Raw genomic sequence first — 57,671 nt, 5'->3', positions numbered from 1 at the left:
CATGCTGCCGCATAATCTCCCCATGACCGTTCTCGGTGCCACCCTTCTCTGGTTCGGATGGTTCGGCTTCAACGCCGGCAGCGCGCTCGGCGCTAACGCCCTGGCTGCCAACGCTTTCGTCACCACGCAGGCCGCTGCCGCTGCTGCTGCGGTTTCCTGGGTACTGACCGAATGGAGATTCAACGGCAAACCGACCATCTTAGGTGCTGTATCTGGCTGCGTGGCTGGCCTTGTCGCCATCACCCCGGCTGCCGGTTTTGTCGCTCCGATGCCCGCTGTACTGATTGGTCTGATTGGCGGCGTGGTCTGCTACTTCGCTGTCGCTGTTCTCAAAGAAAAACTCGGCTATGATGATTCCCTTGACGCTTTCGGTGTCCATGGCATCGGCGGCACCTGGGGTGCTATCGCCACCGGCCTCTGGGCTACCACGGAAGTCAATCCCGATGGTGCCAACGGCCTCTTCTATGGCGACACCCATCTTTTCATCGCGCAGCTGATCTCCATTGTCGTGGCCTACGCTCTGGCTGTAGCCGGTTCCTTCGTCCTCTATCAGCTCGTGCACTCCTTCATGGATACCCGTGCTGATGAAGCCGAAGAACTCACGGGCCTCGATATCATCGAACATGGCGAACGCGGCTATACCCGCGGCGTGCTGACCTCCAGCCCGCTCCTCGGTTCCTTTGAAACCTCCAGCGAAATGCTGGCCAACACCGTAATGCAGATGAATATGGCAGAGAAAGGATGAGCGCCATGCTGACAAAAATCGAAATCATCACCCGTTCCACGAAACTCGATGACCTGCTGCGGGCCCTCAACAAGATTGGAGTCCTAGGCATCACCGTAAGCCAGGTATTCGGCTGCGGCCTCTCCAAAGGCCATCAGGAAGTCTACCGCGGCAAGAAATACGATGTCAAACTCGTCCCCAAGATCAAAGTGGAAACCGTGGTTTCCGAAATCCCCGTATCCAAGGTCCTCGACACCTGTGAACGCGTCCTGCGCACCGGCAAATTTGGTGACGGCAAGATCTTCGTCTCGGAACTCAAAGATGCCGTCCGCATCCGCACCGGCCAGCGCGGTGACGATGCCATCCGGGATATTCCGGGAGAAGTCAAAGAACAGGCCAGTGCCTAAAACAAAACAATCACCAAAAGGGAGTGACCGCCAAGGCCACTCCTTTTTTGATAATTAAATTATCGCCACCTAGTAATCATACGCGTACATGATCCGCACTTTTTCTGAAACCACGCAATCTATTATTTCAATGGATTCTTCTTCTTTTGTGGTCACAATCACATCTACATCATTAATGATATCAGCCATCACTGACCTATCCCCTTGATATGTTACGATAAGTGGTGCATCTTCACCTCGTTTTTCCAGCATCTCCTTCAACTCTGCTGTACAAAATTCGGATTCTGGAGAATTATCCAACCACAACAGCAGTACCAGATTATCCTTTATTGTCTGCCTAGCCATAAAACGAGCAATAAAAACACGCCAAATTCCCTCATCACTATGAATATCCGGACGAAAATGATAAATTTGCCGCTCCTGATGCAACTGTGATATATCTCTTTGCAAATTGCTTTCTGATAATTCAGGTTCAGGCCCCGCATAGTTTTGCAAAAATTTTTCGACATCCGCCATTTCCGGCAAAGCAGCCTTTATCTTCTCCTTTGACCAATCCCACCACCTCAACCGTTGTAAGCCTTCAATAATCTCTGGTTTAAAACGATACTTTATGACCACTGCTGGATTTCCCCCAACGATTGCATAGGGTGGAACATCCTTTGTAACCACTGAACTAGCTGCCACTACTGCTCCATTCCCAATATGCACGCCCCCCATAATGGTGACATTCGCACCGATCCAGACATCATTACCAATGATGATCTGTTTGTGATTATGTTTTCCCGCTGGTGGTGGCAAACTTGTATTCTCCCCCCACCATTCGGTCAAAATATTGCTATCAAAGGGATATGTCGACACTCGCCGATAATCATGATTAATTCCGATATACAGATGCAAGTCATGGGCCAATGATGAATATTTCCCTACCAATAAATGTGCTTCCTCATCATCACTTATCCCCATTTCAGCATTGACTATATAGGAACCTGCTCCCAAAGTTACGCTTGTAAAATCCCTTGCTTTATCCAATTGCAGTTTGCGGGTCTTCGGCTGGAAATTACAAAAATCTACATACTTGAGCATATAATACCTCCAGCATCAATCTCTAAACGGCATGCGATAAACCCGATCCTGATCACCAAAAAACAACAAGCCATCCTCCGTCAGGTGCTGACGCAATGTTTGTATCAGTTTGTCCCCCTGTCGTCTTTCATGATAATTTCCCAGCAAGGCAATCCGGGCAAATTTTTTCTGTTGATAATGCTTGTCCAATCCGTCAAGAAAATCATGGCAGACATACAGCGGGAAAGTTTTTCCGGCCAACTCTACACCTAATTTATCCGAAGTCAAGCCGTATATCGTGGCCTCAGGAATTCTACGTTTCAGCCAAAAGAGCTCGTATCCCATATCACAATTGACCAGAAGAACATCCTGTCCAGGGGACAGTTCCTTATATAGCAGATCCGTCATTTCATAGTGGCTGCGATAGGTTCCCTTGATGCTCCACTTTTTCATGAAGTATGCCCGATTTTTTTCAATAAGTTTGTTATAACGCTCTTTCTTATCCTTTTCCCGAGCTGCATCATTTTTTCCTGCAAAGGCCACACTGCCGAAATGATGGATGTAGGTATCACCGCACAACAGTAATTCATAACCAGCCTTTCGCATGCGCAGACAGTAATCATCATCCTCAAAGTTACCTGGGCTGAATGATTCATCCAAATTGCCCAGACGCATATAGACCTCCCGTTTCATGAGCAGACAAAATCCTACCAACACCATCCAAGGATACCATTTCTGCGCATCTGATCGATTAAAATTACCTGCCACCGCCATAAGTTCCTCAATCGACTGATAAGGCAGCCTGATGGCCTGTTCATTGGAGCAGTGATTTGTCATACAGCCTACGGCCCCTATATTCTGACCGCTATACAGAGCTTTACGCATATTGTCCAGCCAACCCGGTGTCACAACGGTATCATTGTTCAACAACAGCAGTTCTGTTCCTTGAGCAATCTCCATGCCCTGATTACAGCCCTTGGGAAACCCCATATTTTTCTTATTGAATATGCAGCAGATATCCGTCTGAGTTGCCAACCATTGAGCTGAGCCATCCTTAGAACCATTATCCACCACAATGATTTCATAGGTTCCTTTCTCCGTATTTTTTCGAATGCTTTCCAAGCAGAGCTTAGTATAATCCAGCGCATTGTAACTCAAAATAATAATACTGGTTAGCGTCTGCTCCTTCACCATCCCATTATCCTTCAACACCTTCAGAGTCGAATAATCTTCTGTTGCATGTTTGGCATAATAATCCTCATCTGCTGACAACTTCTGATAGTCCATATACCAAGGCAAATGTCTTGCCATATACTTTCCTGCCAACCTCAAAGTGGCATACGCATTATAATGACGCAAGTTCCGATACAGGGCAAAGGTCGTATCAATCACGCCAAAATATACATCCGGTGCCAACTCTGTCATCATACGCTCCCCTTCACTGGCCAAAACTGCCGCCTTGCCCGCAAAGGTGATATCATCTGTTCTAAGACCAAAGCCAACTTTTTTTATGTAGGGATGCTTACGCAGTACCTGCAACATTTTCTTCAAAACATCATAAGGACATTCTTCCACAGGAACAATATCCGGATCTGTATATACATATGGCGTTTGGATGTTCAGTACATTGAGCACACCACTTTTCCACAACGCCTTGTATCCCAGATTCTGTTTCAGGTAAAGTACCTTTATCCGTTCTTTTATTTCATCATAGTAGGCCAATAACGGTGGATATGTGGAGGCATTGTCTAATATGTAAATATTATGATAATCTGCCTGCCACAACCAATCGATTTGCTGCCGCAAACATGTCAGCCTGTCCCTGGCATTGATAAAAATCGGAATGTTGCGGAAATCATCATCATCTATTTCCAAAGCGTATCGGCAGGGATTCTCTTCCAGACTCCCCTCCCCAAAGATACGCTGCCGCATTTCCTCAGTCTGAGCCATAGACGCTGCTGTATCCTCATCTCCCATCATTCTGGCTACAACACCAATATTGATCATAGCCTCCCGATAGTTTTTCTTGATCTGCAAGGCATGCCCATATGCCTCCAATCCCTTGTCCCACTGCTTCTGTTGTACCGCCATATTCCCTAACCGCAGGAATATCGTTTCATCCCGCGGCTCATAGGCCAGATATTCCAAATACAACTTTTCTGCCTTGTCAAAATCTCCCATAGCCTGCAGGGCATAGCCTTTGTACGCTTTCATAATCAGAAGCTGCTTATCATAAATTTTCTTCAGTACTTCCTCTGCCATTTCCAGATATACTAATGCCTGCTGCCCATTTCCCGCCTCCAAGGCAACAAAAGCTGACAATACAAACACATTCAGAAATTTATCCAAAAACAATTTTCCTGGTGCCGACCGTTCCTGTTCCCGATACAACTCATTACGAGCCTCTGCCAGACATTCTGCCATTCCAGGAAAATCATACTCCCGTTCCCTCCGTACAAACTCTGTCATCCACTCCTGCAAACTTCGCATACCAATCCCTCCCACCAACTAATAGTTTCAATCCTGTAAGATATGTCTGTAAATTGCCTCCAAATTTCGCATATAATCACCAGCATTCATCAGTGCTGATCCTTCCATCTGATGACGTAAAGTTTTACGCAAATCATGCAGGAGCTGCATATCATAGCTAAGGTTTACCGCCAGCTCTACATATTCTTTCTCTGTTGCAGCAGCCAATTCCGACAAACCAATATTAGCCAAAAAACTATAACCAAAATTTGCTCCATGACGGTTCCCTTTTAATGCCATGACAGGCACCCCCATATAGAGTGCTTCACAAGTGGTAACCCCCCCAGTGTAGGGAAATGTATCCAGTGCAATATCTATATCGCCATATTGCGATAAATAATCATCAGAAAATCCTCTCATTTCGACACGTGCCAAGGGTATGCCCATGCGGGACAAGCGTTGCTGTGTAAAAGCGCGCCCTTCTGCACAGCCTAGCAAACCGTGTTTTAATAATAAGCGAGCATTGGGAACAAGCTCCATTATTTGCTGCCATACGGCCAGCACTTTGTCGTTCACCTTGGCAAAATTATTAAATGAACCAAACGTAATATATCCATTTTTCAGACATGGCGGCGCACTTATTTCTGGCATATTTATCAAAGGTTGATAGCAAAAATGACAATGCGGCATCTGTAACATTTTTTCAGTAAAATATGGCGAAAACTCAGTCGGAGAACAATATCTATCCGTCAAAAAACCATCGCATTCTTCCATTCCTGTACTATTAAAATACCCTATCCCGGATATTTGTTTTTTGGCCGGTTTATAAGCCAACACTGGCAGAGCATTATTAGCCGTATGCCCTCCTAAATCTACCAAAACATCGATTTCATCTGCACGAATCTGAGCAGCAATTTCTGCATGACTTTTTCCTGCCATTTCCCTCCAGACAGTCCTGCTTGCCCGTAGTTTTTCGGTTACACTGTCACTATTGGCATTAAGCTGATATACAAAAATGACAAAATTTTTCTCATCGCAGGCAAACAGCAAAGGATGTGTCAAATGCCCCACAGGATGATCCCGCCAGTCAGCAGATAAATATCCTACCCGTATTTTCTCATGCTTCCATTCAGGTTCAGGGTAACTTTTGATTGACAATGCCAGCAATTCCTGTCGATACAAACTATACATCTTTTTCATTTCCTGTGGCTGGACATCATACAGTGTATTTGCTGTAAAAATCGCATTGCTTAGCTCTGTCAGCTTTTTCTGCACATCAGGTTCCCGCTCGGCCGAATGCAAGAAAGCCTCTATAGCTGACCTGGTGTTCCCTAACATGCGCAGTCCTGCTCCCAACAGGCTATAGGCGTCAGCCAGTCGTTCGTCATCATCACTGTCCGCGTATTCCTGCAACAGTTTTTCTAAGCACTCAACCTCAGAAACGTATTTCTTCTGTGCACGCAGAATATAGCTCTTTAACAGCATCCCCAGCAAAGGACGTTTGCCACTTTGGCTTTCATAATTATTGATTTCATCCCATGCCTGCAATAACTTATTTTGCCGATATAACTCCAAAGCATAGCTGTAAATAGAAATAAAGTTATCCCTATGCCCTTGTGGTCTTAGCGCCATATCATTAAGATGCAGTTCCCTGTTCATTGCCCGCAATACAGCAGCAAAATCCTGACTTTTGCGAAAGGACTCATTCATCGGCAACAGATAGTAATCACTCCAGGCTAAAAGATAATCATGATAAGCCTGTCCATTCATAGGCGGAGCTTTTTCCCTATAGCGCTCGGCCACAAATTTTTGCCAATAAACAGTAGGTCCCAACAAGCAAACGCCATAGGAACGGGAAACATGCAGGAAATTCATGGAAACATCCACAATATACCAGTCTACGGCGGATGCCTCATTTACCAAACACTGCGCTAGCAGCGTATCACTGCTGGTTCTCGTCAGCATGAAAAATTTCGTACCTGGTTTGCAAAACAAGGCCCAATGAGTAAGTGAACCCATGATGGCCACGATTTCTTCTGCATGAGATACCGTATATATCTGTTGCGCCAAAGGCAGTTTTTCCAATGTCACGGGCACATATCCCTTTTCCTGAAAAAAAGCAACGAAATACTCTTCATTTATGCAATCTGTAGCTGTTTCTGCCTCTCTGCCTCGCACCAAAAAAATTTTAGCTGGTGTATCTCCCTTATAGACTTCCGCTGCACTTGCCTGCAGATATTTATATGGTACTAAATGCTTATCCGTGTAATAATACCAGCTATGTACCGCTTCTTCCGGCACAATTACCCGGCTAAACTGCACTGGTTTTTCAATCAGCAAAATTCTCTCTCTGGGTATATCCAACAAGGCAAAAAAATCATCATACCAGGAACAGATTTCTCCCACCGTTAGAAAAACTATCGGCTGAGTAAGCTCCCTATTTTCCAGTATGTACCACATACGTCCCAGACATTCCAAAATAAAATGTCCAAAATGATGAATCAATATGCCGCCAAAAATAACTTCCTTGTCTTCATATACGAGATTTTCACATGATACTTTGTAAGCCTTTCCTACTCCATACCAGCCAGCACCAGGAGGCTTGCATCTTTGCAGTCCTGCAATAAAATTAAACTGCGCATCACAAACACCGCCACTGAATTCCCCCGTCTTTTCCTGCCAATAATCCGGTGGCAGCAGAATAGCCGGCGCTATTTCCTGCACGGCCGGATTGCGACTGCATCTATAGGATTGGAAGCATTCCTGCGCCCATGACGATTCGTTGCGAGCATATAACCTCTTCCTCATTATCTTCCCTGTTCTTTCAGCAGATATAAAAGGACAAAATCCACCTCCGGCAGTTTAGCCGCTATAGCCTGCGCCTTATCTGCCTCCCCAAAAGCAGCCTGTGCCATCGCCATATTGCGAATGGTCTGGCTGTCACCATCGTCCAACTGCAGTGCTGCCTGCAGATACGACATTGCTCCTGCATAATCTGCGGCCATATACGCAGCCGCAGCAAATTTATTGAGGATCTGTACCTTCTCCCGTAAAGAGCATGTACGGTTTTGAATATTCACGATCTGCTGTTCAATGGAAACATCTGCCAATTTATCTGTAACCGTTTCTTCCTGCTTAGGTATTCCATCAACATGGGTCTCAGACTCTGCCTGCTTATTATTTTTCGCCTGTACTTCCTCCAGTTTAGCCTTAAGACGTTGCAAAGCTGACAATGCACTGCTGCCTGTATCAGCAGTACGTGCCGGTTCAGTTTTTTCTGCTGCATTCTCCTTCAACTGCAGGAACTCGGCCAAGTGCGGATACTTCTGCCGCAATTTATCCCCTTCCCTGCGCACATAATATGCGGAACTATCGGTTATCTGCTCTTTTTGTTCCTTTGTCATAGAGTTCTGATAATTCGCTGCCAAAAAATCGTATATTGACAGTCCATCTTCCTGACGATTCTGGATAAAACACAATCTTGCCAGGAGAATACGCGCTTCCACATTTTGCGGATCGAAATTCAGGGTATTATTCACCCATTGCGCCGCCCGCTCATAATCACCCAGCATGAAATAGCTGTAAGCTCCTTTGTAAAGGAAATCCGGTTTTACATCATTTGCTGTTATCAGCTCAGCCAATATATTCAATACATCAGCATATTTTTCCTGATCAAAGGCTTGTTCCAGCTCCCTTTCCTGCGTCTGACATTGTTTCATTTGGGCTTCATTATTTTTTTTGTGCATATTACGTTTTACACGTTTACTCGCTTTTCCCATGATTTTCTCCTCCATAATTTCTGCAACCCTTTTCGTATTTTTCCCACATATCAGCATAAACACTTTCCACCATCCGCACATACCCCTGCCGATCCATCAGCGGCGAGTTTTCCATGATATGCCGCAAATTTGTCTGCAACCCTGTCAGCAGTTCCGGATTTTCTGCCAGCATTACTGCCCTCTCGATATATTCCTCTATCGAAAAAGCCACCAATTCCCCCAAGTCAAGATTCATTAGCAGGCTATAGCCAAACCGTTCGCCATGACGTTTGCCAGCCAACGTTATCAGGGGTCTGCCCATATAAAGAGCATCACAACTGGTCCCGCCGCCAGGATAAGGAAAGGTATCCAGTGCAATATCTATATCACCATACTCAGGCAAATAAACCTCACTTATGCCTCTGCACTCCACTCGCGCCATGGGCAAACCGGCTTTTTCCATACGCTGCCTTATGTAAATTGCTGCCTCTTCACTGTCAAATACAGCCGCTTTCAACAATAAATGAGCAGTCGGCAGCCGATTCAATATCTTTCCCCATACCATCAATACTTCATCAGTCACCTTGGCAAAGTTATTGAAGCTGCCAAAGGTTACATAGCCCTTGCGGCTAAAAGCAGTATCAACAGGTAATGGCACTGCCTGCAAAGGGCGATAACAAAAATGACTATGTGGCAAAACAACTAATTCTTCCGTAAATTCCCGCTGCCCTGTCTGTCCGTCTTCTCCATCCAGATACACATCACCTAAAAAATAATCTACCGAACTTAGACCTGTGGAAGCAAAATAACCAATCCCCGAAACCTGTATTGGTGCTGGTTTATAGACCAGTATGGGCAGCCCATTTCCCTTGGTGTGTCCTGCCAGATCCACCAGAATATCGATTTCATCTTCATAAATAGCCTTGGCGCTTTCCTGCGGTGACAGACCTCGCAGATTACGCCAGCCTGTCACCTGCTTGCGCAATTTTTCACTGATGGTATCTTCCGGTCCTAACATATAGACATATACCGCAAACTTTTTTCTATCATAAGATGTCAATAAATCGTAAAAAAAACAAAGACATACATGCCGGCGGAAATCCGCTGAAATATACCCTACACGCAAGAAATGTTTTTCCCGCCCTCTATGGTGATGGAATGGCTTGCTTTTTTCCAGGAACTTACCAAATTTCGCTGCCTGCTGCCTTAAGAATTCAGCGCTATGCCGGCCACTGTAATGGAGGTTAAATAGATAATTGCTATACTCCATAGCCTGCAGCTCAGGCGTATCAGCCCATACGGCAGCCTCTTTATATGCCGCTGCCGCCTCCTGTGTTCTCCCTAAAATGCGGCAGCACTGCCCCAAAAGATTCGCTATTTTTTCCCCATACCCTTTTCGCTTATTCAACGGGACGTCAATTACCAACAATTCTCTATATGCACTGACATAACGCCTTTCCATGAACAAAATACGCGCATGCAAAAAACTCGTATAAAAATCTCCCGGCAAAATCTTATTCAGCTTCTGCCAAGCTGCCATAGCCGACTGACTGTCTCCCTGCTCAATGTACATACTCACGCAAAGCCGGGCCGCTTCTTTCATATCGTATTTTTCCAAGGCACGTATATATACCAAAGCAGCAGCATAATCCCGCTTTCCCAGGCTATCATATATATTGTCGTAAATATTCATCGTATTCCCTATTCTGCCAAACCATCCTGCTTAGCCAGCCAACCCTGTATCCGTGCGGTTTTACGGGCCAGGCTCCGTTCGGCCGCTGTTTTTGCCTGGCCTGTAGCCACCATTCGATAATTTTGCGATAGCAGCACGCCTATTTTATCCATCGTCCCCACATCATGTGCAAAACCACGAATGCCCAATTGCAGCAACGCAGCTGTATCTTCTGCCAGTGCGGCTCCTGCTGCCTCCAGCCTTCCCGCCATAATATAAGCAGATTGCTCTGACATCCCCAATTGACGCTGATAATACAACCGCACCTTATCACGCCCTGTATGCGGAAGATGTTCCAAAATAAAGGCTGCATCCCGCTGCTTATCATAAAGTTGGTTAAAGACTTCAATCCAATCTACATCATCACGCTCCGCTAAAAATCTGCCTAACAAGCGACAAGCCAGCGGAATATATTTATCCATAGCTAATGATTTCTGCAAATATTCCCAAGCCTCTTCTCCATTTCCCTGCCACATAAGCAGGCGGCAAAGCCGGGCATAAACCTCGGGCATGGCCGTACCAGCCTCATCTGACAGTAAATTCTGCCGCCATATATCATGTTGCTTTGCATAAGCATAGAGCCTGGCCGCCTCACGGTAGCAAATTTCTGCTCCTGAAAAATCCCCCTTATCCTCTCGAGTTCCCCCTTCCATAATCTTGAATTCAGCCGAATAAGGAAATTCCGTTAGTGCCTTATTTACAACCGCTGCAATTTCTTCCAAAGGACGTTGCAAGAAAATCAAAGACTGTATCCAAACACCATAAGGACGATTTTCAGCACCATCCGTACGCCCCGTCGACTCCAAATATGCCTGTGCATGGGCCATAGCCTGCTCATACTCCTGCATACCGAAGTAACAATCCGCCATATATGCCTCATCTTCCGGCCGCTTGCCATATTTTTCCGCAGACAGCTGTAATAAGCGCAGATTGCGCTTATACTTTGCAGCCATTTGTCCCGTTGAATAACCAGTATGATAGATCCTGAAATCATTCGTAACAGGCATGCTTTTTTTCTCGTTCCCATTGTATTGAAGCCGCTCATGAATCATATGGACATAACGCAGTTCCGGCATTTTGCGAAACACCCGGATTTGATAGCCCTTGTTAATATAGGCATTGTTCTTCGTCTTATCCACGTTAATCCATTCACTGGCCAGACCAATAACATTGCTGTCAGCGTGGACACGGGCAATAGCAGCCTGCAGCCCACCATAATCTTCCTTTGGTATGTATTCATCCGCATCCAACAGCAGCACCCAATCACCATTAGTCTGATTAATAGCAAAGTTCTTGGCTGCAGCAAAATCATCCACCCACTCGAAGTGCACCACTCTGGCTCCAGCCTGACGGGCTATTGCTACGGTATTATCCGTAGAACCAGTATCCACCACAATGATTTCCCCTGCTAAAGCCTGCATGCAGGACAGCCACTGTGGCAGATTCTCCTCCTCATTCTTGACAATCACCGCCGCCGATATTTTTATTGCGCCAGAATTATTATCCTCTGCCAGATAAGCCTCCATCTTCGGCAAAAATCCCTGCATCTCATCAGCAAAAGCAGCCGTCACATCCTGACGATGCGCCAAAAACTCCTGATATAATGCCTTGCTTTGTTGGAAAAATTGCCTTGCTTCTGTTTTCGCACCATCATGCCAAGCCGCAAATCCCAGCAAGGCACGAAAATCCGGAACATGTGGAAAGTCTCTTTCCCCCTGTTCCACCCAAGGCAGAATTTCCTGCCATTTATGTCCCAATAAATGCAACGACTGGATAAGAGTACAGTACATTCTCGTTTCCCTGCCTGGCAGGACTACCTGGCGCCGAATGGCTTCCTGGGCCGCTTCCGCCGCCTTGGCATAATCCTTTAGACTGTAATAACAATCCGTTATATAGCAAATGTCACTTTCCTGTCCCTTGCCATTCTCTTGCAATTCCAGCAAAATCTGCAGGTTGCGTTTTGCCTTGTAAAGATCCGTACTAGCTGAATAACCCGTATGATAAATCACCGCCTTGGGCAAAAGTTTCATTTCCTTTTGGCCCGTCCCCGAATAGACCAGCTGTTCATGAATAGCCCCGGTATAACGCAATTGAGAAAGATTGCGGAAAATACGGATATGCATGTTTTCATTGAGGATCCGATTATCGTTGTCCACATCAATATTTACCAGTCGGCAGACAAAACCGATCACATTTTTTTGCTGATCATATTGACGCAAATTTTTATGGATAATAGCAAAATCCTTTTCCGTCCAATATTCATCGGCATCCAAGAAAAATATCCACTGCCCCCGTGCCTGCTCCAGCGCGTAGTTTTTAGCCGCCGCAAAATCATTAATCCATGGAAATGAAAACAATCTTGCCCCAGCCTGCTTTGCAAGTTCCACCGTGTTATCCGTCGAGCCGGTATCCACCACCACCATCTCATCCGCCAGCTCCGACATACAGGCCAGCCAGCGGGGCAGATTTTTTTCTTCGTTACGAACAATCACACAGGCAGATGTATAGACCATATCTTTCACTCCCCCTGTTTGCCGTTCCTGCTTTCGTTCCTGCTTTCGTTGCTGCATACGCTTCTGCAGCGCTTCACGTCTGGCATGCATGGCAGACATGACGCCGCCGGCCTCATCGGAGAGCATCTTTCCAGCGCCATTTTTTCCTGCCTCACTGTATAGCCTATCAGCTTCGTCAAAGCAACGAAGAGCTCCCTGTTCGTCACCAGTGGCTTCCCGTGCATACCCTTCCAATATCTTGAACTCTGCCCCATAGGGAAATTCTTCCAGAGCCTTTTGTCCCCAAGCTAATATTTCGGACAAAGGATAGGACAAAAAAATCATCGATTGCAATAATATGCCATAGGGACGGCTTTCCTCCCCCAGTACTCGTTCCTTGGCAGTAAGATAGGATTTGGCATGCTTTATAGCCCGCTCATATTGTTGCAACCCATAATAACAATCTGCAAAATAAAAATCATCAAGAAGACGCCAGCCATATTTTTTCACAGATAGTTCCAGCATCTGCAGATTTCGTTGATATTTATCCGGCATCAGCCGGGCAGAATAGCCCGTATGATAAATAGCATAATATTCAATCAATGGCATATTCTTCTCAGCCTGACCACGATACTGCAGGATTTCATGAATAGCCCCCACATAACGCAAATCCGACAGATTCCTGAATACCCGGATCTGATATATGGTGCTGATATAGGCATTGTCCTTATCCTGATCCACATTGATCAATGGATTTACAAAGCCAAGGATGTCTTTTCTCTGATCGTTCTGTCTGATAAGTTCTCTGACACAGGCATGATCCTGAGGCTTTATATATTCATCGGCATCCAAAAAAATTATCCAATCCCCCTTAGCCTGCTCCAGGGCATAATTTTTGGCAGCGGCAAAGTCATTGATCCATGGAAAGGAAAACAACCTTGCTCCAGCCTGCTCTGCAATTTCCATGGTATTGTCCGTAGAACCGGTATCCACTACCACCATCTCATCTGCCAATTCTGACATACAAGCCAACCAGCGAGGCAGATTTTTTTCTTCATTGCGGACAATCACACAGGCAGATATATATGGCATACGCTTCACCTCTTAGCAAAACGGATATTAACGCTGCAAATTATCCTTGTATAATAATTTCGGCAAAGCAGGCAAATTACCTGCAAAAAAAACCGCCCCGAAGGGCGGTTTTGGTAGTTTGTATTAACGAAAGACTGCCGATTACTGGAGGAGGCTGAGAACCGAGCTGCTGCTCTGGTTGGCCTGAGCCAGCATGGACTGAGCGGCCTGCAGAAGAACGTTGTTCTTCGTGTAGTTCGTCATTTCTTTCGCCATGTCAGCATCGCGAATCGTGGATTCGGAGCTCTGAACGTTTTCGGAAGCAGTGGTCAAGTTGCTGCTGGTGTAGCTCAGGCGGGACTCAACGGAACCAATGGTGGTCTGCTGGTCGAGAGCTTTCTGGATAGCATTGTCCAGAACGTTGATAGCAGCATTAGCCTTAACCTGGGTGGATACACTCAGGGTTTCACCGTCAGCACCTTTAAGACCCAGAGCCGTGGAACGCATATCCGTCAGACCTACTTTGATAGCCTGATTAGCCTTCGTGCCAACCTGGAATACCATAGCGTTGTCTTCAGACTCATTCTGTGCACGGATGGACTCAGTGAAGTTATCCAGCACAGCATTAGCGGACTTGTTGATAGCACCCTTGTTCGTGGTAATGCTGATGGTAAAGCCGGAAATCTGACCAGCAACGCCAGTGGTCTTAGCCGTCAGCGTCAAAGCGCAACCCTTATCAGCCGTGTAAACCGTATTGCCGGAACCATCCAGACCAATCTTGGAAGTCGCCGTGCTTTCATTGAAGCTCAATGCACCAGCTAACGACTTATCACCGTTGTAAGCCGTTTTTGCAACAGCGGTTGCCAAAGATTCACTACCAACCTTGAACGTCGTGCTATAGGTTTTGCCCTCATGCACGTAAGAAATGGTCACATTATCCGTGCTATGAATGTTCAGGCTTTCACCATTACGGTTCTTCAGAGCAGTCAGCGCCGTTTCCTTCGTCGTAGCTGAATCCATGGACTCATTGGTCAGTGCCGTAGTCGTATTGGTAGTCTTGTTGTTGTGGGAACCATCAACAAGATACTTGCCGTTGTAGGTGATGTTGGCATTGTCATCGATCTGGTCGATGGACTGATCCAATTCTTTCTGGATGGTCTGACGGTCGCTGTCCGTGTTGGTATCGTTCGCTGCGTTGATGACTTTCTCTTTCAGAGTCTTCAGGATATCAACGGTGGAACTTACAGCACCTTCAGCAACTTTCATCATTGCATTGCCGTTCTGGGTGTTGGCATTTGACTGATCCAAACCACGGATCTGAACACGCATACGCTCAGATATAGCGTAACCGGAAGCGTCATCGGCTGCGCCGTTGATCTTCATACCGGAAGAAACTTTTTCCAGGCTCTTAGAGAGTGCGCTGGAGTTCTTGTTCAGAGTGTTCAGAGTCGAGATTGCCGACATGTTGTTCTTTACTACCATTGCCATGATGTTTTTCCTCCTTGAATGTAGAAAAATAATATTTGTAACAGCCATCCCTGACTGTCGTTAGCTATAATTAGCGAACCGCCACCTGCACAAGCAGCTGCTAGCTGGCTGTTTGTCTCCTTGTTTTGGTTCACTGATTACCTTTACACTAACTATATCGACGTTTTTGCTGATTCCTTAAGCGGAATTTTAAATTTTTTTTACTTTTTTTCTTTGACTTTATTTCACCCCATCCTGTGTTGTCAAAAAGCGCTTTGCCTTATTCAGCACGGCCTCATCTTCTGAACAATAATCCAAAGCCCGAATAAAACATTGGGCTGCCAAGTTCTGCTCTCCCCAAAGTTCATGGATTTCTCCCAACCGAGCCGCCACCTTAGCTGCCACCACAGGAGAAAAATATGTAGCATGGCAAATATCTGCGCTGCCTTCATCATAGCGCCGCAAAGCTTCTGTCAATAGTAGCTGTGCCTCAGACAATCTTCCCAGTCCGCAAAGCACCATACCCTGCTCCGCATAAAAATCCGGCAGATCTGGATATAACCTGCCTGCCGCTTCAGCCCACGGAAGCATATCCGCATCCGGCCGGCCCAATGCTCGCATACATTCCAAGATCATGTGATATACATGACCGTTGCCACCATGAATAACTGTGCCACTTTCCGTAAAAGCAACAGCGTGCTGCAAGGCCTTCTCATAATCCCTTATCCCATAATAACAATCTGTCAGGAAAAAATCATAGACAGGTTCCCAATCGCCTGACGCAATTACCTGCTGCAAGATCTGTAGATCCCGCCGACATTTATCCTCACTAATCATCTTCGCATAACCAGTATGCAATATATAAAACTCCAACGGCGCATAAGCTACCTGAAGATCCCCCACCGACTTACTGATATGTTCATGAATGCGCCCCCGATAACGCAGATCCGACCGCCGTTGAAATAAGCGCGGGCTCCAATCCATATTGAAACATTTCCGGTCTGTCAATGTCTCCACATTATAGCGCCTAAGCAGAATGACATCTTGCGCTGCCATTCTGGACAGATAATCCAACAACGCCCCCCTATTCAACGGCCTCGGAAACGCTTCATCCGCATCCAAAAATAATATCCAATCCCCCTTTGCCTGCTCTATGGCATAATTCCGGGGTGCAGCAAAATCATCCTGCCAGGGAAAACCAAAGACCTGGGCACCATAGGACCGGGCAATAGATTTCGTATCATCAGTCGAGCCTGTATCCACCACGATGATCTCATCAGCTGCCTCCTGAATAGATGCCAGCGACGAAGGAAGATTATGTGCCTCATTTTTAACCATATAACATACCGATAGTTTTATTTCCTTCATAGCGTATTCCTCCGGCTTAAGCTGACATTTTCCAGCCATTTCTCGTAGGATTTCATCAGCATGGTATCCAGCCCCTGCTGACGGGCCCGTTCCAATGCTTCCCTGGCCGCTTCATATTCCCCCAAATGATACAGACATCGTCCCAAGTTTTGCCAAAATTCGCCATCAGCCTCCTCCTGGGGCACTTTGGCCAGCAAGTTAAAGGCCGCCCGCCATTTTTCCTGTTCCATTAAGTCTTTCACAATATCCTGCCAGATTTCTTGCTGACGTAACGCCAGTTCTCCGTACTTCTCCAATTGTTCATCATCACCATAGGTTAATATATGGGACCATATAATTTTATAGTTCTGCCAATCAGCAGGCGCTTCCCCCTGGGAAATTTTTGCCCAGATGGCCTGTACCTCAGCAGGCAGCAAAGCCACCAGTTGACGTTCAACATCCCTAAAGTTTTTTCCCTGCTGACGATCAAGTCTCAGCAACAAATCAATCGACAGCTCAAAATTAGCCACCAACCCCTGCTGCAATTTATCCACCAGCGATTGCCAATCGCCCTGCCTCAAAAGTTCATAATACTGCCTCCGCGGCAGTTCTTTTCCATAACGTTCTTGCCAGTGATTGCCATAATACTCATACAAGTCACCAAAACCATTGCGCTCGCAAAAGCGGCACAAAAAGGCACAATTCTGCTCTGTATCGGCAAAATACCGTTCCATTTCTATAATCAGCTTTTCTCTATTCTCCTGCCTTACCATACAGAATCCAGTCAAAACCTCTTCCTCATAAGGACTGCATTCCATTGCCTGACTGCTATGTTGCAAGGCTGCCTGACTTTTCCCCAAATGCTGCTCACAATCAGCCAATTTCGCATATACCAAAGCCTCTATATCACTAAATGACGATGACTCCCGTCCATCACTTTGACGAGCCAGCCTTAATGCCCGCGTCAGGTATTTTTCCCCCTGCTCATACTGCCCATTTTCCTGATAAAGTATCCCCATCACTGCCGGGAAATCCGGCAGCGCAGGGAACTTACGGGCGGCGGCCTGAGCAAAAGCCAGCTGATCCGCTTCTGGTTCCGATAAGGCCCGCATACACAACAATACCATATAGTACATATCACCATGGGTTCCCTGCCCTTTAAGGGGTGCATCTATCGCCCGCAATGCGTAAAGCTGTGCTTGCTGGTAATCCCCCAGCCCATGATAGCAATCGGCCAGATAGCGATAATGCTGTGGCTGCTCCCCCTTTGCCGCTATATCCTGTTTCAGTAGGGCTAAATTTCGCTGGGTCTTCGCCAGGAGCACACTACTGGAATATCCGGTATGGATAACTTCCACGCAGGGTTCTTCCCAAACTTCCAAAGCATTGCCCCTTACATTCAACAAATTTTCATGTACCCGCCCTGCATAACGCAATTCCGGCTGGTTGCGGAACAATCGTACATTACAGAAGCGGGATATTTCCCGTCCACCATCATCCTCATCCACATTGCAGATAGTCAGACGCACCGCTTCAACATCCGGATGCTGGATTTCACATTCCGCCAAAACGCCCCGCACCTGCTCCGGATGGGCAAAAAATTCATCGGCATCCAGAAACGCCACCCAATCGCCCTTAACATACTGCAAAGCTTCATTTCGAGCCGCAGCAAAATCATCCTTCCACTCATAATGATAGATCTCTGCACCAGCCGCCAATTCACAGGTATTATCCGTTGAACCAGTATCCAAAAGCAGGCATTGATTGGCATAAACTTTGGCATTTTCCAGCCAGCGGACAATATTCTTGGCTTCATTCTTAGCAATCACACAGGCCGTGATATTTAATCGCTCCGCCTTTGCAGCCAGTTTTGTAAATAAGTCTTCCCGCCTCTGGCAGGTCTTCATTACCTCAGCCGTAAACAAGGATGGCTCCAAGCCTGCATAATCCTGTCCCAATTCACAAGCCCTTTTCATTTCCCCGGCTGCTTGCCGATATTGCCAGCCTGCTGCCAGGCTTTCCCCATATTCGGCATGGAATTCTGGCACTTCCGGGAAGTCCTGTACCGCCAGCTTGGCCACCCGCTGCCGCTCCTGGTAGTCCCATTTCTGTCGGGATAATTTTCCCAACAACAATCGATAAGAACGGCTGGCATATGTTTCCGCCTGCCGCCCCCTTGCGATATCCAGATAAGCATACTTCATGGCATTTTCCTGATCATCAATACCATCATAAGCCTCGGCCAGATAACCATATAAATGCCCCGGATCTGACGCTTTCGCCAGCTCTTTCCGCAGAATATCCAGATTGCGCTGAGCCTTTGCCTTCCCCAAACTACCAGCATATCCTGTATGAATAAGCCGCAATTGTTCTGGAGATACTGTGACAATTCCTTTTACCATTCCGCCATTCTGCCTTAATTCTTCATGTATAGCCCCCACATAGCGCAAGTCCTTACGCAAGCGAAAAATCCGTGGCACATAAAGAGACAGCATCACCTTTCCCTCTTCATCCACATCCTGCCGTTGGACAAGGATCAAATTCACAGATGGGGCCTGATCTGCAATCAAGGAACGCAGAATTTTTGCCTTTTTCCTGCTAAAACATTCATCGGCATCCAAAAATATCACCCAATCGCTATTAAGCTTATCCAAGGCAAAATTGCGGGCAGCAGCAAAGTCATCCTGCCAGACATAATCATATATTTGAGCACCAAATTCCAGTGCCACTTTCTTCGTCCTATCCGTTGAGCCAGTATCCACCACAACAATTTCATCGGCAGCCTGCTGAACAGATTTTAAGGAAAGGGGCAAGGTCTGCTCTTCATTCCTCACAATATAACAAACCGATATCTTTACATTCCGCTCCTCCACGAGTCTCCCCCCTTTGACTTATATTTTCGGCAATGATAAAAAAAAACCTCTCCTTGTCGGAGAGGTTTTTCTCAATATTTTTTGTTGAAGATATTACCCAATTTGTTTACGCCCTGAATATCATAGGCATGAACTGTGGCATTTTGCTGACGGGAACGGTTGAGCCAGGCTTTGGCTTTATAAACCACCTGCATGTCCAGGGGCTTGATTTTCTGCACCAGTTCCTGACATTCAGATGTCTTGCGGTAATCCTCCGTTTCCGGCAGTGCTTTCATGCGTTCCACCAGTTCACTGCGCTGGCGTTCCAAATCCAGGAATTGATCCACATCATCCTGATTGATGAATTTGAGCATTTCCTGCGTCAGGGTGTAATACATCTGCCAATTGGCTTTTGCTTTCGTGAGGTCAGCCGACATAGCTATCACCCTGCACATTCTTCGTTCCGCCATCCTGACGTGCCTTCTTCATGGCCAGTACCCAGGCATCCCGCAGCTCCTTGATGATATCAATAGCTTCCTGCACCAGCGCTGTATCGCTTTTCATATTGCCTTCCACCAGACGGTCATAGCAATAGTTGTACAAAGGCATCAGCTGATGGGAAATATCATAGTCCATATTCAGGGTAATGCGAAATTCGGAAATGATCTGCTGGGCTTTCTGCAAGGATGTATTGGCCTGCTCATACTGCTTGGCCTCGATTGCATCCTTGCCCTCGCCCATAAACTTCAAACAGCCGTTGTAAAGCATCAAGGTCAGTGCTTCAGGTGTAGCCGTCATGATCTGCTGTCTCTTGTAAGCTTCTGCTGCGTTATTTACCATTCCTCTGCCTCCCTAGATCTTTGCGCCTTACTGGCCGCCGGTGATATACCCCATAGAGACGCTCATGCGCTGGATGGCCAGCTCCATGGCATCATACTTCTTGTAAAGCATATTTTCGTAGGATTTCATCATGGTCTTGAAATTTGACATCTTGGTCTGCAGTTCCCGGATAAGGTCACCCAGTGAGCTGCCGTCCGCCGCCTCCGTAGAAGTGCCGGCATAGGATTTCATGGTTTTTAGATTCTTGTACAGGGAATCGGAGATACGACCGATAACCCCCTGTTTGTCGTAGTCGGTCTGCACCTTGCCATTCTGATCGGTGTAGTCACCGCTGGAATTGAAGATTTCCCGTACGGCATCCGGCTCTTCAGCCAAAGCCTTCTTGAGCTTGTCTTCATCGAGTTTCAGATGACCGCGGTCATTTGCGGAAGATATACCGATGGACATCATGGTATTATACTTACCTGTGGCCGATTCCACTGGCGTATAGATGGCCTGACGCATTTCGCTAATGATCTTGCCGATGTTCTGGTCATGATTCATAAGACCAGACTTGGCCTTCTCATTCCACTTGTCAATTTGCTCCTTGGTCATGCCCTTTTCCTGCGTCTGCGTCAGCACACCATAGTCACTGTATTTTTCCTCATAATACTTCTCATTAAGTTCATCGATCATCTTGTTATAGTCTTCGACGAACTTCTTGACATTCTCGACCAGCTTGTCCGTATCCTGATTGACGGTAACGGTAGTCGAACCTTTGGAAGCCAATGTGTAGGTGACATTGCCCACGGTAATCTTGGATGTATCGGAAGTATACTCACGACCATCGATATTAACCTTAGCGCTGACACCTTCCGCCCCCTGCTTATATCCTTTTACTTCTTGGACTGCTTTGCCATTTTCCATGACTACATTACCGTCTGCATCCAGTTTATCTCCCATAACGGCCGTAGCCAGACCTGTGACATCAACGGAAAGTTCTTCTGTAATACCGTCGAACTTCAACGCATTGATGAGATACCGGCCATTTTCCGCCTTTTCACTGGTATCGGTATTATCCACCTGGAAGCTGACCGTCTCATCGCTCCCTTTTGCCTTGATTGTAAGGTGACCATCATCCAGACTAGCCGTAAAAAGGCCGCCATCATGATTGATTTGCGATATCAAACCACCTATGGTAAGCCCGCCGCCTAAATTGAACGTCTCCTTCATCTCGCCAGTAGTATTGCCATTATACAACGTAAAAGTTATTGGTGTGTCATTCCCCACCTTAACTCCGCTAAACAACGAATCCAACGTTGTATCATTACCCACCGTGATGGAACTGGTATAGGTGTTTTTAGCACCACCAATGGAGCTTGTGCCCGTAGTGGTCTCAACCGTCATCACATCGGACAGTTTGCTGGTCAGCTGATTATTTCCATCTAAATCCTGCGTAACAGAAGCCAACTGGAGATTGTTCAACAGCTTGCTTCCATTCGCATAAGCATCTCCAGATTTCACCGTCAGCAATATCTTATTGTCAACGCCACCATCCTTCTGATATAGCGAGAAAGCATCGTTAGCACTGTCATATCCAGCCTTGATATTAACGCCCGACTGATTGATCCGAGAAGACAAATCATTCAGCGTCAGATTATTTTTCAGTATTTCCTCATAGGTGAAAGAAATAGTCTTTTTCTTAGAATCCGATTCTGTACCATCTGCGATATCAAAAGACAAAAGTGCTGAATCTGCTTTTTTCTTAGCTTCTTCTGTATCTCCGGATATCTCACCATTCAAAGTATCCTGTTCTTCCTTGGTGAACAGGACATCCTTCAGATAAATACTTTCGGACAGATTCGTGTTATTGCGCTTGATCTTATCTGCTGACAAGAGATAAGCATTTGATGCCGTACGCTCCACATTGACCGTGTGCGACATGGAAGCTGCATCAGCATTGGCTACAGCCGTTGCCACAGTCGATTGGGAACTGGTGGCCGACATGGGACTGGTAGTGGACGACAGTTTGTAGTCATACAGGGTTGAAGAATTGAATGTGTTCAGGCTGTTATACATGTCTGCATAAGCTTCCTTGATCCATTCATTCTTAACTTCCTGCTTATACATCTTGTCGTATTCATTCTGCTTGGTCATCATGCCCATGCGAACCATCGAATCGACATCTATGCCGGAACCGGAGAGGCCGTAAATACCCATACCACTCATGATTCACACCTCCTCAGGCATTCTTATCGAGGAAGGCGCCCAACCACTCTCTGGCCTTGGCAATCTGCTCCAGCATTTCTTCCGGCGGCACTTCCTTGATTACTTCCTGTGTTTTCTTGTCCAGCATCTTCACGGACATTCTGTCCACATCCTTGTGATACTGGAACACAAGGTTACAGTTGATCCGGCTCATGATCTCGTTTAATTCCTTGGTCATGAAGCTCACGGATTTCTCATCCATAGGCTCGCGTTCTTCGCCGGCCTTGCTTTGATCTTCTTTTTCTTCCGCCTGATTGTACTTTTGTGCGTCGCGGGTATCTTCGAGACGCTGCACCTTTGGTTCCTGGCTTTCACTGGCCACGACCTTGGTCGCCGTATCACTGCTGCCAACCCGCTCCGCAGCACCGGCCACAATCGAGGCCGATACTATGTCCTGAATTTTTCCTACCATGTCGATCCCTCCGTAGATTCACACCAGTTTCCCTAACTAAAAATTTAATTATTCTTTCGGCAGGCCAGCGCTTAAGTCCAAATCCATGGGCACTGGAGCGGCCGCTTGCTGATTCTCTTCCTGTATCGCGCGATAGATCTCGCCACGATAGATTTTTATTTCGCGGGGTGCATCGATGGCAATGCGGACGTTGTCCCCCTGAACTTCTACCACATTGATGACGATATCATCCCCAATCATAATCTGTTGACGCGGTTTGCGAGTAAGTACGAGCATTATTGTTCCTCCTTATTTTCCGGAAACAATCTATGCTTGGTCGTATAGCCGCTCTTATCAAGTACGAGCTGACGGGCTTGCATATTGGCCGTGTTCAGGACAACCGGCGCCATCAGGTTGGCCGTCATATCCTGCACTTTGCCATTATTCACCGTGATCAGCGTATAAATGAGCATATCATCCTGATTGGTCAGGGAAAGCTTATCCTGATTCTCATCATCGATTTCAAACTCATAATTGGGGAAGAATACAAAGGGCATCGTCATCAGGAACGCCAAATCCGGCGTTGCCAGCGATTGCAAGAACACATACGGGCTTTCTTCATCATAAGGAACAATCACAAACTCATGTTCATCTTCAAAAGCGGGAATCCCATCAGCAAAATGTACTACTTTTTCCTCTGCTACTTCCACTTCACCGAATCTTAATGTGTTGACTTTTCTCATCTGCTCTGCCTCCACTTCCGCGTGAATTTTTTATCATGCGTAAATATCGTACCTGTCCTCAGTTAGCCACCGCCGTACATCTGCTTTTTGCTGCAGATAGATGTCGACCTTGCCAGGAGTAAAGTTCGTCTGAGCTTTGTAATCAGCCGTGATATCTACGGTCACATCGCCCACATCAATATCCCCCACCGCCTCTGGCGGATGGAATTTGATGACAGGATCCGGAATAAGTTCCGTAACGATATGCCGTTGTTTCATTATCTCCTGCTGCAGTTTGCTGTCATACCGCTGTTTCACCGGGTTGCGCCCTTTCTTGCCACTATTCTCCACATTGTCCCAGGCTTCCTGTGTCCAGCGGGAAGTGGTTTTCGACAGGTCTGCAAAGCCCTGCTGCCCATATTTTTTGGCAAAGTCGGTATGATTATCGTTGCCGTACGCATGACGGCTCGGATATTGGTCTATCTCCACGGACGGCTGTGTCCAATGTCGGTTGGAGCGAGCCTGCCGTCCGTTCGTATGCAGCTCGGCGGGTGTCGAGTGAGCTTCCAGTTTTCCCAGCTGTGTATGAATGCTGATCATCGGCTGGGTAAACCGCATATTAAGCCTTAGCATAGATTACTTCACCCTCTCCATGGGAAATTCCTGCTAAATCCTTTTACTTACTCCTATTTTACCATGTTTTTCTTAAAATATCTTGAAAAATATTTAAAATCACACCTCATCCACTACTTCGCGGTCCCCCTTCCCCTCAAGGGGAAGGCTTATCATATTACAGATAATCAGCTAAGCTCTGCGGGAGGATTCGGGCGCCCAGGGACAGGCTCATATTGTAGATAGTCTGTTCCTGCATCAGCCGCACGGCCAGTTTGGCCACATCCGTAGAACCTACATCCGTGATATCGCTGGTTATGGTCTCATTCTGATTGCCCAGCATGGTCTTGGCGGAAGTGTAGAGCTGCTGACGCGCGCCCAGGAAGGTTTCCGTCTCTACCGTTACCGCATGCGCCGTGTCGGAAACAGTCTGGCCATCGGTCACCAGCCATCTGTGGTCATCCGAGACCACCTTGGTATGCACAGTCAGCATCTCATTGAGCATAGCCGTGCCAGAATAGGCATTGCCGGAATCCGGATCGTCGAAGATATCACAGCCAAAGATCTGGGGCCCTGTGACATTCACAGCATCAGCCGTTGGCTCTGTCGTGCCATTTTTCTTGACCATGGAGATTTGATTGTTATCCCCGGTATAAGAGGCCAGCTGCTGACGGACAGTCTTAAATTTCAGCGTTACGGGCTCACCATTCAACGTAACATCTACATGAAACGTTTCGCCATCAGCCTTTATTTGTCCGGTATTATAAAAATATTTGCCCACATCCGTACTGCCGCCCCAACCGGAAACAGTCCCTGCCTCCTGTCCAGCCTTGACAGTAGCCTTGGCATCCTGGGCGACAATGTCCTTATAACCGTTTTCGACAAAATCTTCCGAATAGAACTTGCCGTTTTTCGTATTCAGATAATATTTCACCACATTGCCATCACGGGTCTCGCCCTCCAGCGTGAGCATCTGACGCAAGGAACCATTGGTATTGATACCTAAGTCGCCAGAGAAAAACGCCTCCTGATTGACATCGAGCGTCTTGGCCAGTCCGCGATCTATCTTATCCTCGGACAGTTCAAAAGGCTTGGTCAGGTCGCGCTGGCCGCCGAATACATAGCGATCTCCCTGCATGGTATTGCCCAAGGAAATAAGTTCCTGAATCTCGGCCATCATTTCTTTGCCAATAGCGGCCATGTCTACGGTATTGTTGGTATCATTGGCTGCCGCAATGGTCTTTTCCTTGAACGTGGTCTGGATGGCGGTCATGTTGACCAGCGCCGAATCCGAGGTCTTCATCCAGGAAATCGCATTGTCTACGTTATTCGTATATTGCTCGTTCTCATTGAGACTCGCATCATAACGGATAAACTTGGAATAGTCTACGGGCGCATCAGACGGGCGGTGCAACTTGCTGCCATCCCCCTGCTCGAGCAACGTTGTCTGTCTGGTATTTGCATCATTCAATTGCTTCTGATAGCCATAGACCATTTGATTACTGCTGACACGAATAGACATTTATTTCACCTCATTTATCTTCCGACAGTGCCGGTGCTGTTGATCAAGCGGTCGAGCATCTCATCCATGGTGGTGAGACAGCGGGAGCAGGCACTATAGCCTTTTTGGAATTTGATCATATTGGTCAGTTCCTCGTTCCAGTCAACGCCGGAGGTGGAGGAACGCCAGTTGACAATCTGCGTGATCAGATCTTCCTGTGCACTTTCCTTGGTATCCGTAGATTTGGCATCCGTGCCCAGCTGGGACATGGCGGAATTATAATAGGCATTCAAGGAAATCTTGCCCACAGCATTGGTATCGGCGCGTATCGTTTCACTAAGGTCAACGCTGGTATAAGTAGCACCGCCATCCTCTGTATATCGCACAGAAATATTAGCGGTATTCGTTACATTGGAAGCATCGAGATTGAACAAGCTGCTGAGGTTTACGGCATTTGTGCCGTCGCCGGAGCCATTTACATTGACCACATAGTTGCCTGTATACGTCCCTTCATTAACTTCTTTTTCCACAACCAGCTTGCGGGCAGCAATCAATGTTGTGCCGCCGGATTCTGTAAGCTTGGAATTGACCTGCATGGCATTGATGATATTGATGCCATCCAGATATTCAATCTCATTGAGATCCCCTTCAATCTTCACTTTGACCGGGCGGATAGTCGTCCCATTATCATCATAAGTAGTATCCGGCTCAAAGGAACGTGTGATACTATCATAGGTGAATTCCGTAGCCACGACCTTGTGTGTCGTATTATCCCACGAATACACCGTATTATCATCACCGAAGAAATTGCGTCCATAGGAAGGGCCCGTGTAGTTGCTGCTATTCGTGAAGCTGCCGAAGTCCTTATCGGTACCATCGATACCGGCCCCCTGCTGATGCATTTCATTGAAGGTTGTCATCATAAAGCCAGCCATATCCGCCAGCTTATTGATGTATCCCTTATTCTCAGCCACGGTATCCAGCTGAGCTTTCAGGCTGCCATTCAGCGGTACATAGCTCACACCGGATTCCTTGATCATGATGTTGTAATCATTGATGCCATACGTCTTATTATTATAAGGATCTGACATCTCCAATGTCAGCTTGTTGATGCCGTTAATCATGGAAAGGCCGTTCGACACCACGGTATACATACCCTTTTCGTCCTCATAGACATTGAGGTTCATATATTTGGACAGCTCGTCCACCAAAAGGTCACGCTGGTCACGCAAATCGTTGGCCTGCGCTCCCACAGCTTCCGAACTCATGATATTCTTGTTCAGTTCCACGATCTGTGAATTGATATCATTGATCGTATTGATATGAATCTTCATATCATCATATTGGGCATTGATCTGCTCCTGCAACTGAGAAGCCGCCGTCTTCATCCGGTCAATAAAGATATTGGCCTGTTCGAGCACCGTAACCCGGTTACTGTTCGTAGAGGCATTGGCCGACAGGTCATTCCAGGCTTTATAGAACTGTTCTATGGAATTAAGCAGGCCGGTCTTATCGGAATCGTCAAAGATAACCTCTAACTTATCGTAGTTCACCTGCTGGTTCTTGTAATATTCATGGGTAGCTGTCTCCGACCAGAACTGCTTATCGGCATAGACATTGCGTGCGCGCAGGATTGACATGGTATCAACGCCCGTACCTACCATAGCTCCGCCGTATAATGACGATACTTCCTGCGCCCTGGTAGCTGCCTGATTCACAGCCTGACGGGAATAGCCCTCTGTCGAAGCGTTGGTTATATTATGACCAACCGTATCCAATGATAACTGATTTGCAAAAACGCCGCGAACCATTGTATTCAGTCCGGAAAATGTGGAACGCATATTCATCACCCATTCTTTCCTCTGCCACATCCTGGCAAAAACTGATTGCTGCTTAGACGCTGGAATCAAACATCTTGATCCCGCGCTGGCTTCCGCTTTCTGCTGCCTCCTGATTATAGGTATTGTTCGCTACGGTCCGGGTCATGACATTGACGTTATAATCCACGTATTTCTTTCCCCGTTCCAATAGTAACTTCGCAGCAGAAATTTCCCCACGCATAGATTGTTCAAATTCCTGCGTGCGGTGAAAGAGATGCACGAGGATTTCCCATTCCTCTGACGGAGGCATCCGACTAATAAACGTCCGCATATCCCTTGCGCTTTGCTTATGTAAAAAATCCCTTTTTTCCTTTTCCAGTTTCCCCAATTCCAGCAAGGCAGGTTCCAGAGACTGTACCGCAGCAACGATATTGGCGCCTTTATCTTCTGCTTGCAAGTTGTTTTTCAGTGCTTTGATTTTTTCCAAACATTGATTGCTGAGCAACACCTGAGCCCTCAGCAAACGTACTGCTTCGTCCATAGAATCCACCTCATCCGTCAGCCTTATGGCTGCTGCCTTCTCCTCAAGAAGAAAGCTTTTATGCATTAAAATCAAGATTCTTGCGATGGGAAACAACTTCGCCGCCCTTGCCATAGGCCGGTTCCACCGTGGCTCCGCCTAAGCGGTTCAGATGAAACGCGGCTGCTTCCATCGCGGCGCGGATCAGCAGGGCATTGCCCTCGCTGAGTTCCTTTGCTTCCTTTACGGTGGCCTGCAGCATGCTGTATAGATTCTGCACCACCATACGCAGCTTCCCTGCGGGGATAAGCCCCATGATATCATCCATCCTGGAATCCGGCCCCAGTTTTTCACTGGTGACAGCCAGTTTCAGCAGCACAGCCTGCCGCCGCTTTTCCAATTGGGCAATATGACCGGTGAGTTTTTCCTCTTCCGGCAGCAGGGCTTCCACGGTTTTCATATCCACCAGAACTAAGGCCGTGCGTTTCTTTTTGCCTATTTCAATCAGTGCTTGATAATCCTTGTTGAGCTCATTCAGTGTATTTGCAAACTCCTGCCACATGCCATAATTCCTCCCACCTGCTTGATCTTAGAACCGGATGCCTAAAAGGCTGGCTGCAATATTTTCGCTGGGCACATTGTAACTGCCGTTGGCGAATTTCTCGCTGAGGTTCTGAACTTTTTCCCCGCGAACTTCGTCCATATTCTGGAGCTTCTGCAGCATACTGCTGAAGCTCTGTCCTTCATGGGACAGGACAACTTCGTCGCTCTTTGCAACATCCCGCACATTGCCAGTCCGTTTCACGCCGCCCGCCGAACTTACGCTGTAAGCTCCGGCCACGGCCTGTACATTACCATTGATAATCATCGTTTTCACCACCTGTAATCCATTATTTTCCTTACATCTATTGAAGTTACACTGTATCTTCTGTTTGAACTATCGACAAAAAAAGCAGGAAACTTAATTCCTGCTTTTCGGTCATTATTTAGGATTACAGTCATTTTACTCCATAAATCGGCTTTTTTCGCCCATTATCATGTATAAATACTGAAACCTTCTTATTTATTAAGAAATTATTAACGATCCTTGGACCGGAAGCCCTGTCCTCTGTTCTGATCCGTCTTGGCCATTTGCCGTGCGGCTGTCTGCAGCGCCGCCTGCTTCTGCAGTTCAGCTCTGGCAGCTTCCTCACAGGACTGGCAGATCTTGCCCGAAAAAATCGGCGCACCACATTTCTCGCAAGGGTACGTCATCTTTACCCCAATCTGTTCGAAGCGTCCCTCGCGGATCATCTTCTTGACCATACCGGAAGGAGCGCCGGTGGCTTCGCAAATCTCGGGAATCTTCGCCCCCCGATGGTCGCGGACATAGTTCACCACTTCCCGTTCCTTCTCCAGGATCTTATCATAACAATCCATGCAGCACCCATGCCCTGTGTCACTGAAAAGTTTCCCGCATACAGGACAGTTCTTGATTTTTCCAGCCATATTCTCCTCACTCCTTGGGCGTGTATATTTTCGATTAATTCGTTTATTCGTGACGGCAGGAGGAATCTCCTGCCACCCTTACCAAATTTTTCCTAACATGAACCACGCCCGGCCTTTGGCCTGCGCTTTTTCGCTGAGATTGGAATCGCCACCGATACGGCGGGCATAGTCGAGCCTTGCGAACCAGTCATTGGGCTTCGTGTAGGACAAAGCTGCCCCATAACCGGCCAGTGTCATTCCTGAAGAAGGAATCCCGACTTTTCCATTGACCAGACTGCGCCGCCAATCAGTCGAACCATCATTATGATACCAGACATGACCAATATCAAAATAAGTGCTGAACACCAGACCGGGAACCTTGGTATAGAATCTGGTCTCCACCGTGCCCATCACGCCTTCATCGCCAGCGCCTTCTCCCTGCGGATAAGCTCTTACACCATTGGCACCGCCCAGATACATGCGCTCGGAACCATCAAGGTTGCGGCTGGTGATCTGACCACTGCCCTTGATGAGGACATCGGCCCTGTTCCCCAGACGTTCCACTGCCGTTATATTGAGTTCACCTTTGGTGTAGCGCCCCTCAGTCCCATTACGCTGGGCCATGGTCTTCGCCCATTCAGAATCCATCGCCAATGTACCTGTCGTAACCTTGGCGCTGTAATTGATCAGCGAACCTTTACGGCGTTCAAACCCTTCCAAGGCCAGATAGCCGGCCTGCGAATGTTTCCGCGTATCCATAATGGAAAATTGCGTGCTCTTATCCTTCAACCTGCGGTAATCAAAACCATAACGGACTGTCATGCCGCTGTTGGTCAGATGATACAGCGAACGATGGCCGAACAGGCTGGCGGTTTCCGCCACCCCATAGATGCCATTGCTGCCGATACCAGTATCATAATCCATCCGGCTGTAGCCAAAGCCTAAAGTAGCACCGCCACGCCCAATAATAGTCTCATAATTGGCATAGTAATTGTGCATATGACGGTTGGATAACAAGCCGCCCACAGAGATCTTATCGCCATTCCCGCTGACATCATAGATATTGTGCTGCAGGCCATAGCGATAACGCCCGGTATCCTGACTGCCATAATTTTCCACATAGAGCACCGTATTGCTTCCTTTGCCGCGCTCGATGCGCACGGTCAGGTCGCTGGTACCAAAATCCTTGCCCGGACTCAGCACACCTACCGCCTTGGTCCCGCTGACATCCGAAATGGAATAAAGCGTCGTCTCCAAGCGGCCCGTACGGATGATATCCCCGGACTTGAGACTGTTGACAAAGCCCTTCGCCACCCGATCTTTCAGCCGGCTGCGGTTATCGATCTTGATCTCGCCATAACGGCCGGGAATGACCTTGATGAGGATTGTTCCATCATGGCTTTCCTGCGCGGGAACATAAGCTGCGGCCGCAGGATATCCATGCTGACGGCAGTAACGGGTGAGCGCCGAAAGCGTAGCATTGAGCTGCGTCATGGTCTTATTCTCACCCATGCCATCCTGCAGGATTTTCGTGAGTTCCTGCTTATCCAGATACAGTTCCGGGGCCTCAAGGCGGAAGTTTTGGATGGTGAATTCCACCTGCGGGGCAGGTGCCGGTTTCTCCGGAGTTATATCCTTCACCTCCGCTTCAGGACGGGGAAGGTTCTGTTTCACCTCCTGCCCCGGCTGGGAGAGGGAAGGCGCGGCCTGCGCGCCTCCCCCGAAAGTTACAACAGCGGCTATGAGTCCTGCTGCAATTTGTATTTTACTGGGGTTCTTCATGCTGTCTCCCTTTCTCTGCCTCCCCTTCAATAGGGAAAACTCAGGCTACGTTGACTCCTTCGCCTTCTATTTTCAACTCAATTTCATCCTCATCCTTCTTGTCGGAACTTTCAATGGCAATTTCACTTTCCTTGTCCTGAGCCTCGATTTTGTCCTCATTTTCTTCCTTCTGCACGGATACGACTTCCAGATTGATGACCGTACCGTCACCGCTGACCTGAATATCCGCCGTGCTGGCGGCATCTGCGCCCTCGGTATTGACGATATCGCCGCCCACTATGCCGATATTAGCCAGCTTCGTGTCCTGATTCGTCAGATCGCCATTAGCATCGCTCATGGTGCCGCTATCATGGATTTCACCGCTATCGATTGTTTCCGTGGCAATCACATTGCCGCTCTTGTCACGGTACTCAATCGCTGCAGCCCCATTGTCACCAAAGCCGCTGCTCATGTCTTTGGAAATCTGATTGTAGACATCGCTGCTCGGCGTGATCTTGGTATCCGGATTGCCATTGTTCGTATTGACATAATTGACGGTAAACGCCGTTTCATTGCCGGCATCCTGCACGAAGGTGTAGTTCAGACCCAAATTCCCACTTATGCGGTCATTGTACCAGCCATAAACCTTAAAGCTGCCCGGAATATTGGTCGTGGTCGTCGCCAGCGGGGCAAAGGTATAGAGATCTGCAAGGCTGCTATCCTTGTCCACCAGACCTTCCACCGTACCGCTGAATTCCGGCATTGCCTCGCCATTGTTGACCGTAACCGGCGTTGCTACCACAGTCAGCCCCTTCCGAGAAATCGTTCCTGTACCATCGACGACACTGTCTTCCAACTGATAATTCTTATTGCTAAGGCTTAATGTGTAAGTCACTTTATGATTCTCTAGTTCGTCAGAGTCCTCGGAAATTCCTGCATTGGCTCCATGATAAACTGCAGTTGCCGTAAGGCCAAGATTATCCTTGTCCTTATTGATATAGTTGCCCAAAGTGATGTTCGCCTCAGCATTGGCTGTGCCAGCTTCTGTACCATCATATTCCTTGGTCATGGACGAAATGTTGTCAATCGTCAAAGTCCGCGGAGTGATGGTGCCATCATTTGCTGTAACTGTACCAGTTTGACCGTGATCCGTGACTTCGATAGACGGCATCTTCTCACCCTGTGTCAGCACATAATCCGTATTGCTCTGGCTGACCTTATAGCCATAGCCCTTGTTAATACCAGCCTCTGCATCGTCATAGCCGATGTCGGAAAGCAGAACGTTGGCACTGGTCTTGTCAGAATCCTGCAACCAGCCGTTCACTTCCAGATTCTTGTTGGCGGTATAAGTATCACCAACCACATTATCCAAATCCACAAAAGAAGATTCGCCATCGTATACCTTGGTCGGAGCAGCCTTGATTGCCACCGTCAAAGGAGCCGGACTGATGGTACCGCTGCCTGTAAGTTCAGCAGTCTCCACCACATAATTACCCAGATTGGCTGAACCGGTCAGCTGGAAATTATTGAATGTAATCTGCTGCGCGGCAGGTTTTCCATCTGCATCCAGCTGGACATGCTCGCTTGTGTATTCACCCTGAATGGCTGCAAAGTCCAGTTTCGCATCTTCGTTATCGACTATGCCAGTTGTCTCATCAGTCGCACGCAGTGCAAATCGCCCTTCGCTGGTATAATCTTTCGGCATCGCCCTGGTGGTATCATAAGTTTTGTCAATACCATCCACATCCACTACATCCACATATACCTTGCGCTGTTCAATATCACCGAGCTTGGCCGTATTCGCATAGACATCATTGCCCGTTACAGCATCGTTGACTGCGCCCTGCAGAATATAGTTTCCCTTGGTATTGCCCTTCAGCGTCAGACTGTAGTTGATATCCTTGAGATTCTTGATCACGCCCGGTGCCACATTGGCATCACTGGTATCATACGCAGCTGCAACCTCATAGCTGACATCGTCACTATCCTTCTGCAGTACAGCCTTGCCAGTTTCGTCAAGGTCAATCCTTGCAGTAACCTCACTGTCAGCGATATCCGTCGTCCCATCATAAATCTTATGGAAACCGTCCTTCGCCACCACATTCAGCGTCAACGGTGTGATTTCACCCGTCACCGCCAAGCCGTCGATATTATCTCTTGCCGTGGTGCTGAGCCAGTCACGTACAGCACTTTTTGCCGCTGCATCAGTGAGCTGATAGTTCCCCAGATTCTTCGTCACTTCCGTCACGGTGTACTTGAGGCCATGGTTGCCCACATCCTTGATGGCATTTCCTGCATCGTCCACATAGACACCACTATCTGTGCCCTTGTAGCTGACTTCAATGGGCGTATTGGTAAGTGTTGCCGTCGTGAACAGCTGCATGGAACCTGCCGATTCCAGGACATCCGGCGTAGCATCATAGGTTTTGTCCGTATCAGCCTGCCACTTTGCTTTCAGCGTATCTAACAAGATCGGCTTGATAGTACCCTTAGACGCAAAGAACGCTTCATCACTGTCGATTTCGTAGTTCTTCGCAATTTCATCATCAGCCATGACTGCCAACGCTTCCTGCAAGCCGGTATAAAGGATATCCTTGCTGACTACTGCATCCCCATTGCGTTTGACATTACCATCTGCGGTAAAATCGCTGGCGCTATTGCCTGTGCCGTATTCACCTTTGACCTTGGCAAAAGCATCTGCCGTCAGAACTACTTTTTCCGTCACGGTCTGACCATTATCATCCTTGTATGTGATACCCGTCAAATGCAGGTCATCCGCCGTAAAAGTAATATTTGCATTGCCGTCATAGGTCTTATCGAGGGTTTCTGGAGCAAACGTCAGTTTTGCCTTGGTGATATCCCCCTTGCCCATCAGCGGATTGGCCGCTGTCAGTTCGGTTCCATCATTTTTCAGGTACAGGACATAATTGCCCTTATCTGCACCTTGCAAAGCTACAGAATAGGTAACATCTTTATTCATGCCTGCATTCTTATCGGCATATACAGCACTGATCTTATCCTTGTCCAAAGAGACATCATCCCCCTGCAGGAAATCAGATGCCGCATCCGGCACGATAACCTTCGCCACCGTATCATTTATGACCTTATCATTGCCGTCATAAACTTTCGTGATGACCGGCTCATCAGCCAGTGCCACATAAACTCTGCGCGGAGTAATCGTCGCATTGTCCTTGGTGAGATTGAAATAATAGGAACTATTTTCCAGACCACCGTCAGCCGACTGTTCATTGATGGTAATATCTTCAAAGCTGTAGTTATAGTTTTCATTGCTGATCCCCAGGCGAAGATCTGCGGTATAGGAACCAATGGCCCCATCGCCCTGATACTTGGTCTTATTCAAATCCAACGAGAAAACCAGCGGCACTTCCTTGCCATTGGCCTCGACCTTAGGTGCAGTCAGATAGTTCTTGACCGCCTCCTCGGAATAATCACGATAGTAGTCACCTCCGGTATAAGCAAGCTTCGTATTCTTGTCATATTCCTTGGTTATATCGCCAATCTCAAATTTATAATCTCCCTGCAGCTTATACGGCTTGATAATCCCTGTACCATTGATAGCGGTAATTTTCTTGCCGTTTTCGTCCGACAGGTAATAATTGTTATTGCTGATGCCCAGACCAGTATAGCGCACCACATGCGTGCCCGGCTTATGATCGTCATCCGGATTCACATTGCTGTCTTCCTCGGTGTTCGCAGCATTGTAGTAGACGCCCGTTTCATCCGTAATACCGCTAAGATCTGCATTCGTGAGGCCGTCATAATTCGTCCCCAGCTGCAGGGCTTCTCTGGCCTTATCCGCCGCTACAGACGTCGTGCCATCGTATTCCTTGGTAACCGGAGTGGAGCTGACCGTAAGCAATACGCCGAAGGGCTTGATGGTATTTTCCGTGGTAATGATCTTGCCATCCGTCAGTTCATGGCCTTTACTATCGACAATCTTGTAGTTATTGCCGGCCCCACTGATGGCTGGCGTGTACTCGATACTCTTGTTCCCCACACCAACATCAGCCGTAACATACTCGCCCTTGCTGGCATTTGCGCCGATAACGTTGCCATTCTTATCCTTGATCAGGCCGTCGAGATTGATGATATCGCCTTTCGACAAAACCGTCCCCGTAGCCGTATCCGTGGAAAAAGCCTTGTTATCGCCATTGTAAAGGTCAGTACCGCCATCATAATACTTCGTCAAGGTATCATGGACGACCGTGGCCGTGACTGGACGGGCTGTTATACTGCCGCTGGTAATGGTGTCACTAAGCGAGAAGGTAGCTGGGCCAGTATATTCATAATTACCCAAGTCAGAATCCTTCACTTCTATAGTGTAAGTAACGGTCTTGTCTGGCCCGACATCAGCCGTATCAAACTCAGCAGATTTAATCTCGAACTTAAACGCCGGTGAATTTGTATTGCTATTATTGACAAAGCCAGACGGCGTGTTAATGCCAGTCTTCGTATTATCAATCCATTTCCGCTGGAATTTATCGCGCTCATCTTTATCCATGCCATATTCACCGACAATATTGCTGCCACTATAAACCTGCGTAATGTTATCGTATAACTCAAAGACAAAATCATTTTGGGTTATAGTGCTCGGCTTGATGATTCCCTTGCCGTAGAAAGTATCTGCTACTTCATAATTCTTCGCATTATCTCCCAAAGCAGCGAGAACGCCACTATACTTCACATCCTTGTTCGACGGTGTCCCATTCACACGGTAAACATCGCCATTTTCCTGAAAATCTGTGTCATTACTGCCATAACCATAGGTACCTTTCAAGCTGGAATCCACAAAACCATCAAGCGCGACAACCGCATTATTATCCTTGTTATCCGTGGAATCTTTGCCAAAATCAATCGTCGTTCTTTTCGGCATCTCTGCTGCTTTTACATCTGATTTTGTATCATAAATCTTTGGCGGAATAACAGCCGTGCTCAGGCTCAATGTGCGTTTTTGGATTGTACCAGTACTCGTCCATTTATCAATGGCAGCATCCTTATCCGCATTACGGAAATAGTAGTCATTATGGCTATCGCCGGTCAGTTTCAGCGTATAATTCACCGTCTTGGAACCAGCATCTTTATCGTTGAATTCTGCCGTAATCCCATTGGTGGGTTTATACGTGGAATCCATATCCGTAAGCAGCTGATTATTGATGGTAATCAGACTTTCCCCTTTTTCACTGATATTCGGCGTAGCATCATAGACCTTCGTGATCTGGCCATCTGTGCTGTCCGTATTGTTATCCACCAATAAAGCATCCGTGATGGTAATCGCCTTTGGAGTAATCTTGCCACCATTGGTTATGGTCTTCAATACATAACCATCAGGTTTCAACGAATTCGCAATCGTATAGTTGCCTGTTTCCGACACGGAAAGCTTATACGTTACATCCTGTGCCTGCGAATTATCGCTATGCTGCGTTTTATATGTCGCACCGGCCACATCCAGCGTTATATCTATTTTATTATCGGAATCATCCGGCTGGATATAGGCCTTCTTATCCGTAAGATAGTCCGTTGCTTTCACCGTACCATAGGCCACATTGTTGTTGCCATCGTAAACCTTGGTAATCGCTTTGTCATTACGGTCTAATTTGATCCAGCTGGAATCTGTGATTTCCAACGGATTGATGCGGCCATCACCATATACCACAGTATTGATACTATCAGCCAAGATATAGTTGCGGGTTTTCAGCAGATTCCCCAAACCGGTATAGGCAACTTTGTTATCGACAACGCTCCCCCCTGGTCTCTGTACATTTTCATTCTCCTCGAATACACCGCCACTAAGCGTACCATACTTGCCCGTCAATATCTGGGAACCTTCCGCCAGTTGACCGCTGGAATCCACATCAAAGATCGTGTTGATTGCTTCATTATTTACGCTGCCAGTAACGGAATTGATTGTGATGCGGTCATTGGTGAGCAATGGGGCCGACGTATTGACTGTATTCGTCACATCTTTCGTGCCATCATAAGTCTTGGTCGCCTTCGCAAAAGTAACCCCCGTAATCGTGGCCGGCTTGATTCTCCCCTTGCCTGCAAAAGTTGCAGTGGTGTCTTTGCTGGTGCTGAAGATATAGTTCTCCGACACCTGCCCATTCTCCAGCACTTTCGCCGTGTAGGTGATGTTCTTGTCTGCCGGGCTGTAACTTACCACGGTCTCACCCGCATTGGCATCAGACGTAGTGGACTGAGTGTAGTTGACATCCTTGCCCGACGCATCATTGCCAGTCTTGACGTATACCCCTGTGATGCTGATCGTCGACTTATCCGTATCGCCTAACAAATGATGAGCCGTATCCGTAGGATCTGCATATTGCAGATAGCCAGGGAAACTGAACGTGGTATTCCCCTTGCTGTCCTTCACCACATCTGTACCGTCGTAGATCTTTTCCACATAACTGCTGGAATTGGCTATCACATTCAGCGTGCGTGGCGTAATCGTCCCCGGCCCGATCACCGTATTGGTGCCATTGGTATCGATAGTCGCACCATCCAACGTATAGTTGCTGGCTGATTCACCCGCAATTTTTACCGTGTAAAGAACGCCCTTGGCATCCTTCACATTCTTGGTGGTCGCAGCCGTACGCTCTTTGTTCGCATTCAATGTGCCGGTATCTGACGTAACGAAATCTGCCCCCTGCACCGTAAAGGTCAGACTATCCCCGGCAATCATCCCCGTATCTGAACCGGCATTGCTGACGGTATAAGTCTTGGGTGCTGTATAGCTGGTCTTCCCGTCATACTCACGGGTAGCAGTCTGCTTCTCACCATCTTTGTACCAATAGAAGCCTGTGGAGGCAATATTTTTCGGCGAAATCTTGCCACTTCCATAAAGCGCACCACCGGTACTTTGATTGACGCCCGTCCCCGTCAGACCATCTACTGCTTCACTGTAAATTGTTTTGCCGGATGCATCAACGAGCTTATAATTCTTGCTCTTGCCATTATTAGAGACACCGCTGATCTTGATTCCGCCGTACTTAACCTGATTGGTATAAGTACCGGCCATCTTGGTAGCTTTATCCTTAGCATCGACATAATTGGCATCTTTGTCATAACTTAAAGTCAAAGTCTGCGCATTAGAATTATCCGTTGTCGTCGACACACCTGCCCCCCAGATAATCTGCGTAGCGCTAGGAATATAGCTTGCCCCCGTCACGGTAGTCTTGCCATCATAATCTTTGTCGATTCCCGTGCTGTTTTTCAAACTTACGACAATAGGCTTCTGTGTGATACTGTTGCCATGAATAGTTTGCTCTTTCAGCGTTACTGTCGTATTGGAAAGCTTGTAATTATAGTATCCTGACTTATTATTAAGATTGAGCGTTCCGCTGATCTTTACATCCTTATTCGCCCCTGCATCAGCGGCATCATTTTCACCAGTCTTGGAATCCAGGAAATTTGCCGTTATGCCACTGGTATCAATCGTAACCGTATCATCGCCGGGAATAATACCGGTAGAATCCACGCTTTCGAACAACGAACCTGCCGCTTTACTGGCATCTGCCGTGCCATCGTATACCTTGGTGATATGATGGGTATCGCCCAAATCAGAGCTGATATCAACTGTACGCTGATTAATTGTCAGATGATTGCCCACCAGATAATAGCCCTGCTGGCCAGTATAAAAAATTGTCTGCTTTAACGGCTTATTAGACGAATCAAGTTTCACATTACCATTAACAGATGTGCTCACTTGTGTTATCAGGTTTTTATTGATATTGTCTGCACCGGTATACGTAACATTGCTGATATTGATATTATTATGATTGTAGATAACAGTAAGATCATCACCACCATTATTCCCCGTATTGTTACCTTGCTCATAATCATAATTTACATTTACTGTACCATGAGCTTTCAAAAAATTGACCAATAATGGCTTTGTATATCCTTCATAAATACGCCAAACTGTATCCTTGCCATCTCCATCACCTAAACCAGAAAGGCCTGTATAATCTGATGCTTTATTACTACTATTCTTAACAACATCTTTAGCCCCTGCACCTTTATAATAACTACTAGCAACTTTACTCCCAGTTATATAAGAATTTGAAATCGACGATCCTGCTGTAGACGATGAACTCCCCACTATCCCATTTTCTGTTGATCCAGTATTATAGGTTTGAGCTATTGTCGTTTTATGGGAATACCCTAAAATTCCACCAGCAGAACTATCCGAAATAACGTTTCCAGTATTATAAGCAGAAGTTATTGAACTCCCTGAAGCATAACCAACAATGCCTCCACCTGCTCCATTGTCATTGTCATCATATACAAAGCTTACTGATACACCTTCGTTGTAAACATCCTTAAAAGTTGTATTTTCGGCATATCCAGCAATACCACCTGCATACATTGCACTAACATTACCGCTCTTTACACCAACATTAGTTATGGTTGCACCGTTGGTCCGGCCAAACAATCCAGCATAAGTACGCCCCGTAGTTGAGATTCCAGAAATCGTATAGTAATTTCCATTAAACTTTCCAGTAAAAGCACCATAACTATTTCCACCTATAGGTACATAGTTTGAAACACTAAAACTATTAGCTAATTCGTAATCTCCATTAAGTTTATTATTTATTGATGCTAGTTCAGTTTGATTATGAATAGATGTAAAACTGCTGATATTCGCACTGCTATTCAACGTATAAGAACCTGAACCAGCTGATTTTGCCGCAGATTTAAGCAGTCCACTGGTATTCGGACGCTGTCCCAGACGGATATTTTCTGCATTGATCGTAACATCATTATTCACTACGCTGCCATTTTCCGTCTTTTTCCGGATTTCGGACACGTCCATAAATTTGACGTTCTTGCCTTCTATAAAAACAGTCTCCGCCTGTACCGTGCCCATATTGACCACATCTCCAGCCAGTGAAGATGCAGTATTTTTCAAAGGCTGCATATCCGCCTTATCATTGATATTCGTATAATCCGCCTCTGAAATTGGACGCGTAGAAACCTGCAGACTTCCCACATCTACAGACGCCGTATTGCCAAAAATCACGCCATGCGGATTGACGATATAAACATCCTTACCGCCTTGAATAGAACCATCAATCTGTGAAGTATTTGCCCCCGATACGATGTTAAGATAATTATGCTCTTTTTTGCCCTCATCAAAACGTACGGTCTCCCCTTGAGAGACAGAAAAATCCTTCCAGTCAATGACATTATTGAGTTTTTCACTCGTGATATCCGTTACCTGTGGAGTGGTAACCTGATCCACTTTCGCATCGCCACTCACTACTTTATTCAACACCGGAGCCGCCGATACTGCCGGCATCATGCTGAACACACCTGCCGACAGCGCAATGCTGACACGCAATGCAATTTGTTTCATTTCCTTATCCCTGCGCATTTTAAAGCACCCCATTCATAAAAATTAAAATGCAGTTTCAATCCTTTACATCTTCTACTAATATATTCTATTGTATGAAATAATTTAATTAAATAATTCAATATTTATAATATCCTAATTACTACAAACGCCCTGTGCTTACAGAAGTTCATCCCTTCCGTAAGCACAGGGCTCGTCTATTATACTATAAATCAATCACTGTAACAAGCTCAATACGGAGCTGCTGTTCTGATTAGCCTGTGCCAGCATGGACTGGGATGCTTGCAACAGTACATTATCCTTCGTGTAAGCGGTCATTTCTTTGGCCATATCCGCATCCCGAACTACCGACATGGAAGATTGCGTATTCTCAGCAGATACCACGATATTACTGGAAGTATAATCCAAACGGCTCTCTACCGAACCGATCTTGGTCTGCAGATCCAAAACCTTCTGCAGTGCCGTATCTACTACATTGATAGCCGCATTAGCATTAGCCTGCGTAGAGATATTCAAAGTCTTTCCGTCAGGCGTTTTCAATCCTAACGCTACCGAGCGCATATCCGAAAAGCCAACCTTGATAGCATCATTAGCCTTCGTCCCGCTTTGGAATACTAAGGCATTATCCGGAGATGGATTTTGGGCACGAATCGTCTCATTGAAGTTATCCAGCACCGCATTCGCCGACTTACGTAAATTCCCTTTATTATCAGAAACACATATCGTCAGTCCGCTAATTTGGCCATCTACACCACCATTTTTTGCTCTAAAGGTAATAGCTTCTTTTCGATCCGCCGTAAAGACATCATTGCCAAATTGGTCCACACCTATCTTAGAACGATCATCCGGAAAATCCTGTATGGTCATATCTTCACTACACGGTGTCCAATCAAATACATCACCAAAGCGCATATTTTTTGTAACTTCAAACGATTTTATCTGAGTTTCACCATCTTTTACATAAGAAACCGTGATCGTATCACCGACTAATATTCCTAACGATTCACCAACACCAGATTTAAGATTAGTTAATCTAGTCCTGTCCGTGGTACCTTCTACAAAAGATTGATTAGTCAAATGGGTGTAGGTTCCCTTTCCGTCTTCTCCTGGCTTAACCAAATCATTACACGAACCATCCAGCATCAACTTGCCATTATAAGTTGCATTGGCATTATCATCGATCTGGTCAATGGCCTGATCGATTTCCTTCTGAATGATTGCCCGGTCAGCATCGCTATTGGTATCGTTGGCAGCATTGATAACCTTTTCCTTCATGGTCTTGAGGATATCAACCGTGCTGGACATTGCGCCCTCGGCTACCTTCAACATGCTGCCGCCGTTCTGCACATTGGCATTGTCCTGTTCCAGACTGCGCAGGCGCACATCCATTCTCTCCGCGATGGACAGACCTGAGGCGTCATCAGCGGCGCTGTTGATCTTCATACCCGAAGCCAACTTCTTCAGCCCCTTGCTCATGGCCTTTTCATTGCGATTAAGCTGGTTCAGCGTATTCTTTGCCTGCATATTGTTCTTCACTACTAAAGCCATGATGGCCAACCTCCTTGTTTATAACCCCAAAATCTATATCCTTATAAAACGCAAGCCTGCACCTTCCCCGATGCAGATTTGCCATCCTTCCTAATAATGTTATCGGTAGATTTTTTATTTACTTAAATATTTTTTGCTCGATTTTGCAGCTATATGATATAATAACAGCTGTCGCGCCCTGAACCGGCAATCAGACGGGGAGGGAGGTGTTACCCGTTTTGATAGACGTATTTAACTCTTTTATGGTAAGTGTACTAGCTGGCTTGCTGGCGAACTACATTTACGAGCGGTTCTTCCGTCGCGGCAACCGTTAACCCAGCTATAGCCGACTCCTACTAGGTTATGGCAAAGCAGAAGACCCCCGGCAGGTTCCTACGCCTGTTCGGGGGCCTTTCTGTTTTGTGTTACAGCGTCTTGACTGTATTCAACTCTTTTGATGAGTTCATTGTACCACATAAAGCATAAAAGAACAATAGCTTTTATTTGTGGTTTTGCCTGCTTCATCCCGCAATTCCTAATTGACACTCCATATGGGTAAGAAAGCTTTTTTCTACAGATTCTGCTACTGCAAAAGTCCCAATACGCTGGAACTGGTCTGGTTAGCCTGAGCCAGCATGCTTTGCGCCGTCTGGCTCAGGATGTTGGCCTTGGCATAGCCGGTCATTTCCTTCGCCATATCCGCATCACGGATAACAGATTCACTGGCCTGCTCGTTTTCGGCAGCGATGATAATATTGCCGCGAGTGGCTTCTAAGCGTTGCGCTTGCGCTCCCAAAAGCGTTTGGGCATCCAGAAGATAATCGATGGCGCGGTCACATACGCCCTTGGTGTAGGTGCCCAGCATATGCTGGCGCATCTCTGCATCTGTCACGGTATAGTCCTCGGGACTGCCGCTGCCTACTTTATAGCCCAGAACATGGTCGATGGTGGTCCGGGGCAGGTGAATGATGGTGTGCATGCTACTCTTGTCCGTGTCTTGGATGACGAAACGGTTTTCCATTACGTTCCGGCGGGACAGGATGACATTATCGTAGGCACCGTCGGCGATCTTGGCCCCCTTCTCGTTGTGGAAGGGGTAATCGCTTGTATTGGTGAGGACATCTGTGCGACGGGGGTCATAGAGAACCAGATGGGTGCTATCCGGCATTCTTGCCAGGCGGTAATAATGGTTCAGTTCTTTAAGGTCTGCGTCAGCCTTATTGTAAATGACATCCACCAGTTCAGAAGGATTGGTCACATTGGAAACATCGCCGGCAATGTCCACGCGGATGGTGGTGATGTCCTCAGTTTCCGTGCCGCTTTTCGGACGCTCCTCAGGAATATCCTCGACGCCATTATAAAGCATGATATTGTACCACTGCAGCTTATCAGTGGCACAGTAGAAGCGGAAGCCTGTCTCGTGGAGATTGGCCGGGTCGGAGCAGTCCACCCCGGAGAAGTCCAGCTCATAATAGCCCAAGGTGGCTTCGGATTTGGTCATGAGATTACCGATGTTGGAGTCGGTGTACATGTTGTCCGAAAAGCTGATGCCAGTGACTGCACCGCTGTCGTCCTTTTCCAGATAGGAGGTTAGGTAGTAATTGTATGGCTGGGTAGATGTCTGCATCAAATTGGCGAATGCCTCAGAGATGGTTTTGCCCTCGTTCAGCACCGCACTGCGCATGCTGTTCAGGTCGATTGTTTTTATCGATGAGTAGGCGTATGCTTTAGTCAGTCCCGCCATGCCGTTCTGGGAGCCGGAGTCTACAAATTCAAAGAATGTACTGTAGCGCCCGTAATAGAGCATCTTGTCCGTTGTACCTGCCAGCCCGGCGATGAAGTTTTCCAGCTGTTCCCCTATATCATCAGGTTTGGTGGTGCTGGAAATATTATAGGCGGAAGCATCAAGCACTGCCTTGGCTGGATCCCCGCTGTAAGGGGTGTTGGAGAGGTTGGTGATGGCTGCACCTTTTACTCCCGTGTAAGACAAGTTGTCTGCATCGAAACCATCCGTTACGGTATAGTTATTGCCGGAAGCATAGCCGGTGGGGCTGATCCCGCTGGCGGTCAAGGTGATGGTGCCGTTTGACATGGAAAGAGTTATGCGGGAACCGTAACCTCTGCTGTCGCTGAGGTAAAAGGAGCTGATGTTTGAATCCTTGCCAAGCAGGAATACATTGTCTGTTTCCAGGTCGCTGTCGGCATCCATATTGCGAGCAGGGCGGCTGCCCTCGGCTTGCAGACCACTGCCTTCCACCAGACGGATATAAATGTCCCTGTCGCCGTGTATAACAAAGCCGGAGCCGTTGGTTGCGGCACCGACATTACTGATGGTGTAGGTGGCAGGAGTCCCGTCTTCGTATCCGGAGTCAGGGTCACCTGGGATGCCGCGCCTATTGACACCACCGCTGAAATTGGCAGAGGTAATCAAGCCCGTAGCCGCAGCGCTGGCACGGGGGACACGCTCATACATGGTGTAGGAGGATAGAAAGGAGTCGTTGCCCACAGTGCTGTGGTTCTTGGACTCCAGAATCAAGGTCTTTCCGCTGGCTGAGGCATTGGTCAGATTCTTGCTGTTGATGGCTGTTGCCATGGCTTGCACTGCTTGTTCTACGGTCGTGCAGCTGCTGATATCCACCTTGTTGGGAATCCCGTAGTTTTGGTATTGTTCGTAGCTATCAGAGGCATCCCTGCTGAAGACGAATGCAGAATAGCTGACAATACCGTTTGCATCATATGTGCGCAATATGATGCCTTTGTCGTCCATCTCGTTTACATTGGTGTAATCGAATGTGCCTTTTATAGTGTCCGGGGTGCCGTCGGTGGAGTTCCTGGTACTTAACTCAATGGGGGCAGAAGTAGTCCAGTTGTTTGTCTGCTTCCATCTGCTGAAGATGTCGAAGGGGCCGGTCAATTCGTCTAAGGTATCGTAATTGTCAGGAATCACGTTCAGCCTGTCGCTGCCCTCCACCAGCTCGCCATCAGGCTTTATTTCCCAGGCGTATACGCTTTCCTTGACATAATCGCCGCCGCAGAGCAGGACTTTGCCGTTATAGTTGGTGTCATAAGCGATGTCGTCTATCTGCTGGTAGCCGTGGTCGATTTCCTTTTGGATGGTCTCCCGATCCAGGTCTGTGTTCGTGTCATTGCAGGCATCTATGACCTTTTGCTTGATGGTGCGCATGATGTCCAACTGACTCTGCACACCGCCTTCTGCCACCCTTAAAAGGTTATAGCCAGTTTTCACATTCTGCTCATTCTGCCCCAAAGCACGGATACGCACCCGCATTCTCTCTGAAATGGAATATTCTGCAGCACCATCATCAGCCCCGTTAATTTTCATGCCACTGGCTAATTTCTTCAGCTGCTTATCCAGTGACTTCTGATTTTTCTTTGTTTCCCCCAGTGCCAACATGGCACTGCTATTGTTCATAATCTTCATCATCCATCACTTCCCTGTAGACGAACAATTCTTACTGTAACAAACTCAGGACACCGCTGCTGGATTGATTGGCCTGCGCCAGCATGCTCTGTGCGGCCTGCGTCAGAACGTTGGCCTTGGTGTATTCAGTCATCTCCTTGGCCATATCGGCATCCCGGATGGTGGATTCGGAACTGGTCACGTTTTCCTGTGCCGTAGTGAGGTTCTGCGCCGTATAGTTGAGGCGGCTCTGAATCGCACCAATCGTGGTCTGCTGGTCGAGTACCTTTTGCAGGGCATTGTCAAAAATCGTCAGTGCCCGTTTGGCATTTGCCCGCGTGGTCAGCTGTACGGTTTCCCCTTCATCCGAGAGCAGTCCGAGAGCCTGGGCATGGATATCGGAGAAGGCCGCCTTGATCTGTTGATTGGCCTTGGTGCCCACCTGAAAGCGAAAGCCAGTATCGGGACGGGAGAAATCGCCCCATTTGACCGTCAGGCCTTCAATCGTACTGGAATTCCCACTGGGATAGTACCAGAAACGCGTGGACTTACCTTCGAGCACGACATTCTCGGCATCTTCTTCATCGCCGCCCCAGGCTTTGGAGCCTTTGACCGAACCGGTATCGCGAGTATTATCCAGATCAATATCGCAATAGGCCTTATAGAATTCATTGACCGTATGACCACTGGCCAAATAGGAGTCAAAGTCATTTTTCAAAGCCGTTTCTGCTTCCGTGCGCGAGTTGAGCCGCCCTTTGGTCGCTGCGCTGATGGCCTCATCATAGGCCGTGCCGCCCTTCTCATCGAGGACTGACATAAAGCGCTGCATGGCATCTTCATGGCCGCCCACTTTATTGATATAGTGCAAGAATACATACCCAACCGTATAAGGAAAATCCGTATCATCATCTGGATCATCATGCACGCCGTCAAATGTATCCGTAATATCACTAATATTTAGCATTGATAACGAATATTTCCGTTCATCATCAATACCATGAATGAATTCTGCAGAACCTTCACGGATATACTTGGGCAAGCTGGACATATCTGTGATATTGGCGCGCATGACTGCATGCGTCAGTTCATGCGCAATCGTACGGTCAAGATATGTAGCTCCCGCGCTGTCCGTAGAACCATTCACATCATTCTGATTGAGCTGATCGTAGAAATCCATATTTATAGTCAACGTCAGTTTACTGGTTACACCACCGATTGACTCAGATGATACATACGCCAGCTTATTGCCACCTTCATTCTTGAACTGCACATCCATCACTGTTACAGAAGCACCATCTTCCTGAAACGACATGCCGTAAGCATTCTTTACCATCTCCAGGCTGCGGGCGATCCATTCCGAATTCAGCGCCTTGATGATGGTCTGCTTGACATCGTCGGCCACATCTGCCGAACCGTCAAACAATGTCTTGCCGTTGAAGGTGACATTCGCGTTATCATCAATCTGGTCGATTGACTGATCCACTTCCTTCTGAATCGTGGCCCGGTCAGCATCGGTGTTAGTGTCATTGGCCGCATTGATGGCCTTTTCCTTCAGCGTCTTCAGGATTTCCACCGTAGAGCTGGCTGCACCTTCGGCCGTGCGCAGCATGCTGATGGCGTTCTGGGTGTTGTCGATGTCCTGCCCGAGGCCACGAATCTGTACGCGCATGCGCTCGGAAATCGCATAGCCGGAAGCATCATCTTCAGCGCTGTTGATCTTCATGCCAGAACCAACCTTTTTCAGCTGCTTGGACAATGTTTTGGTATTCTTATTCAACTCGTTCAACGCCCTTTGGGCCGACATATTGTTTTTGATAACCATGGACATGATACTTCCTCCTTGAAGTGCAACGTACAAACCTTATCCTTATCGCTCATATCTTATATCGTACAGACTAACCGAAATCTTAAATTTATTTCGCCCCTTTGTGAAAAATATCCTTTAGCTTTCCCCTGCAACTTGCTACAATGAATGTATCGACAGAAAAAGGAGCGATACTTATATGGACAACGGACTCACCCATTTTGACGAACAGGGGCAGGCCATCATGGTGGATGTCAGCGGCAAGAGCGAAACGCACCGCACGGCAGTGGCTTCCGGGCTGATCAAGGTCAGCCAGCCGGCATTCGAAGCCATAAAACAGGGCACGGCGGCCAAGGGGGATGTGCTAGGGGTTGCGCGGATTGCGGGCATCATGGCGGCGAAGAATACCAGTTCGGTCATCCCACTATGCCATCCGCTGCCGCTGGCCAAGTGCAGCGTGGATTTTGAAATGCTCGAAAGTGCCTGCGCCGTAAAGGCCATTGCCACCGTGAAGGTTACGGGACTCACTGGTGTGGAGATGGAAGCTCTGCATGCAGTGAGCACAGCGCTTCTGACCATCTACGATATGTGCAAGGCCATCGACAAGCGCATGGAGATCAGCGAGATCCATCTCGACCGCAAGAGCGGCGGCAAGAGCGGCGAATTTATACGCTGATACGCAAAAAATCAGACCGGTCAAAAATGACCGGTCTGATTTGATTAGGGAAAAGCAATCATAAAAATCTTATAAACTGCCCTTTACCAGAGCATTGGCCTCTTCGATTACCTGATGAGCCAGGTCAATGGCTTCGCCGCTGACGCGCATGCACTTGTCGGGGTTATGGAAGCCATTGCCGTTTTCAGCGGCTACCCAATCCCAGTACCACTGTGCTTCACGGAGTTTCAGACGGGCGCCTGCCAGCTGGTTGTCGGTTGCACCGGCATCCATGGCAGCCTTGACGGCCAGATGTGCCTTGGCTACCGTCTGACCTGCTACGCGCTGGAGCTTGAAGTTATTGTCATGGATGGTCTTGACGCGGGCGATCAGGGTTTCCTTGCTCTCATCATGGCACTTGAGGCAGGATTCCTCAGCCGTCTTGAGTGGGCTCGTCATCCAATGCGAGGTGTACTTCTGGCCATCCTCACGCATATAAGGCATATGGCAGTCCACGCAGGTCACACCGGCATCGGCATGAACGCTCGTGGTCCAGATCTCGAAGTCCGGATGCTGCGCCTTGAGCATCGGCGTCTTGGAGTCAGGATGAATCCAGTCTTCCGTGAATCCGCCGGCTGCACCGCTCTGATACCACTGGAACTGTTCTTCCGGCTCGTAGCCGCCGATGAACGGATGGCGTACTCTGCCGTCTTCTTTCATGAAGTAGTATTCGTTATGGCACTGGCCACAGACATAGCCGCGCATTTCATTATGGCTGGCCTTGCTGATATCAATGCCCTTCATGGCCATGGATTCCACGAAGCCCTGCTGGTAAACGCGCAGTTCCATGGTATCGGGATCATGGCAGGAGGAGCAGCCGAAGTAGAGGTCAGTACCTTCCACGGTGTCCTTGTTGGTATAAGGCGGCGTTGCCTCGGCAAAGGGTTTGGAGGCAAAATCCCAGCCGCTTTCCTTGTACCATTTGTCATACATCCAGGAGCTCTTGCAGACGATGCAGTTGCCCTTCTGCGGGCCGATGCGCTGGGAATTGATCTGGTCTACGCCAGCCCAGGTATGACCGCGGGCCACATCATACTGCACAGAGAATTTGTAACCTTTGAAATTTTCCTTGATTTCCGGCTGCATTTCAATGTAGGATTTGCCCGGATCGCTGCCGCCGTAGCCGGTAGGCGACTCACCACCCATATTGTTTTTCATGAAGGATTTGTATTCCAATGGATAAGCATCCTTATAGGCCTCTTTGCCCAGATGGGCGTAATTTTCATGGGATATTTCCTTCAGCTTGACGCTGTTGTCGTTGGGCGCTGCCCCCAGACGAACCACCACAAAGCCGAAGAACAGCACGCAGATGGCAACAATCCCTGCTAAGATTTTCTGTAGCTTACTCAACTTTTATCCCCCCTTCGAGATGATTCGAGCCGTGAGCAATCCGGCTATGGCACTTCATGCAGTCCGCACCGGTGTCCAGATCCACGCCGATGGCCGCATGGACATTGGCCATGGTGTTCTCATGACAGCGCAGGCAGTTGCTGTTCACCGTCTTCTTCCCATCCGCGGACAGCTTGATATGCGCCGGATAGTCCCTGAGCACCGCATGATAGGTGTCCACCATACCCGTGCGTCCCTTTTCGATCATGTAGATGGCCATATTGTCGTGAGGCAGATGGCATTCCACACAGTCCTGCTTTTGATGCGTGGACTTGGCAAAGGTCGCCGCCTCGCTCTTCATGGCATGGCAGGAACCGCAAAAAGCCGGCGATCCGGAAAAGGACATCATCCCGGCGCCGATACCGCACACCAGGAGGCCGATGGCAAATCCGCCCGCCAGACAGCCTAAAGTATGCTTCGAAAAAAACTCTTTGACTTCCACTTCCGCTCCCCTCCTCTCAATTCTGCCACCATTATATCATTGTTCAGAAAAATCTGAGGTTGCCACAGCAACCAAGAAAATAAATTTCTACAAAAATAAGAGGCTCAAAGGTAACACCTGCCTTTGAGCCTCGCTTACGATATTCCCTTATCATATAATTCCCTTTCCTGCCATTTCCTTCATGACAAGACCTTCCTCTAATCCCTTCGCCTGATCCATCCCCGAATCAGACCGATGCACTAAACGCCGAATCTGTTCCGACAGTCCCCGTCGCAGCTGTTCCGGCATAGGCTGTTGCCAGCCCATTCAGTCCCATAAGATGCGGCTGCTGCAAAACATTACCGCCTTCGAGCTTGGTTTCCGAAATCACTTTGCTTCCTTCCACCCGCTGAATGAGCAACGAACCATCTGAAAGCAGCTTGGTCAGAGTAACTGCGGAAATTCCCTTCTCCACATCCGAATCCGTTGCCTTCAGAGCAGTAAGACTGGCCAAAAGTTCTTCAAATGCGCTCTTTTTGGCATGGACGTTATAGTCCGGCCTGACTTCCTGCGCCTGTTGCTGCCAGTAATTGAGACTGCTGGTTGCCGCAATCGTATTGATGCTCATAAGATCCTCCTTTCTCCCAGCGTCAGGAAAAATCTCCTGCATAGATTCTATCGAACAAAATGGCCTAAAAATTAAATGCTTTTTGGGAAATTTAATCCATTTTTAATGAAAATTTTCCACTTCTTCCACCGTAGGAATGGATGTCTGCGCCCCCTGACGGGTAACGGCGATGGCCGAGGCCTTCGCACCGAAGTCAATCGCTTCTGCGAAGTTGCTCCCTGTAAACTGACTTATAAACGCGGCCAGGAAGCAATCACCGGCGGCCGTGGTGTCCACGGCTTTTACCTTATACGCCGGGAACTTTTCCACCTTGTCTTCCGTCACCAGCATCGTGCCATCGCCGCCCAAGGTCACCAGCACGTTTTTCACGCCTTTGGCAATCAGGGCTTTGGCCGCGGCCACCACTTCTGCCTCCGTGCCCGTAGGCAGGCCGGTCAGCAGGGCCAGTTCCGTTTCGTTTGGCTTGGTGATATCCACCTGGGCCCAGAGTTCATCGGGCAGATCAGCTCTGGCCGGTGCCGGATCGAGCACCACAGTCTTGCCATGTTTTTTGGCCAGTCTTGCGGCAGCGACCACCGATGGCACGGGGATTTCCAGTTGCATGACCACGGCATCGGCCTGCGCAAACAGTTCCTCCTGCGCCAGCACCAGTCCTTCATCGACGGCAGCATTGGCACCGGCAATCACGCTGATGCTGTTCTGACCGCTGTTCTCGATCTCGATGAAAGCCTTGCCGGTTTCCGTACCGGCAATTTTTTGGATGCCCTTTGTCGCCACAGCTACCTTTTCCAGATTAGCCAGCATCTGTTCCCCAAAGGTATCGGTGCCCACAGCGCCAATCATGGAAGTTTTCGCCCCGAGTTTTCCCAGCGCATAGGCCTGATTGGCTCCTTTGCCGCCGGGCACGAGCTTCATGCTCCGAGCCATGACCGTTTCCCCGGCCTGCGGGCGGCGATCCATATACACCGCAAAATCCATATTCAGACTGCCGACAACCAATACCTTATCCATAAAAATCCCTCACTGTTCCTGCATTGAATCCGTATTCATTAGTTCTGATGGGCCAGTTCCAGCTCCTCGCCTTCTTCAAGCTGAGCTTCCTTATGGAAGTACCAGGCGATGAAAGCAAAGCACACCACATTGATCACGAAGGAGAGCTGCATGGAGCCGGTGATGTCGGAGACATAGCCCTGGATAGCCGGCACGAAAGCCCCGCCGATAATCGACATGACGATGATGGCACCAGCCGTTTCCGTGTACTTCTTTTCCACGGCATCCAGCGTGCGGGCGTAAATCGTTGCCCAGCAGGGGCCAAAGAGGAAGCTGGCGAAGATAGCGCCATAGATAGCAGCCATGCCCGGTGCGAAAGCCACGACGAAGATATCCAGCACGCCGATGGCGGCATAGAGAGCCAGCACTTTGTTGGCCGAGAACTTGGTCATCAGGAAGTTGGCGATGAATTTACCCACAAAGAAGAAGATAAAGCTTACGACCATGTAGTTGGCAGCGGCACGTTCGTTGATGGTCGGATCGAGATGCAGGGCCAGGCGAATGGTGAAGGACCAGACAGCCACCTGCATGCCCACATAGAGGAACTGGGCCACGATACCGCGCTTGAAGCGGCCATTGCCAGCCAGATAGGAAAGCGTCTTGCCAATGCTGGGCACGCCTTCGGTGCTGGCACTCTTGACCTTGCATTTCGGATAGGCCGTCACGGCGAACAAGGCAAAGATACCGAGCAGGATATAGATCATGATATGGTAGGGTTCCAACGTATGCTGAAGCATTTCCATCTTATAAGCGGCAGCCTGCACGGCATCCATGCTGGCCAGCTGGCTGGCCATGGACTCGCCTTCCTGGAAGATCAGATACTTGCCCAGAAGGATACCAGCAATGGAGCCCAGCGGCTGGAAGGTCTGACTGATGTTCAGGCGCAGGGTTGCCGTTTCCTGGGGGCCAAGCATCGTGCTATAGGTGTTCACCGACGTTTCCAGGAAGCCCAGACCGATGGCAATGGCAAAGATGGCCACGAGGAACATGGTATACGTTGCCATATGGGAAGCCGGGAAGAACAGACTGCAGCCCGCGATATAGAAGCCCAGGCCGCAGAGGATGGCCGTCTTATAGGTCGTATTGCGGATGACCATGGACGCCGGAATGGAAATCAAGAAATAACCGCTGTAGAATGCACTCTGCACCAAAGCAGAAGCAAAGTCACTCAGCGCGAACACGCTCTTGAACTGCGTGATCAGCACATCATTAAGGCTGGCTGCTGCCGCCCAAAGGGGCACGAGGCAGGACAGCAGGATAAACTGGAACACCGGAATCTTACTGATATAACCATTGTCGTATTGTTCAATATCGTTACGCTTACCAAACAGCATTTGGTATACCTCCTAAAATCTCGTTCATTTCACGGCAGGTGCCGCCGTACTGCCACGGACGACAAAATCCGTGTACATCTGGGTTTTCGTATGGATGCTGCGGGGATTTTTCGCCAGCTGCAGCAGTTTCTGCACAGCCAGTTCCCCCAGTTCTTTCGTATGTACCTTGATGGTCGTGAGCCCCGGCGCGCAGACACGGCTGAACTCGATATCATCAAAGCCGATCACCGACACATCTTCAGGCACGCGCAGCTGATGTTTCTGCAAGGCCTGCATTACGCCCAAAGCCACCATATCATTATAGGCCACAAAGGCCGTGGGCAGCTCTGCGCCTTTTTCCAGCAGCTGGTCAAAGTATTCATAAGCTCCGGTAATGGATACCGGTAAACTGAATACGCATTTTTTATCCAATACCAGATCGTGCTTTGCCAGCCCCTGCTCATAGCCCTGATAGCGTTCCCCGCCATTAGGAGAAGCCACATCGCCCTGCAGGTAGCCGATTTTCTTATGCCCCAGGGACACCAGATAGGAAACCGCCCGCTCCACCGACTTGCTGTTTTCCATCAGCACGCTGTGGAACGGCAGATCATCAAAATTGCAATCCAGCAGCACCAAAGGAATATCCGTTGCCGCAAAGGCCAGCGCGTCCTTTTCATTGAGCTCCGTCCCCACCAGCAGCAGGGCCGCTGACGGATCTTCGAGCAGGAGCTCCACCTGCTGGGCATAGTCTGCATCATGGCGGTAGAGGTTCACCAGCTTGGCCTCCATGCCATTTTCCCGGCAGGCATTCGTGACGCTTTCGAGAAGATTGTTGAAAAAGGGCGCATCCGAGAGGATTTTCCCCGAATCATGGTAAATCACCAGCTTGATGCTCTTGATCTTGTTTTCCGTGATATAGCCGCATTCCTTGGCAATGGCCAGGATCTGCATGGCCGTATCATGGTTGACGCCCTTCTTGTTGTTGAGGGCATTGGACACCGTCGCCGGCGAAAAACCGGATAATTCACTGATCTTCTTGATATTGACCTTCACGCGCATTCACTCCTGTTAAAAGACAACCCCCGCCCGCAGGATGACATTCGGATAAGGCGTGAACTCACCGGTGCGGATGGCGAACCGGGCCTTGGCGGATAATTTCTTCAAGTCATCATGGGGCATATACTCATATTCTACATCCCCCAGTTTCTCCTTGATGTAACCATGAAGCTTCGGATTGTGCTCCTCGATCTCCTCAGCCAGATAGCAGCCTTCCACGGCAGCTTCCGTGAGCAGCGCATCCATAACCTGCTGGAACGTGGGTACCCCCTTGGTCACAGCTAAATCAATCACCGTGACTCCCGGCGGAATCGGCATTCCCGCGTCCCCAACCATAAACAGGTCCTTATGGCCAAGTGCGGCCACACAGGCCGATAACTGGGCATGTAATATTCCTGACTTTTTCATTATCGTTTACCTCCCCTGTTACTGTCAAATTCACTATATAAATATTTGGCCATTTATTTATATATTTTTCAGATTTATGTGTATCATTATAATCTTATCCCTAAATCAAGTCAATAGTTTTTCGTATGTTTTTTTATTATTTGTCCATAAATCTCTATATATCTAGGTCACATGTCCTTTTTTATGATAACATATGCAAAAAGTCATGTAAATATTTTTATAAATATTTACATGACTTTTTATAAATCTATTTAAAAAGCTTCATGCTCCCTAAATGTTCTGTCCCATCGTGTAAAAGCGATTTTTCCCATTCCCCTGTGCTGTTGCTTTCCCTATATCCACCATATTCTTTATCAATTGGTTCGCCTTGCTGCGAGACACTCCTGCAACACGTTCAACATCCTGCCGGGTAAAGTTCTTTTTCTCTTGCAAAAGCGTAAGCCAATCATCCTTTCCTTCAGATACTACTGCACCACTTGTCTGTTGGTTAAAGTTCCGATTCGGTAAAGTAATCCGGAACGCATGGTCACTTGCCTCTAATTTCGGTACCATCCCGGAGTCCGTGTAGCTTTCAAAAATCTTTGGTATGCCCGTCCCATAAGCCTCAATCAAACGCAGACGATAGAAAATCGCCGCCATCTTCTCATTGCGGCATTCAGATACACCTAAGCGCAAGTCATCCATATTTAGTCCCTGCACCAGTCCACCAAGAGAAACAAACTCCACCCGATCATGGAAAATATTGATGATTGTGCTTCCACTATATGAATATTCCCTATGTATCAATGTATTGAGCAAAGCCTCTCTCAGCGCCACATCAGGATAATCCGTCTGGTCCACCCGCAAAAGCCCCTCAAACTTTGCCCCCAGCTGATTATACTGTTCCAGCATGGCATAGGCATCCTGCATTTGCGTTATGAGCGAGCCACTGAATTCGCGCCGATTCTGAAACGGTGCTGTTTTGGCCGTCCCCGCAAACACTGCTATTTTCAGTTCATGAGGACATTCCTCCGATAACAGCAATGCTAAATTCGTATAGATGCCATCACGGTTTTTCAGCCCTAAAGTCATAAACTGCTGTTCTCCCAACGGAATTTCCTTCTTCGCAAAAAATGCCTGCAATGCCGTAAACGTAAGTTCTTGCCGCAGGGAACGGCGATTTTCATACCGCTCCCCATCACTAGCCACAATCATGGCACGAATGGCATCCTCTGAGGCTGGAATCGTTGCAGCACCATGCCGAATAAATACGCCTTCCGGCCGAATCCCTTTCCCCTGCAAGTAATAAGGCGCATGGGTTCCCTTCTGCACGGTTAGCTTCAAAACTGATTTTTGCTCCAGTTCAATGATGTCTAATTCCACAAACATCGTCAAGTCAGGCTTGATTGCATCGTGTATCATACTGGTTACTTGCAACATTGCCTGATCCGTATCTTCTATACCAATGACCGTACCATCATCAGCTATACCTACATATATCACGCCACCATTGGTATTGGCAAAGGCAATGACTTCTTTCTTTAAATCAGGAACAACCATCTGCTTCAGTTCCAGTGTCACACTTTCCTTGAATTCCATTATTCTTCCTCCGTTCTACCATCTTTCTACCATTCTACCATAAATTATAGAAGAATGGTAGAAGAAAAAGTTCCACAGATTTGTATCTTCTTATCTTCCACCTAGATTCACGCCTAACAAAAATAGCACTTGCCAATCGCTATGGCAAATGCTAAAATTAACCTAAGGATGGCGTCGCCCAGCGGTCGCCCTCGTACGATTTATAATTTAATAAAGTAAACCGCCGTAGTTTGGTCGCTAGGGGCGGTTTATTTTTTTATCACTATCTAGCGCATGAACGCCACTAACAAACGGTTCAATTCTCCCTGATCATCTCCATGCATCGTCTCTCTTGCCGAATGCATGGCCAGCATTGGCACGCCGATATCCATGGTGCGCATGGGCACGAGGGCGGAGGCGATGGAGCCCAGGGTTGAGCCGCCACGGCTATCGCTGCGGTTGACGAAATGCTGCCATTTTATATCATTGGCCTCGCAAAGTCCGCGCACGATGGCGACGGCTTCCGTATCGCCGGCATAGCTCTGGCTGGCGGCCTGCTTGAGCACCACGCCGCCGCCCAGCACCGGCCTATGGCTCGGATCGCATTTCTCCATGTAATTGGGATGCAGGGCATGGGCCACATCCACCGAAAGCATGAAACCGCCCGCAATATCGGTGAGCATCTCTTCCTTCGTCCTGCCCAAAGCCAGATAGATGCGCTCGAGCACCTGCAGGAGCACGGCTGAACCAGCCCCCTGCTTGGTGCGGCTGCCCACTTCCTCATTATCGAACAGCGCCGCCATGCGCAGGCCGGCACATTGACTCTCTGTGGCCATGATCCCTTCCAGACAAGCCACTACAGAAGTCAGATTGTCCAAACGCGGTGAGGAAACAAATTCTTCCTGCAAGCCGCAGACAGAACCTTCCTCATAAGGATAGACCGAAAGTTCATAGGATAGGATTTCTGACTGGTCAACTTCCATTTCTCCAGCCAGCCATTCCAGAAAGAACTCTGACTTTAGTTCTTCCCCACCCATTGTTGCCAACGGCAGCATATCCGTCTGGGCATTGAGTTTGCCTTTTTCATTGACCTCCCGGTCCATATGGATGGCCAGGCTCGGAATCGTCAGCAAGGGGCGGTTGAAATTGACCAGCCGCACTTCCGGTGCAAAGGGATCTGCGCCGCGCAAGGCCACCTTGCCCGCCAGCGCCAAAGGCCGGTCCAGCCAGGTACGCAGCATCATGCCGCCGTATTTTTCCACATTGAGCACGCCATAGCCCTCTTTGACCATACCCGCCTGCGGCTTCAGGCGAAAACAGGGGAAATCCGTATGGGCTGCGGCCAAACGCAAGGGACCATCACCCTGCCCGATGACAAAAGCGAGCAAGGTGGAATCAAAGGCTTTGACAAAATACCGCCCGCCAGCCTGCAGCTGCCATTTCTCCGTCAGCGAAAGTTCGGCAAACCCGGCTCCAGACAATTTCTCGGCCGCCGCCTGCACCGTATGATAGGGCGTGGGCGCCGCCTTGATAAAGTCCAATAATTCCTGTACATCTTTATTCATATCCATCACAGCTTTCTTCAAGAATATACCCCCATTGTAACATAAAAAAAGCCGCTGTGAACAAGTTGCAGTTTGTAGTTGCGTGCTTAAACGCAATTGGTTACAGATTTGTGAGGCGGAGGTGGGGATACTTCTTCGCCACTTCACTAAATGACCCGCCAGCAGAAGTACGCAGTTTCTAG

38 protein-coding genes and 2 pseudogenes (1 of these 40 running past the window's edge) are annotated in these 57,671 nt (G+C 48.0%); 3 read left to right on the top strand and 37 right to left on the bottom strand.

The annotated features are described in order from the left end of the window. Both BLQ59_RS06790 and BLQ59_RS06785 read left to right on the top strand, forming a co-directional pair. On the top strand, positions 1-745 hold the 3' portion of the coding sequence (locus BLQ59_RS06790; protein WP_143005305.1) for an ammonium transporter. Its footprint begins 569 nt before the window's first position; only the last 745 of its 1,314 coding nucleotides appear in the window; its start codon lies beyond the left edge, outside the window; its stop codon occupies positions 743-745. Beyond that, a complete protein-coding gene (locus tag BLQ59_RS06785) occupies positions 742-1,131 on the top strand; it encodes a P-II family nitrogen regulator (RefSeq protein WP_074572126.1) in 390 nt (129 codons plus the stop codon). Before BLQ59_RS06790 ends, BLQ59_RS06785 begins: the two co-directional genes overlap by 4 nt. A gap of 69 nt (positions 1,132-1,200) precedes the next feature. On the opposite strand, the gene BLQ59_RS06780 is transcribed toward BLQ59_RS06785, so the two are convergent. From BLQ59_RS06780 to BLQ59_RS15595, 28 genes and pseudogenes are all read right to left on the bottom strand, one after another. Continuing rightward, positions 1,201-2,214: a CatB-related O-acetyltransferase gene (locus BLQ59_RS06780; RefSeq protein ID WP_081342484.1), complete on the bottom strand. Its 1,014-nt coding sequence runs from the start codon at positions 2,212-2,214 to the stop codon at positions 1,201-1,203. 15 nt (positions 2,215-2,229) lie between these two features. Beyond that, positions 2,230-4,683 carry a glycosyltransferase gene (locus BLQ59_RS06775; protein WP_074572125.1) on the bottom strand — a complete coding sequence of 818 codons (2,454 nt, stop codon included), beginning with the start codon at positions 4,681-4,683 and terminating at the stop codon, positions 2,230-2,232. A gap of 27 nt (positions 4,684-4,710) precedes the next feature. Beyond that, positions 4,711-7,386 (bottom strand): O-linked N-acetylglucosamine transferase family protein, encoded by a 2,676-nt coding sequence (locus BLQ59_RS06770; protein ID WP_176756749.1) that lies wholly within the window; start codon positions 7,384-7,386, stop codon positions 4,711-4,713. A gap of 83 nt (positions 7,387-7,469) precedes the next feature. Then, positions 7,470-8,381: a tetratricopeptide repeat protein gene (locus BLQ59_RS06765; RefSeq protein WP_176756748.1), complete on the bottom strand. Its 912-nt coding sequence runs from the start codon at positions 8,379-8,381 to the stop codon at positions 7,470-7,472. Positions 8,382-8,424: 43 nt separating this feature from the next. After that, positions 8,425-9,993: an O-linked N-acetylglucosamine transferase, SPINDLY family protein gene (locus tag BLQ59_RS06760; RefSeq protein WP_218122874.1), complete on the bottom strand. Its 1,569-nt coding sequence runs from the start codon at positions 9,991-9,993 to the stop codon at positions 8,425-8,427. A 128-nt stretch (positions 9,994-10,121) separates the two neighbouring features. Then, positions 10,122-13,736, bottom strand: a complete 3,615-nt coding sequence (locus BLQ59_RS06755; RefSeq protein ID WP_074572121.1) for a glycosyltransferase family 2 protein — start codon at positions 13,734-13,736, stop codon at positions 10,122-10,124. Positions 13,737-13,877: 141 nt separating this feature from the next. Beyond that, complete coding sequence (locus BLQ59_RS06750) at positions 13,878-15,203, bottom strand: flagellin N-terminal helical domain-containing protein (RefSeq protein ID WP_074572120.1); 1,326 nt, start codon at positions 15,201-15,203, stop codon at positions 13,878-13,880. 219 nt (positions 15,204-15,422) lie between these two features. Continuing rightward, the gene (locus BLQ59_RS06745; protein WP_218122873.1) at positions 15,423-16,520 is read right to left on the bottom strand and encodes a tetratricopeptide repeat-containing glycosyltransferase family 2 protein; all 1,098 of its coding nucleotides are present in this window, start codon (positions 16,518-16,520) and stop codon (positions 15,423-15,425) included. Between the two features lie 26 nt (positions 16,521-16,546). After that, positions 16,547-19,402 carry a glycosyltransferase gene (locus BLQ59_RS06740; protein WP_074572118.1) on the bottom strand — a complete coding sequence of 952 codons (2,856 nt, stop codon included), beginning with the start codon at positions 19,400-19,402 and terminating at the stop codon, positions 16,547-16,549. Positions 19,403-19,473: 71 nt separating this feature from the next. Further along, entirely contained in the window at positions 19,474-19,836 is a 363-nt protein-coding gene (locus BLQ59_RS06735; RefSeq protein WP_256324625.1) for a flagellar protein FliT, read from the bottom strand. Further along, positions 19,808-20,221: a flagellar export chaperone FliS gene (gene fliS / locus BLQ59_RS06730; protein WP_074572116.1), complete on the bottom strand. Its 414-nt coding sequence runs from the start codon at positions 20,219-20,221 to the stop codon at positions 19,808-19,810. Before fliS ends, BLQ59_RS06735 begins: the two co-directional genes overlap by 29 nt. A 27-nt stretch (positions 20,222-20,248) precedes the next feature. After that, positions 20,249-22,429: a flagellar filament capping protein FliD gene (fliD, locus tag BLQ59_RS06725; protein WP_074572115.1), complete on the bottom strand. Its 2,181-nt coding sequence runs from the start codon at positions 22,427-22,429 to the stop codon at positions 20,249-20,251. A gap of 13 nt (positions 22,430-22,442) precedes the next feature. Beyond that, a complete protein-coding gene (locus tag BLQ59_RS06720) occupies positions 22,443-22,880 on the bottom strand; it encodes a flagellar protein FlaG (protein ID WP_074572114.1) in 438 nt (145 codons plus the stop codon). 48 nt (positions 22,881-22,928) lie between these two features. Then, the gene (gene csrA, locus BLQ59_RS06715; RefSeq protein ID WP_074572113.1) at positions 22,929-23,156 is read right to left on the bottom strand and encodes a carbon storage regulator CsrA; all 228 of its coding nucleotides are present in this window, start codon (positions 23,154-23,156) and stop codon (positions 22,929-22,931) included. After that, positions 23,156-23,602, bottom strand: a complete 447-nt coding sequence (fliW, locus tag BLQ59_RS06710) for a flagellar assembly protein FliW (RefSeq protein ID WP_074572112.1) — start codon at positions 23,600-23,602, stop codon at positions 23,156-23,158. The genes csrA and fliW overlap by 1 nt, the downstream gene beginning before the upstream one ends. 33 nt (positions 23,603-23,635) lie before the next feature. After that, the gene (locus BLQ59_RS06705) at positions 23,636-24,214 is read right to left on the bottom strand and encodes a DUF6470 family protein (protein WP_074572111.1); all 579 of its coding nucleotides are present in this window, start codon (positions 24,212-24,214) and stop codon (positions 23,636-23,638) included. Positions 24,215-24,371: 157 nt separating this feature from the next. After that, positions 24,372-25,715 (bottom strand): flagellar hook-associated protein FlgL, encoded by a 1,344-nt coding sequence (flgL, locus tag BLQ59_RS06700; RefSeq protein ID WP_074572110.1) that lies wholly within the window; start codon positions 25,713-25,715, stop codon positions 24,372-24,374. A 14-nt stretch (positions 25,716-25,729) separates the two neighbouring features. Continuing rightward, entirely contained in the window at positions 25,730-27,535 is a 1,806-nt protein-coding gene (flgK, locus tag BLQ59_RS06695) for a flagellar hook-associated protein FlgK (protein WP_074572141.1), read from the bottom strand. 52 nt (positions 27,536-27,587) lie between these two features. Beyond that, positions 27,588-28,169 (bottom strand): hypothetical protein, encoded by a 582-nt coding sequence (locus tag BLQ59_RS06690; RefSeq protein WP_143005304.1) that lies wholly within the window; start codon positions 28,167-28,169, stop codon positions 27,588-27,590. Continuing rightward, positions 28,114-28,596, bottom strand: a complete 483-nt coding sequence (locus tag BLQ59_RS06685; RefSeq protein WP_074572108.1) for a flagellar protein FlgN — start codon at positions 28,594-28,596, stop codon at positions 28,114-28,116. The genes BLQ59_RS06690 and BLQ59_RS06685 overlap by 56 nt, the downstream gene beginning before the upstream one ends. 27 nt (positions 28,597-28,623) lie before the next feature. Beyond that, a complete protein-coding gene (gene flgM / locus BLQ59_RS06680; protein ID WP_074572107.1) occupies positions 28,624-28,902 on the bottom strand; it encodes a flagellar biosynthesis anti-sigma factor FlgM in 279 nt (92 codons plus the stop codon). A 209-nt stretch (positions 28,903-29,111) separates the two neighbouring features. Beyond that, positions 29,112-29,522 (bottom strand): flagellar protein, encoded by a 411-nt coding sequence (locus tag BLQ59_RS06675; protein WP_074572106.1) that lies wholly within the window; start codon positions 29,520-29,522, stop codon positions 29,112-29,114. 78 nt (positions 29,523-29,600) lie between these two features. Continuing rightward, on the bottom strand, positions 29,601-31,283 hold the full coding sequence (locus tag BLQ59_RS06670) for a ShlB/FhaC/HecB family hemolysin secretion/activation protein (RefSeq protein WP_074572105.1): 1,683 nt from the start codon (positions 31,281-31,283) through the stop codon (positions 29,601-29,603). Positions 31,284-31,323: 40 nt separating this feature from the next. Further along, positions 31,324-40,638, bottom strand: a complete 9,315-nt coding sequence (locus tag BLQ59_RS06665) for a YDG domain-containing protein (protein WP_176756745.1) — start codon at positions 40,636-40,638, stop codon at positions 31,324-31,326. Positions 40,639-40,851: 213 nt separating this feature from the next. Beyond that, the gene (locus BLQ59_RS06660; RefSeq protein WP_074572103.1) at positions 40,852-42,183 is read right to left on the bottom strand and encodes a flagellin N-terminal helical domain-containing protein; all 1,332 of its coding nucleotides are present in this window, start codon (positions 42,181-42,183) and stop codon (positions 40,852-40,854) included. A gap of 562 nt (positions 42,184-42,745) precedes the next feature. Next, positions 42,746-42,991, bottom strand: a pseudogene (locus BLQ59_RS16590) (flagellin); the annotation flags it as partial. Positions 42,992-45,202: 2,211 nt separating this feature from the next. After that, positions 45,203-45,595: pseudogene (locus tag BLQ59_RS16585) on the bottom strand (flagellin); the annotation flags it as partial. Positions 45,596-45,635: 40 nt separating this feature from the next. Continuing rightward, positions 45,636-47,411: a flagellinolysin gene (locus BLQ59_RS15595; RefSeq protein ID WP_081342479.1), complete on the bottom strand. Its 1,776-nt coding sequence runs from the start codon at positions 47,409-47,411 to the stop codon at positions 45,636-45,638. 175 nt (positions 47,412-47,586) lie between these two features. Between BLQ59_RS15595 and moaC the strand changes: the two genes are divergently transcribed. Next, entirely contained in the window at positions 47,587-48,063 is a 477-nt protein-coding gene (gene moaC / locus BLQ59_RS06640; RefSeq protein WP_074572101.1) for a cyclic pyranopterin monophosphate synthase MoaC, read from the top strand. Between the two features lie 69 nt (positions 48,064-48,132). Here the strand turns inward: moaC and BLQ59_RS06635 are convergent, their stop codons facing one another. The 9 genes from BLQ59_RS06635 to BLQ59_RS06595 form a co-directional block, all read right to left on the bottom strand. Next, on the bottom strand, positions 48,133-49,452 hold the full coding sequence (locus BLQ59_RS06635) for an ammonia-forming cytochrome c nitrite reductase subunit c552 (RefSeq protein ID WP_074572100.1): 1,320 nt from the start codon (positions 49,450-49,452) through the stop codon (positions 48,133-48,135). Next, positions 49,445-49,933, bottom strand: a complete 489-nt coding sequence (locus tag BLQ59_RS06630) for a cytochrome c3 family protein (RefSeq protein WP_074572099.1) — start codon at positions 49,931-49,933, stop codon at positions 49,445-49,447. The genes BLQ59_RS06635 and BLQ59_RS06630 overlap by 8 nt, the downstream gene beginning before the upstream one ends. A 226-nt stretch (positions 49,934-50,159) precedes the next feature. After that, entirely contained in the window at positions 50,160-50,540 is a 381-nt protein-coding gene (locus BLQ59_RS06625; RefSeq protein ID WP_074572098.1) for a hypothetical protein, read from the bottom strand. 102 nt (positions 50,541-50,642) lie between these two features. Continuing rightward, the gene (rbsK, locus tag BLQ59_RS06620; RefSeq protein WP_074572097.1) at positions 50,643-51,551 is read right to left on the bottom strand and encodes a ribokinase; all 909 of its coding nucleotides are present in this window, start codon (positions 51,549-51,551) and stop codon (positions 50,643-50,645) included. A gap of 38 nt (positions 51,552-51,589) precedes the next feature. After that, entirely contained in the window at positions 51,590-52,924 is a 1,335-nt protein-coding gene (fucP, locus tag BLQ59_RS06615; protein WP_074572096.1) for an L-fucose:H+ symporter permease, read from the bottom strand. A gap of 24 nt (positions 52,925-52,948) precedes the next feature. Then, positions 52,949-53,962, bottom strand: a complete 1,014-nt coding sequence (locus BLQ59_RS06610) for a LacI family DNA-binding transcriptional regulator (RefSeq protein ID WP_256324624.1) — start codon at positions 53,960-53,962, stop codon at positions 52,949-52,951. Positions 53,963-53,971: 9 nt separating this feature from the next. Then, a complete protein-coding gene (rbsD, locus tag BLQ59_RS06605) occupies positions 53,972-54,367 on the bottom strand; it encodes a D-ribose pyranase (RefSeq protein ID WP_014425641.1) in 396 nt (131 codons plus the stop codon). Between the two features lie 270 nt (positions 54,368-54,637). Continuing rightward, positions 54,638-55,945, bottom strand: coding sequence for an RNA-binding domain-containing protein (locus BLQ59_RS06600; RefSeq protein ID WP_074572095.1), 1,308 nt, complete (start codon positions 55,943-55,945; stop codon positions 54,638-54,640). Between the two features lie 266 nt (positions 55,946-56,211). Further along, the gene (locus BLQ59_RS06595) at positions 56,212-57,489 is read right to left on the bottom strand and encodes a M18 family aminopeptidase (protein WP_074572139.1); all 1,278 of its coding nucleotides are present in this window, start codon (positions 57,487-57,489) and stop codon (positions 56,212-56,214) included. Between the last annotated feature and the right edge of the window lie 182 nt (positions 57,490-57,671).

Origin of the sequence: Pseudoselenomonas ruminantium, from assembly GCF_900104055.1 — a bacterium.
In the GTDB taxonomy this organism is placed as follows: Bacteria; Bacillota; Negativicutes; order Selenomonadales; family Selenomonadaceae; genus Selenomonas_A; species Selenomonas_A ruminantium_C.
The sequence above is the reverse complement of the archived record's forward strand: the minus strand, read 5'-3'. Positions and strand labels throughout refer to the sequence as shown.

What these genes read in the sequence shown, in the direction of transcription:
- BLQ59_RS06785 (WP_074572126.1), top strand. Translation starts at nt 742, where the DNA reads ATGAGCGCCATGCTGACAAAAATCGAAATCATCACCCGTTCCACGAAA.
- BLQ59_RS06780 (WP_081342484.1), bottom strand. Translation starts at nt 2,214, where the DNA reads ATGCTCAAGTATGTAGATTTTTGTAATTTCCAGCCGAAGACCCGCAAA.
- BLQ59_RS06775 (WP_074572125.1), bottom strand. Translation starts at nt 4,683, where the DNA reads ATGCGAAGTTTGCAGGAGTGGATGACAGAGTTTGTACGGAGGGAACGG.
- BLQ59_RS06765 (WP_176756748.1), bottom strand. Translation starts at nt 8,381, where the DNA reads ATGAAACAATGTCAGACGCAGGAAAGGGAGCTGGAACAAGCCTTTGAT.
- BLQ59_RS06760 (WP_218122874.1), bottom strand. Translation starts at nt 9,993, where the DNA reads ATGTACATTGAGCAGGGAGACAGTCAGTCGGCTATGGCAGCTTGGCAG.
- BLQ59_RS06755 (WP_074572121.1), bottom strand. Translation starts at nt 13,736, where the DNA reads ATGCCATATATATCTGCCTGTGTGATTGTCCGCAATGAAGAAAAAAAT.
- BLQ59_RS06750 (WP_074572120.1), bottom strand. Translation starts at nt 15,203, where the DNA reads ATGGCAATGGTAGTAAAGAACAACATGTCGGCAATCTCGACTCTGAAC.
- BLQ59_RS06745 (WP_218122873.1), bottom strand. Translation starts at nt 16,520, where the DNA reads ATGGTTAAAAATGAGGCACATAATCTTCCTTCGTCGCTGGCATCTATT.
- BLQ59_RS06735 (WP_256324625.1), bottom strand. Translation starts at nt 19,836, where the DNA reads ATGTGCAGGGTGATAGCTATGTCGGCTGACCTCACGAAAGCAAAAGCC.
- fliS (WP_074572116.1), bottom strand. Translation starts at nt 20,221, where the DNA reads ATGGTAAATAACGCAGCAGAAGCTTACAAGAGACAGCAGATCATGACG.
- fliD (WP_074572115.1), bottom strand. Translation starts at nt 22,429, where the DNA reads ATGAGTGGTATGGGTATTTACGGCCTCTCCGGTTCCGGCATAGATGTC.
- BLQ59_RS06720 (WP_074572114.1), bottom strand. Translation starts at nt 22,880, where the DNA reads ATGGTAGGAAAAATTCAGGACATAGTATCGGCCTCGATTGTGGCCGGT.
- csrA (WP_074572113.1), bottom strand. Translation starts at nt 23,156, where the DNA reads ATGCTCGTACTTACTCGCAAACCGCGTCAACAGATTATGATTGGGGAT.
- fliW (WP_074572112.1), bottom strand. Translation starts at nt 23,602, where the DNA reads ATGAGAAAAGTCAACACATTAAGATTCGGTGAAGTGGAAGTAGCAGAG.
- BLQ59_RS06705 (WP_074572111.1), bottom strand. Translation starts at nt 24,214, where the DNA reads ATGCTAAGGCTTAATATGCGGTTTACCCAGCCGATGATCAGCATTCAT.
- flgL (WP_074572110.1), bottom strand. Translation starts at nt 25,715, where the DNA reads ATGTCTATTCGTGTCAGCAGTAATCAAATGGTCTATGGCTATCAGAAG.
- flgK (WP_074572141.1), bottom strand. Translation starts at nt 27,535, where the DNA reads ATGCGTTCCACATTTTCCGGACTGAATACAATGGTTCGCGGCGTTTTT.
- BLQ59_RS06690 (WP_143005304.1), bottom strand. Translation starts at nt 28,169, where the DNA reads ATGGCAAGGGCGGCGAAGTTGTTTCCCATCGCAAGAATCTTGATTTTA.
- BLQ59_RS06685 (WP_074572108.1), bottom strand. Translation starts at nt 28,596, where the DNA reads ATGTGGCAGGAGTTTGCAAATACACTGAATGAGCTCAACAAGGATTAT.
- flgM (WP_074572107.1), bottom strand. Translation starts at nt 28,902, where the DNA reads ATGATTATCAATGGTAATGTACAGGCCGTGGCCGGAGCTTACAGCGTA.
- BLQ59_RS06675 (WP_074572106.1), bottom strand. Translation starts at nt 29,522, where the DNA reads ATGGCTGGAAAAATCAAGAACTGTCCTGTATGCGGGAAACTTTTCAGT.
- BLQ59_RS06670 (WP_074572105.1), bottom strand. Translation starts at nt 31,283, where the DNA reads ATGAAGAACCCCAGTAAAATACAAATTGCAGCAGGACTCATAGCCGCT.
- BLQ59_RS06665 (WP_176756745.1), bottom strand. Translation starts at nt 40,638, where the DNA reads ATGAAACAAATTGCATTGCGTGTCAGCATTGCGCTGTCGGCAGGTGTG.
- BLQ59_RS06660 (WP_074572103.1), bottom strand. Translation starts at nt 42,183, where the DNA reads ATGGCTTTAGTAGTGAAGAACAATATGCAGGCAAAGAATACGCTGAAC.
- BLQ59_RS15595 (WP_081342479.1), bottom strand. Translation starts at nt 47,411, where the DNA reads ATGTCCATGGTTATCAAAAACAATATGTCGGCCCAAAGGGCGTTGAAC.
- moaC (WP_074572101.1), top strand. Translation starts at nt 47,587, where the DNA reads ATGGACAACGGACTCACCCATTTTGACGAACAGGGGCAGGCCATCATG.
- BLQ59_RS06625 (WP_074572098.1), bottom strand. Translation starts at nt 50,540, where the DNA reads ATGAGCATCAATACGATTGCGGCAACCAGCAGTCTCAATTACTGGCAG.
- rbsK (WP_074572097.1), bottom strand. Translation starts at nt 51,551, where the DNA reads ATGGATAAGGTATTGGTTGTCGGCAGTCTGAATATGGATTTTGCGGTG.
- fucP (WP_074572096.1), bottom strand. Translation starts at nt 52,924, where the DNA reads ATGCTGTTTGGTAAGCGTAACGATATTGAACAATACGACAATGGTTAT.
- BLQ59_RS06610 (WP_256324624.1), bottom strand. Translation starts at nt 53,962, where the DNA reads ATGCGCGTGAAGGTCAATATCAAGAAGATCAGTGAATTATCCGGTTTT.
- rbsD (WP_014425641.1), bottom strand. Translation starts at nt 54,367, where the DNA reads ATGAAAAAGTCAGGAATATTACATGCCCAGTTATCGGCCTGTGTGGCC.
- BLQ59_RS06600 (WP_074572095.1), bottom strand. Translation starts at nt 55,945, where the DNA reads ATGGAATTCAAGGAAAGTGTGACACTGGAACTGAAGCAGATGGTTGTT.
- BLQ59_RS06595 (WP_074572139.1), bottom strand. Translation starts at nt 57,489, where the DNA reads ATGAATAAAGATGTACAGGAATTATTGGACTTTATCAAGGCGGCGCCC.